At 43.4% G+C, this 57,671-nt stretch carries 52 protein-coding genes and 1 tRNA gene (2 of these 53 only partly in view); 28 read left to right on the top strand and 25 right to left on the bottom strand.

Annotated elements, in window-relative coordinates; all coding sequences use genetic code 11:
• The 7 genes from ACW689_RS09265 to ACW689_RS09235 form a co-directional block, all read right to left on the bottom strand.
• Positions 1–633, bottom strand: partial view of a M48 family metallopeptidase gene (locus ACW689_RS09265; protein ID WP_476290591.1) — the 5' portion only. Its footprint begins 99 nt before the window's first position; 633 of the gene's 732 nt are visible here — the first part of the coding sequence; the start codon lies at positions 631–633; its stop codon lies off the left edge, out of view.
• On the bottom strand, positions 633–3,782 hold the full coding sequence (locus ACW689_RS09260) for a type I restriction endonuclease subunit R (protein WP_476290589.1): 3,150 nt from the start codon (positions 3,780–3,782) through the stop codon (positions 633–635). Before ACW689_RS09260 ends, ACW689_RS09265 begins: the two co-directional genes overlap by 1 nt.
• Before the next feature lie 261 nt (positions 3,783–4,043).
• A complete protein-coding gene (locus ACW689_RS09255; RefSeq protein ID WP_476290587.1) occupies positions 4,044–4,190 on the bottom strand; it encodes a hypothetical protein in 147 nt (48 codons plus the stop codon).
• Between the two features lie 2 nt (positions 4,191–4,192).
• Complete coding sequence (locus ACW689_RS09250) at positions 4,193–5,542, bottom strand: restriction endonuclease subunit S (RefSeq protein ID WP_476290585.1); 1,350 nt, start codon at positions 5,540–5,542, stop codon at positions 4,193–4,195.
• Entirely contained in the window at positions 5,539–5,682 is a 144-nt protein-coding gene (locus tag ACW689_RS09245; protein ID WP_476290583.1) for a hypothetical protein, read from the bottom strand. Before ACW689_RS09245 ends, ACW689_RS09250 begins: the two co-directional genes overlap by 4 nt.
• Positions 5,675–6,718, bottom strand: a complete 1,044-nt coding sequence (locus tag ACW689_RS09240) for a PDDEXK nuclease domain-containing protein (protein WP_476290581.1) — start codon at positions 6,716–6,718, stop codon at positions 5,675–5,677. Before ACW689_RS09240 ends, ACW689_RS09245 begins: the two co-directional genes overlap by 8 nt.
• Positions 6,715–9,186, bottom strand: a complete 2,472-nt coding sequence (locus ACW689_RS09235) for a type I restriction-modification system subunit M (protein WP_476290579.1) — start codon at positions 9,184–9,186, stop codon at positions 6,715–6,717. The genes ACW689_RS09240 and ACW689_RS09235 overlap by 4 nt, the downstream gene beginning before the upstream one ends.
• Before the next feature lie 369 nt (positions 9,187–9,555).
• On the opposite strand from ACW689_RS09235, the gene ACW689_RS09230 reads away from it, so the two are divergent.
• The 3 genes from ACW689_RS09230 (at position 9,556) to ACW689_RS09220 (ending at position 13,483) form a co-directional block, all read left to right on the top strand.
• On the top strand, positions 9,556–10,626 hold the full coding sequence (locus ACW689_RS09230) for a helix-turn-helix domain-containing protein (protein ID WP_476290577.1): 1,071 nt from the start codon (positions 9,556–9,558) through the stop codon (positions 10,624–10,626).
• 78 nt (positions 10,627–10,704) lie between these two features.
• Positions 10,705–12,483 carry a TPR end-of-group domain-containing protein gene (locus ACW689_RS09225; RefSeq protein ID WP_476290575.1) on the top strand — a complete coding sequence of 593 codons (1,779 nt, stop codon included), beginning with the start codon at positions 10,705–10,707 and terminating at the stop codon, positions 12,481–12,483.
• Between the two features lie 262 nt (positions 12,484–12,745).
• The gene (locus ACW689_RS09220; protein ID WP_476290573.1) at positions 12,746–13,483 is read left to right on the top strand and encodes a substrate-binding periplasmic protein; all 738 of its coding nucleotides are present in this window, start codon (positions 12,746–12,748) and stop codon (positions 13,481–13,483) included.
• A gap of 17 nt (positions 13,484–13,500) precedes the next feature.
• Here ACW689_RS09220 and ACW689_RS09215 read toward each other — a convergent pair whose 3' ends face one another.
• On the bottom strand, positions 13,501–15,633 hold the full coding sequence (locus tag ACW689_RS09215; protein ID WP_476290571.1) for a winged helix-turn-helix domain-containing protein: 2,133 nt from the start codon (positions 15,631–15,633) through the stop codon (positions 13,501–13,503).
• 221 nt (positions 15,634–15,854) lie between these two features.
• Between ACW689_RS09215 and ACW689_RS09210 the strand changes: the two genes are divergently transcribed.
• Positions 15,855–17,390, top strand: coding sequence for an MBL fold metallo-hydrolase (locus ACW689_RS09210; RefSeq protein ID WP_476290569.1), 1,536 nt, complete (start codon positions 15,855–15,857; stop codon positions 17,388–17,390).
• Between the two features lie 34 nt (positions 17,391–17,424).
• Here the strand turns inward: ACW689_RS09210 and ACW689_RS09205 are convergent, their stop codons facing one another.
• Genes ACW689_RS09205 through ACW689_RS09195 form a run of 3 tightly spaced genes read right to left on the bottom strand, consistent with a single transcriptional unit; the run spans position 17,425 to position 18,265 of the window.
• Positions 17,425–17,802, bottom strand: a complete 378-nt coding sequence (locus ACW689_RS09205) for a hypothetical protein (RefSeq protein WP_476290567.1) — start codon at positions 17,800–17,802, stop codon at positions 17,425–17,427.
• 44 nt (positions 17,803–17,846) lie between these two features.
• Positions 17,847–18,065 (bottom strand): DUF6500 family protein, encoded by a 219-nt coding sequence (locus ACW689_RS09200; protein ID WP_476290565.1) that lies wholly within the window; start codon positions 18,063–18,065, stop codon positions 17,847–17,849.
• Between the two features lie 2 nt (positions 18,066–18,067).
• Positions 18,068–18,265 carry a 2Fe-2S iron-sulfur cluster-binding protein gene (locus ACW689_RS09195; RefSeq protein WP_476290695.1) on the bottom strand — a complete coding sequence of 66 codons (198 nt, stop codon included), beginning with the start codon at positions 18,263–18,265 and terminating at the stop codon, positions 18,068–18,070.
• Positions 18,266–18,393: 128 nt separating this feature from the next.
• Between ACW689_RS09195 and ACW689_RS09190 the strand changes: the two genes are divergently transcribed.
• Together ACW689_RS09190 and ACW689_RS09185 are read left to right on the top strand one after the other, a co-directional pair.
• The gene (locus tag ACW689_RS09190; protein ID WP_476290563.1) at positions 18,394–18,669 is read left to right on the top strand and encodes a hypothetical protein; all 276 of its coding nucleotides are present in this window, start codon (positions 18,394–18,396) and stop codon (positions 18,667–18,669) included.
• Positions 18,670–19,301: 632 nt separating this feature from the next.
• Positions 19,302–19,643, top strand: a complete 342-nt coding sequence (locus ACW689_RS09185; protein WP_476290561.1) for a hypothetical protein — start codon at positions 19,302–19,304, stop codon at positions 19,641–19,643.
• A gap of 44 nt (positions 19,644–19,687) precedes the next feature.
• Here the strand turns inward: ACW689_RS09185 and ACW689_RS09180 are convergent, their stop codons facing one another.
• The 6 genes from ACW689_RS09180 to ACW689_RS09155 all read right to left on the bottom strand — a co-directional run bounded on the left by ACW689_RS09180 (position 19,688) and on the right by ACW689_RS09155 (position 28,133).
• Positions 19,688–20,710 carry a 2Fe-2S iron-sulfur cluster-binding protein gene (locus tag ACW689_RS09180; protein ID WP_476290559.1) on the bottom strand — a complete coding sequence of 341 codons (1,023 nt, stop codon included), beginning with the start codon at positions 20,708–20,710 and terminating at the stop codon, positions 19,688–19,690.
• Positions 20,710–21,417 (bottom strand): PepSY domain-containing protein, encoded by a 708-nt coding sequence (locus ACW689_RS09175; RefSeq protein ID WP_476290557.1) that lies wholly within the window; start codon positions 21,415–21,417, stop codon positions 20,710–20,712. The genes ACW689_RS09180 and ACW689_RS09175 overlap by 1 nt, the downstream gene beginning before the upstream one ends.
• Positions 21,398–24,556, bottom strand: coding sequence for an efflux RND transporter permease subunit (locus tag ACW689_RS09170; protein WP_476290555.1), 3,159 nt, complete (start codon positions 24,554–24,556; stop codon positions 21,398–21,400). Before ACW689_RS09170 ends, ACW689_RS09175 begins: the two co-directional genes overlap by 20 nt.
• 11 nt (positions 24,557–24,567) lie before the next feature.
• On the bottom strand, positions 24,568–26,310 hold the full coding sequence (locus ACW689_RS09165; protein WP_476290553.1) for an efflux RND transporter periplasmic adaptor subunit: 1,743 nt from the start codon (positions 26,308–26,310) through the stop codon (positions 24,568–24,570).
• On the bottom strand, positions 26,307–27,656 hold the full coding sequence (locus tag ACW689_RS09160) for a TolC family protein (protein ID WP_476290693.1): 1,350 nt from the start codon (positions 27,654–27,656) through the stop codon (positions 26,307–26,309). The genes ACW689_RS09165 and ACW689_RS09160 overlap by 4 nt, the downstream gene beginning before the upstream one ends.
• A gap of 123 nt (positions 27,657–27,779) precedes the next feature.
• Positions 27,780–28,133 (bottom strand): hypothetical protein, encoded by a 354-nt coding sequence (locus ACW689_RS09155; RefSeq protein WP_476290551.1) that lies wholly within the window; start codon positions 28,131–28,133, stop codon positions 27,780–27,782.
• 444 nt (positions 28,134–28,577) lie between these two features.
• Between ACW689_RS09155 and ACW689_RS09150 the strand changes: the two genes are divergently transcribed.
• Complete coding sequence (locus ACW689_RS09150) at positions 28,578–30,350, top strand: EAL domain-containing protein (RefSeq protein WP_476290549.1); 1,773 nt, start codon at positions 28,578–28,580, stop codon at positions 30,348–30,350.
• Positions 30,351–30,434: 84 nt separating this feature from the next.
• Positions 30,435–31,298, top strand: coding sequence for a substrate-binding periplasmic protein (locus tag ACW689_RS09145; protein ID WP_476290547.1), 864 nt, complete (start codon positions 30,435–30,437; stop codon positions 31,296–31,298).
• A gap of 32 nt (positions 31,299–31,330) precedes the next feature.
• Here the strand turns inward: ACW689_RS09145 and suhB are convergent, their stop codons facing one another.
• Positions 31,331–32,134, bottom strand: coding sequence for an inositol-1-monophosphatase (gene suhB / locus ACW689_RS09140; protein WP_476290545.1), 804 nt, complete (start codon positions 32,132–32,134; stop codon positions 31,331–31,333).
• Positions 32,135–32,361: 227 nt separating this feature from the next.
• On the opposite strand from suhB, the gene trmJ reads away from it, so the two are divergent.
• From trmJ to ACW689_RS09095, 9 genes are all read left to right on the top strand, one after another.
• Entirely contained in the window at positions 32,362–33,087 is a 726-nt protein-coding gene (gene trmJ, locus ACW689_RS09135) for a tRNA (cytosine(32)/uridine(32)-2'-O)-methyltransferase TrmJ (protein ID WP_476290543.1), read from the top strand.
• 228 nt (positions 33,088–33,315) lie between these two features.
• Complete coding sequence (gene iscR / locus ACW689_RS09130; protein WP_476290541.1) at positions 33,316–33,807, top strand: Fe-S cluster assembly transcriptional regulator IscR; 492 nt, start codon at positions 33,316–33,318, stop codon at positions 33,805–33,807.
• A 24-nt stretch (positions 33,808–33,831) separates the two neighbouring features.
• The gene (locus ACW689_RS09125; protein WP_476290539.1) at positions 33,832–35,046 is read left to right on the top strand and encodes an IscS subfamily cysteine desulfurase; all 1,215 of its coding nucleotides are present in this window, start codon (positions 33,832–33,834) and stop codon (positions 35,044–35,046) included.
• 52 nt (positions 35,047–35,098) lie between these two features.
• A complete protein-coding gene (gene iscU / locus ACW689_RS09120) occupies positions 35,099–35,482 on the top strand; it encodes a Fe-S cluster assembly scaffold IscU (RefSeq protein ID WP_476290537.1) in 384 nt (127 codons plus the stop codon).
• 12 nt (positions 35,483–35,494) lie between these two features.
• Positions 35,495–35,818, top strand: coding sequence for an iron-sulfur cluster assembly protein IscA (iscA, locus tag ACW689_RS09115; RefSeq protein ID WP_476290535.1), 324 nt, complete (start codon positions 35,495–35,497; stop codon positions 35,816–35,818).
• 98 nt (positions 35,819–35,916) lie between these two features.
• A complete protein-coding gene (hscB, locus tag ACW689_RS09110; protein ID WP_476290533.1) occupies positions 35,917–36,441 on the top strand; it encodes a co-chaperone HscB in 525 nt (174 codons plus the stop codon).
• A 48-nt stretch (positions 36,442–36,489) separates the two neighbouring features.
• The gene (gene hscA, locus ACW689_RS09105; RefSeq protein WP_476290531.1) at positions 36,490–38,352 is read left to right on the top strand and encodes a Fe-S protein assembly chaperone HscA; all 1,863 of its coding nucleotides are present in this window, start codon (positions 36,490–36,492) and stop codon (positions 38,350–38,352) included.
• A 1-nt stretch (position 38,353) separates the two neighbouring features.
• Entirely contained in the window at positions 38,354–38,692 is a 339-nt protein-coding gene (fdx, locus tag ACW689_RS09100; RefSeq protein ID WP_171627038.1) for an ISC system 2Fe-2S type ferredoxin, read from the top strand.
• Between the two features lie 235 nt (positions 38,693–38,927).
• A complete protein-coding gene (locus ACW689_RS09095; RefSeq protein ID WP_476290529.1) occupies positions 38,928–40,649 on the top strand; it encodes an SUMF1/EgtB/PvdO family nonheme iron enzyme in 1,722 nt (573 codons plus the stop codon).
• A gap of 41 nt (positions 40,650–40,690) precedes the next feature.
• Here ACW689_RS09095 and ACW689_RS09090 read toward each other — a convergent pair whose 3' ends face one another.
• Positions 40,691–42,457 carry a winged helix-turn-helix domain-containing protein gene (locus ACW689_RS09090; protein WP_476290527.1) on the bottom strand — a complete coding sequence of 589 codons (1,767 nt, stop codon included), beginning with the start codon at positions 42,455–42,457 and terminating at the stop codon, positions 40,691–40,693.
• A gap of 203 nt (positions 42,458–42,660) precedes the next feature.
• Between ACW689_RS09090 and ACW689_RS09085 the strand changes: the two genes are divergently transcribed.
• From ACW689_RS09085 to ACW689_RS09055, 7 genes are all read left to right on the top strand, one after another.
• Positions 42,661–44,094, top strand: a complete 1,434-nt coding sequence (locus ACW689_RS09085) for an NAD-dependent succinate-semialdehyde dehydrogenase (protein ID WP_476290525.1) — start codon at positions 42,661–42,663, stop codon at positions 44,092–44,094.
• 95 nt (positions 44,095–44,189) lie between these two features.
• Positions 44,190–45,065 (top strand): NTP transferase domain-containing protein, encoded by an 876-nt coding sequence (locus tag ACW689_RS09080; protein WP_476290691.1) that lies wholly within the window; start codon positions 44,190–44,192, stop codon positions 45,063–45,065.
• A gap of 37 nt (positions 45,066–45,102) precedes the next feature.
• A complete protein-coding gene (locus ACW689_RS09075) occupies positions 45,103–46,176 on the top strand; it encodes a phosphotransferase enzyme family protein (protein WP_476290523.1) in 1,074 nt (357 codons plus the stop codon).
• 124 nt (positions 46,177–46,300) lie between these two features.
• Positions 46,301–47,668, top strand: coding sequence for a Gfo/Idh/MocA family oxidoreductase (locus ACW689_RS09070; RefSeq protein WP_476290521.1), 1,368 nt, complete (start codon positions 46,301–46,303; stop codon positions 47,666–47,668).
• Between the two features lie 53 nt (positions 47,669–47,721).
• Positions 47,722–47,976, top strand: coding sequence for a YkoF family thiamine/hydroxymethylpyrimidine-binding protein (locus tag ACW689_RS09065; RefSeq protein WP_476290519.1), 255 nt, complete (start codon positions 47,722–47,724; stop codon positions 47,974–47,976).
• Complete coding sequence (gene pnuC / locus ACW689_RS09060; protein ID WP_476290517.1) at positions 47,970–48,593, top strand: nicotinamide riboside transporter PnuC; 624 nt, start codon at positions 47,970–47,972, stop codon at positions 48,591–48,593. Before ACW689_RS09065 ends, pnuC begins: the two co-directional genes overlap by 7 nt.
• A 1-nt stretch (position 48,594) precedes the next feature.
• On the top strand, positions 48,595–49,407 hold the full coding sequence (locus ACW689_RS09055; protein WP_476290515.1) for a phosphotransferase: 813 nt from the start codon (positions 48,595–48,597) through the stop codon (positions 49,405–49,407).
• Here the strand turns inward: ACW689_RS09055 and ACW689_RS09050 are convergent.
• On the bottom strand, positions 49,386–49,568 hold the full coding sequence (locus tag ACW689_RS09050; protein ID WP_476290513.1) for a helix-turn-helix domain-containing protein: 183 nt from the start codon (positions 49,566–49,568) through the stop codon (positions 49,386–49,388). The two genes, ACW689_RS09055 and ACW689_RS09050, sit on opposite strands and share 22 nt — an antisense overlap.
• Positions 49,569–49,824: 256 nt before the next feature.
• Between ACW689_RS09050 and ACW689_RS09045 the strand changes: the two genes are divergently transcribed.
• Positions 49,825–49,899, top strand: a tRNA-Arg gene (locus ACW689_RS09045).
• A 24-nt stretch (positions 49,900–49,923) separates the two neighbouring features.
• Here ACW689_RS09045 and ACW689_RS09040 read toward each other — a convergent pair.
• Entirely contained in the window at positions 49,924–50,895 is a 972-nt protein-coding gene (locus ACW689_RS09040) for a zinc transporter ZntB (protein WP_476290511.1), read from the bottom strand.
• Between the two features lie 143 nt (positions 50,896–51,038).
• On the opposite strand from ACW689_RS09040, the gene ACW689_RS09035 reads away from it, so the two are divergent.
• The 3 genes from ACW689_RS09035 to ACW689_RS09025 are packed head-to-tail and all read left to right on the top strand — an operon-like array spanning position 51,039 to position 53,426.
• A complete protein-coding gene (locus ACW689_RS09035) occupies positions 51,039–51,473 on the top strand; it encodes an ATP-dependent zinc protease family protein (protein WP_476290509.1) in 435 nt (144 codons plus the stop codon).
• Between the two features lie 2 nt (positions 51,474–51,475).
• Positions 51,476–52,381: a 30S ribosomal protein S6--L-glutamate ligase gene (rimK, locus tag ACW689_RS09030; protein ID WP_476290507.1), complete on the top strand. Its 906-nt coding sequence runs from the start codon at positions 51,476–51,478 to the stop codon at positions 52,379–52,381.
• Positions 52,368–53,426 carry a succinylglutamate desuccinylase/aspartoacylase family protein gene (locus tag ACW689_RS09025; RefSeq protein ID WP_476290505.1) on the top strand — a complete coding sequence of 353 codons (1,059 nt, stop codon included), beginning with the start codon at positions 52,368–52,370 and terminating at the stop codon, positions 53,424–53,426. The genes rimK and ACW689_RS09025 overlap by 14 nt, the downstream gene beginning before the upstream one ends.
• Before the next feature lie 15 nt (positions 53,427–53,441).
• Here the strand turns inward: ACW689_RS09025 and ACW689_RS09020 are convergent, their stop codons facing one another.
• The 4 genes from ACW689_RS09020 to recQ form a co-directional block, all read right to left on the bottom strand.
• On the bottom strand, positions 53,442–54,008 hold the full coding sequence (locus ACW689_RS09020; protein WP_476290503.1) for a mechanosensitive ion channel domain-containing protein: 567 nt from the start codon (positions 54,006–54,008) through the stop codon (positions 53,442–53,444).
• A 52-nt stretch (positions 54,009–54,060) separates the two neighbouring features.
• On the bottom strand, positions 54,061–55,758 hold the full coding sequence (locus ACW689_RS09015) for a BamA/TamA family outer membrane protein (protein ID WP_476290501.1): 1,698 nt from the start codon (positions 55,756–55,758) through the stop codon (positions 54,061–54,063).
• Positions 55,759–55,839: 81 nt separating this feature from the next.
• Positions 55,840–56,133, bottom strand: a complete 294-nt coding sequence (locus ACW689_RS09010; protein WP_476290499.1) for a DUF3630 family protein — start codon at positions 56,131–56,133, stop codon at positions 55,840–55,842.
• A gap of 18 nt (positions 56,134–56,151) precedes the next feature.
• Positions 56,152–57,671 carry the 3' portion of a DNA helicase RecQ gene (recQ, locus tag ACW689_RS09005; protein ID WP_476290497.1) on the bottom strand. Its footprint extends 298 nt past the window's final position, so only the last 1,520 of its 1,818 coding nucleotides appear in the window; its start codon lies beyond the right edge, outside the window — the gene reads right to left on this strand; the stop codon is at positions 56,152–56,154.

Genomic DNA, 57,671 nt, shown 5'->3' with positions numbered 1-57,671 from the left:
TTCGTTGTGGTGACGTTCATGCAGGTGAACTAGTTCATGCACTAAAATGTATTCCAAACATTCAGGAGGCTTTTTGGCTAGCTCAAGGTTTAGCCAAAGTCGTTTAGCTTGAATATTGCAGCTTCCCCATTTGGTTTTCATTTTTTTTATATGTACAGAATCAGCCACCACGCCAAGTTTCTTTTGCCATAAAGGTAACAGTCTATCTAAGGTGCTTTTTATTTCATCTCGATAAAACCGCTCCAGTAATTTGAGCTTATTTTCGCTGCTGGTTGAGTCACTTACTGATAGAGCTAGTCGACCATTTGCTTTTATCATAACTGCATACTTAGCTTTGGCTTTTTCAATTGAAAGTCGATACTTTTTGCCCCATAAGTAGTGACATTCACCGCTCATCATTTCGCGCTCAGATTGTCTAGGCTGCCGGGCAAAGTTATGCTGTTGTTCTTTTATCCAACCTAGTTTGTTAATAATGGCAAGGCGAATCGTCAGTTCGCTGGTTTTTAGTGGCACAGACAAGCGTACTTTACCGTTTGGCGGTAACACATTTAGGTGAATATTTTTTATGTCTTTGCGGTTTACTTCCACATCAAGTTCACCAACTCGTTTTATTTCAACAGTGCTGTCTTCCACTAATGGTATTCCGCTTGTTTTTTTATTAGGCTCATGACTTCTTCCATATCCAAGTTGTATTCTTGGGTTTTTTGAAAAATGGCATTTTTAATTTCACGCTCTTTAAAAAAGTCACCGTTCCAATCAGCTTTTTTGGTTTCGTGGATGACTTTATCAATTTTTTCGACCAGCTCTTCATCATTGCCAAAGTTATCAAACAGTGAACGTTTTGCTGGCGTATTTATGTTATCAGGGTAATTACAGCTTGCACTTGTACCTTGTTTTACTTTTCTCGCCAGCGCTTTCATCTCTTCAAGGTATTGTTGATAACTGATTGCACCCGCTTTACGTAGTTTGATCAGCTCTCCAAGCAGCACGCTCATTTTGCCAAAATATTTAGGGTTTACAGGGTTTTCATCAACAATGATTTTACTCACGTTATTTTCAATGGCTTCGGCCATAGCATCTTGGTTCTCGCGCAAGCTTTTTGGTAATTCACTAAAGTCGTCGCCATTGATCACCAAATCAATCAGGCTTAAATCTTCAAAGTCCATCAACAACTCAGTTTCATCAGCGCGAATGTACATGTCTAATAAATGGCGCATGGCGGGCTCTAAACTTTTCATATCTAAGTTGTCTGCGCTACCCACTTTGACCACTTGTTTGATTTTTTCGTAGTAGGCGACTGATTGCTTGATATTTTCGGCCTGTTGCCAATTGTAACCTGCTTGTTCCATTTCATTGGCAATATCGGCGTAGGCGCGATTTAGCTTTGCTACCAATTTATAAAGCGTTAATCTCAGCGCTTCTTTTTCACTGCGCATTTCTTCATTAACTGGCTCTATGCCAGACTCACCTTTAAAATAATGTAGGTAGTCTTGCTCGCCTTTGGGGGCTTTAACAGGCTCGCAAAGCAGCTTCACGGCTTCTAGAGTGTTATCGAGGTTGTCTTTGGCTTCTTTTAATCGGTCTTTTAACAGTCCTTCTACATCGCTTTTATCGTAGCCATCGAGTGCCTCTGCGGTGTAGTCTTTAATGGCTTTATTTAGTGATTTGAATAAATCTTTATAATCAACAATGTAGCCATACTCTTTTTCCTCACCATCTAAGCGGTTTACGCGGCAAATAGCTTGAAACAGCGTATGATCCGTCATTTTTTTATCAATATATAAGTAAGTGGCAGAAGGCGCATCAAACCCAGTCAGTAACTTGTCGACAACAATTAGCAAACGCATTCGCCCAGGTTCCTCTACAAAGCGCTCTTTGACGTCTTGCTCAAACTTGGCGACTTTTTTACACGCTTCTTCTTCACTTAGTTCAAAGTGTTCGGCAAGCATTTTTCGGTAAACCTCGTATTTAAAGAGCTTTTCAGTTTCGCCTTCACCCGAATCTTCGCCTTTTATCGAACTTATAGAAGGTTTATAACTGGTGACAATTGCGCATTTCCCCTTAAGTTCCGTCTTATTAAATAGGTCGAATACAACGCACGCCTGATGCACGCTGGCGCACACCAACATGGCATTGCCTCGACCACTAGAAAGCGCGTGCTTGGTTTCCATATCCATTAAAATATCGTCAACAATTTGCTCTAGGCGCGATTTGCTTGAGAGCACTTTTTGCATGGTGCCCCACTTTTGCTTTAGCTGCACTTTGGCTAAGTTTGAAAGCCCTCTGGTTTTAGCTTCAAACCACTGATCTACGCGTTTTTCAGAAGTTAAATATTGATCTATATCGCGAGCTTCATAACGTAGGTCGAGCACCACGCCATCACGTACTGCTTCGTCAAATTTATAGGTGTGAATGTAGGGGCCAAACACTTCCAGTGACTTTTTCTTGTCCTCGCTCATTAACGGCGTACCTGTAAAACCAATAAACATGGCATCATGGCCTTTGCCGTTATTCAAAATGGTTTTCATGGCTTTATGTAGCTTGCCCGACTGGGTTCTATGACACTCATCAACAAAGACAAATAAATTACCTTTGATGGCAAAGTCGGTGGGTAACTCTTTTTTTAGTTGTGCAATAAATTCATCGGTGGCTTGATCTTGATCTTGCTCGCTCGGGGCTTCGCCATTTTTGCCAAACTTATGTACTAAAGAGCACATGAGCCATGTATCATTTTCGTTTAAGGTGCCTATTAAGTCTTCGCCACTTTTTGTGCGGTAAATGGTTTCATCTACACCGGTGAATACTTTTTCTATTTGCTCGTCTAACTCTGTGCGGTCGGTCACCACCAACACGCGGGCATCATTAACATTCTCACGTATCCACTTTGCTAGCCACACCATGGTTAGGCTTTTACCCGAGCCTTGGGTGTGCCAAATAATTCCCCCTTGACGGGTTTGTACATTTTTTTGTGCCTCTACCACACCATAAAACTGGTTGTGGCGGCAGGTTTTTTTTATGCCTGAATCAAACACAATAAAGTCATGAATAAGCTGTAAAAAACGTTTCTTGTCGCACAGTTGCGCAATATGGGTATCAAGTGGGGTCGTGGGAGTAACGCCTTTAGCGGGTAGGCTATTTGTATCGACTTTTTCTTTCCACTCTAGGTAGTACTTCTCAGTGGTTTCGGTGGTGCCGTAGCGAATGCCTTGGCTGTCGTTACCTGCCATCACCAGTTGTATGGTGGTAAAAAAATCACGAATAAAGGTTTTTTTCTGGTTATCAATATTTTGCCTAATACCTTCACTCACCGACACGGTAGAGCGCTTAAGCTCGATCACGGCCAGTGCAATACCATTCACATAAATAACTAGGTCGGGGCGCTTATCAAATTCGCCTTTTACCGTCACCTCTTGTGCAATGGCAAAGTCGTTTTTTTCAGGGTGTTGCCAGTCAATTAGCCAAATTGTTTGGTCGTGCTCGCCCGGGGCTTCTTTTTCTTTTACCCCGTAGCGCAGCAGGTCGTATACCTTTTTGTTGGCGTCAAATAACTTTTTGCCTTCGCCAAGGGCGGTTGCCTCTTTTAAGCTGCGTAACGCGCGTTTAATTAACGGTGTTGACACATTACGGCTTTTTAACCAAGCGGTTAATAAGCCCGTTTCAATATTGCTGTTGTCTTTGCGGGTTTGCCAGTTGCCGAGGTAGTTATAGCCTAATTGCTTATCAAAAAACTGTACCAGACGCTCTTGGGTTGTTCTTTCTAATTGGCCAATGTTATTCATCATGTATCCTTGATTTGTTCAGCCAACATCTACCGCATAACCTTGTTAAAAGCTGTGGCTGTTTATTTGTTATTCTTGTTTGTTTTGTCACGTATGAGGTAACATAGTTTGTTCAAAGCGCGCTTTAAACATTAATGCAATGCCTTTACCCATGACTCCAACTGTGTTGACGATATTGACGAAGACGTCAACTTTGGCTTCAAACAAGTTACCTTGTGTAAGTTATCATTAAAAGTACCCCCTTAGACATACAGCCACGGCCAGCTACATACGAGGTTGTGTTAAGTGCTGCTGTAATTGCTGTTCAATCGCTTGATTGTAACAAACCAAACCTAATAATGTTGACGTTGAGCTGCACTCTTTCATCTGCATAGTTTGTGGGGATAAGGTGGCACTGTCGTTAAAGCTCATGATTACGCCTTGTTGGTTTTATCAAAAGGCAAGCGTGTGCGCCCTGTGAGTAGCGCTTGCATCATGCCTTGTTTGATTTGACGGGTTTTCGCCAAGCGCTGTTCAAGGGTTTGAATCTCGTTATCCATATCCGAGAGGATAGTGGCGATAGCGGTTTGTTCTTCTTTTGAGTCTGGGCATGGAATCTTATAGTTTTGAAGCGCTGAAAATGGAACTCTTCGGTGACCTGCGCTTCCTACCATTTCACTTTCTAATTCTTGTCTAAATATCTCTCTAGTTGTCCAAAAGTATATAAAGTCTGAATCAGCATTTAACTTTGCTCTTAACACATGAAATTCAGTACTACCGAAGCCATGTTCCGTATCTAATTGTTTGGTATGGCAACCTTTTCCATTCTCAAAACAAGGAGTAATTTTGGCAACTAAAACATCATCACGTTCAAAATATGTAAAGCCAGACTTAACTTTATTAATATTGACGGGCGTCTGCTTGACCAACCGAGCATTTTCACTAACGTCTTGCATACCAACAAAGGTAGTCGTCATATTAGCTTTTATTGATTTTCGTGATATAGATTGCTCAAAAAGTTCACCAAAATTAACAACATCCCAATCCTCAGGAATTTCGCCTAGTTCGCTGGGTTTTGTTCCTTTTTGCTGGCCCTGCTTTTCGCCTTCGGTGTAAGTGGCGAATTGTGGTAAACGGGTTTTGCCTGTTAGCAGTTGCTGCATGGTGGCGGTTTTAATCGCTTGTTTTTTCGCGATCAGCTTTTCCAATTCCTTTAATAGAGCATCAACATCGGATAAAGCATTGGCAATGGCGGTTTGTTCTTCTTTTGGAGGTAAAGGAAGTTTTATCAACCTCATTTTATTCATTCCAAAAGCTGCCTGAGATGTAGAATGTAGCTCCGCTTTAAGTGTTTGTTGAAAAAGTTCTGAATAGAAAAACTCCATCAGATAGACTGGTTCAACTTTCTTAGGTTGCAATAAAATAACATTAGCACTGAGCGCAAATCTGAAAGGAACTTGAGGTACAAACTTTGGCACACCAATAGTTCCAATTTTCCCGAAGACAATATCACCTTTCTTTACTTGGAAGCTTCTTTCTTGTTTGTCCACTGCCTTAGATATAATTTTTCTACTACTGGCCCAATCAACTTCTTTACTGTTAACGAAGTCACTAATGCCAATGTATGGCTCCCCATTTGATGATTCAGCTGGAGTTCTATGATCCGGTTGTGGGTCAATAATAGCGGCTAGCTCTTCAATAGTGGAAACGTCCCAATCTTCAGGAATAATTCCCACTTCAGTCTGTTTGAAACCGTCAGGAACTACTTGCTCAATTATGCTCATAGCGACCACTCCAAGCCCATTGCTTTTAAGTGACCTGCGACTTTATCGCTTAGGCTATCAACCGATTTAGAAAGAGTTGACAGTGGCGTGCTGCCAAATTCTTCCAGCGGTTTAATTCGATTTTTTATTAGTTTACTCATCCCCTGACTCCTTATGTTGCAGTTGTGCTTGTACTTGTGCGCGTTCACGCTCTAATTCGCGTTTTAGCTCTTCCTCGGTAGGGAGATAGGGGAGGTATTTAGCGGCAAAGAGTTGTTTTTGGTCGGCCAGCACGGAGTATTTCACCACGGCTTCGCTTTTTTCACTGCACAGTACCAGGCCAATGGTGGGGTTGTCATCGCTGCCTTTACGCTGCTCATCGTACAGGCGCACATAGGTGTCCATTTGGCCTATATCTTGATGCTTCAGTTTGCCTAGTTTTAAATCAACCAGCAAAAAGCACTTTAACTTAAAGTTGTAAAACACCAGATCAATATAAAAGTCTTCATCATCAAAACGAATGCGTTGTTGGCGCTCTACAAAGGCAAACCCTTTGCCCAGCTCAAGTAAAAATTGTTGCAAGTTGCTGATTATGGCTTGCTCTAACTCGCTTTCTAGATAGTTGTGATTTTGCAGGTTTAAAAAATCAAGAATGTAGGGGTCGCGTAGATAATCTTTGGCGTTTTGTGCCAAAGGTTGCGTGTTAAGCTCGGCCTCTTGTTGGAGCGGTTGTTTGTCTTTACTAGCCAGTAAACGTTCATAATATAAAGTACTAATTTGTCTGTCTAAGGCGCGTACACTCCAGTTTTGACTGATTGCTTCTTGCATATACCAGCTACGCGCGGCAGGGTTATCTAACTTACTGAGGCGATTATAGTGTGACCAACTTAATTCGAGAGACAGCGTCTCTCGATTTTGAAAGGCTTGATAAAAACTGCGCATATTACGTAGGTTAGTGACATCAAACCCTTTACCCAAGCGCTGGGTAAGTAGCAAGGAGAGTTGTTGCAATTGCTGTTTACCGTAGGCGGCTCGACTTTCACCCAATTGTTCTTGCTCCACAATTAAGCGACCGATATGCCAATAGCTTAATACCATGGCACTGTTGACCGCTTGGCGCACTTGCGAGCGTGCATTTTCTATTTGTGTGGCAATGTCATCGGCAAGGCGAACTAGGTGTGTAGGGGCTTTGTTCATAACGGCCACTCCAAGCCCATCGCTTTTAAATGTTCTGCTACTTTATCACCCAGTGCGTCAACCGATTTTGCGAGTGCTGGCAGTGAGGTGCTGTAGCGCTCTTCCAATTGTTTCACTCGATTTGCCATTTTCTGAGTAACGCGCTCAATTTCAGCCACGATATAGACTTGTAAGGTGGCGAGCCATTTGTCATCCACAATTAGAGTTTTGACTTCGTCAATACTGAGTTTTGGATATTGATTAAATACTGCTAAATCGAGTGCTTCTTGCGCTTCTTTAAGCGCTTTTTTGGCCGTTGCTTCGCTATTAAACAGTTTGGTGGCTTGCTTTAGGGCTTCAACCTCGTTCGGATCAGTTGCTAACTTCGTTCTTGCGGCAATACTGGCTTTGGTTATTTTGTCTTTATCGTTTAGCGCTTCGACTAATAAGCCATCCTCACCACCATGTTCCTCAAGGTAGCTTTCAAGCGCTTGGGTGGCTTCATCTTGCTTGGCTTGTAAGGCATCTATCTGAGCTTGTTTGTCAGCAAAATAACGAGTAACGATTAAGCTTGGTGGAATAAGCTCGGCTTGGTACTTTTTTTTGTTGATGATTAAGTCGGGTGTTTCTTTAAGTTTTTCACCTTTTTTAGCCACTAACTCACGCAAAGTATTTCCGGCTTGCCAATTGTCCTGCACTAATACATACACGTCGTCTTGCATTGTATCGGCCCAGTAATCCATGAGGATCTGGTAAATATCATATTTACTTAATAGGTCGCTATTGGCATAAGCGTTCAATAAGTTCTCTGAAATGTTAAAGATAAAGTTTTTTGGGTTATCGCCTACTTTTATCTCTTGGAGCTGGGCCTGTGAGATCCAGTTTTTAAATGGTAAAAGGCTACGTGCGGCAAAGCTTTTAAATTCTTGATGGGCAAGTATGGTGCTTTTAACTTGGTTGGCTTCAACCAGCGCGAGGCTGTACCCCGCTCTTGCAGGTTTAAACAAAGTAGCGCGAATGCTGGGTAATACCTGCCAGTAGTTATCTAGCGCGTCAATATCGCTATCTGGAATTCCCCCTTGCAAATGAGCACTTAAATCGTGCAAATCTTCAGGTTCAGATGAATCGATGTATCTTGGAATATTGAGGTTGTATTCGTTGCGGGCAATTTCGTCAAAGGGCACTAGACGGCTGTAGTGCTCAAGCTGTAACTCTTTGTTAAATACATCGACAATTTTATGAATATCTTGGCTGCGTAGGCGGTTTTTATTGCCATCTTTAATAAAGCCTTTACTGGCATCAATCATAAAAATAGGGCGGCCAGTCATAGAGGGGAGAGCATCATCTTTTTCATTAAAATGTGCAATGGCTTTATGTGCATGCTTTTTGTCGAGCACGATAATACAAGCGGGAATACCTGTGCCGTAAAACAAGTTAGCAGGCAAGCCGATAATCCCTTTGATATAACCTTGTTTTATGAGGTTTTGGCGAATGGTTGCCTCGGCATTACCTCTAAATAAAACGCCATGGGGTAAGATCACCGCCCCAGTACCAGTACTTTTTAAACTTTTGATAATGTGTAATAAAAAGGTGTAGTCGCCGTTTTTATCAGGTGGTGTGCCCCATTCAAAGCGTTTAAAGCGGTCAGCTTTAGCATTTAAACCACTGGTCCAGTTTTTATTCGAAAACGGTGGGTTTGCTACCGCATAATCAAAGGTTTTTAGGTTGTTGCCATCGGTAAAGGCAGGACTGGATAAGGTATTGCCTTGTGCTATGGAGCCTACAGCCGATACTTGGCCGTGCAAAATCATGTTCATTTTCGCCAATGCCGATGTAGTCACATCCATTTCTTGACCATAAATAGACAAGCCACGCGGGGCTTCGTCGCTGGCTTTTAAAAGTAATGAACCTGAGCCGCACGTTGGGTCGTACACAGTGTGATTTTGTGGGGTTTGCTCATTAATGCCCACTACTTTAGCTAAGATTCTAGATACCTCAGAAGGGGTATAAAATTGACCCTTTGATTTGCCCGACTCAGTGGCAAAGTGGCGCATTAAATACTCGTAGGCATCGCCCAATAAATCATCGCCGCTCGCTTGGTTGGCTGATAAGTCCAAGCCTTGAAATATCCCCACTAACTTGGTTAAGCGGTCAACCATTTCTTTACCAGTACCCAGCTTGTCTTCGTCGTTAAAAAAGGCCACGTCAATAACGCCTCTTAGGGCATTTTCTTCGGCGAGCTTGGCAATAATTTTATCTATTTGCTCGCCAATATCTTTTTGACCTTTTAGGGCAACCATATCATCAAAACTCGCCCCTTGTGGGATCACAATCATGCCGTTAGGGTCGCCTTGATATTTGTCGCTTACATATTTAATAAAGAGCATGGTCAATACGTAGTCTTTGTACTGACTGGCATCCATACCGCCACGTAATTCGTCACAGCTTGCCCAAAGCGATGAATACAGTTCTGTTTTTTTAATTGCCATTTGTGTTCCTAGCCGTTTAGTCTGAGCAAAGCGACATATAAGTTATTGATATTAAAATCTTTAAATGGTGCGGCTGCACTCATTAAACATAGCTGCTTTTTAAGCATGTTTTGCTCGTATTTTTGGCGTTTTGTTTTTTAAAAACTTAACCTGCTAATTTAACTAAATTGTCTGATTTAGCAAGGAATAGCGTAGTAAGTTGTGGTGGTTGCTTAGAATTAGTACAGGACCAAGTAGCTTATAGTTGTATTAAAGTAATAGCGTTTACTGCTTATTCTATAAATCAACTTATGACGTGAGCATTGCTGCTGTGTTACGCTTTGTTTTTAAAGTTAATAAATTTTCCACCCCTAAGGTTTTGACCAGTTAATGAATGTGTTTTCTACCCCCATCACGCTGGAAGCGGTGAGTGTGCTGCAAGTGGTGTTTGCGTTTATGGCCGCGTTTGGTGCTGCGTTGGTGTTTCAAGTGGTTAAGTTTCGGCTGTTGGCGTTGTTTTTGGCGTTTCAAAGCGTGTTGTGCGTGCTGAATATTGGTGAGAATAATGGTTTGTTGGGAGAGGTGTTGATCACCCCCGCGTTTACCTTGCTGTTTGGGCCTTTGTTGTATTTGTTGGTGAGTGCGCTGACGGGGGAGGAGGCAAAGGTAACGGTGAAAACGGCCGCGCATTTTTTACCGGCGTTATTGGCGTTACCGTTTACCTCACAGGTGCAAACCGTGGTGGTGTTGGGGTCACTCAGTCAGCTGGTTTATATTTCGTTGTGTTTTCTCAAATTGAGTCAATACCATGCCTTGCTTAAAGCGGTCAGTTCGCAGGTTGATAGCTATTCGCTAAAGTGGCTTACATCGGCGCTTGGGGTGTTTTGTACGGCGTTGGTGCTGGATTTAGTGCGTATGAACACGCAGACCATCACGCCACTTTTGCTCAAAAAGGGGCTGTATTTTGCCAGTGAACTGGTGTTTTTTAGCCTGTCTTGTTATTTGATTTTTAAAGTGGTGCGCAGCCCCGAGGTGTTTGGTGATATTAAGCGTTACCAAGGTTTGCTGAGTGAGCCGCAAAATGAGAAGCAAGATGATGCTTTGGTACAGCGTATTTTTGATGAAATCGAACAGGTTGTTTGCCATGAAAAGCTTTATCAACAGCCCAAATTGACCATTGCCGAATTGGCCGAGCATACTGGGTTTAAGGTGCGAGATATCTCTTGGGCGGTGAATACCATCGCGCAACGTAACTTTAGTGATTACATTAATAGCCTGCGCGCAAGGGCGGTGAAAGAAGTAATAGAAACAACGCCGCACTCTACCAAACCTCTAATAAATATCGCTTTAGATCATGGGTTTAATTCAAAATCGACGTTTTTTAATAGTTTTAAAAAGGAGTTTGAAGTCACGCCAATGCAGTTTAAAAAGCAGTTAATTAGTCGCGGATCAGGATCTTAAACCGCATTTTGGGCTGGCTTTGTTATGCTGGCGGCAAGTAAATCGCGATGGCGGTATTAATCGCAAAGGAGACGTTGAATGTTGTATTTGAGTGGGCGCATGTTGTTAAGCGCGTTGTTGTTAGTGGGTGTGAGTTTCAATGCTGTGGCGCAAAATAAAGCCACCGAGATGGTAAACCAAGCCGACAATGTATACCTTGCCAGCCAAGTTAAAAAACCAACGGACTATCTGAGTAATAAACAACAAGCAATACAGTTTGCTAAGCAAGCTCAGTGGCAACAAGCCAAGCCTTTATTAGAAAAATTAACCAAGCAATATCAAAACGATGGTGCTACTTGGTATTTATTGGGGTTGGCGTATTTTAATCACAAGCAATGGTTTGATGCGGTGAGTGCGTTTGAGCAAGCGCTTTCGCTGGGCTACCGCTTAACAGGCATCCCTGACGGTGCCAGTACTCCAAACGATTTGATGGTTAAAATAGCCGAGGCATATGGCTTTGCAGGTGAACAAAGCAAAGCCATTGAATGGCTTAACAAAGCCCTTGCCGCGCGTTGGGATGATAAACCTAAACTGGCTGGGCGTGGTTTATTTAGTCGTGACACCATGGCCGCGTTTAAGAGCATGGAAAATAATGAGGCGTTTAAGCACGCTGCAGGTGTGATTGATACACAAAACATGAGCCGAGATGCAGGTTGGCGCGGCGATTTAGCCTATCTGTATGCTGAAATTCAGCGTCTGCATGTCAATCCGTTTCATTCTATCAGTCACGCTGAGTTTAAAGCGCAAGTGGATGCGTTAGATAAACGTATTCCACAACTGAGCGACCAGCAAATTGTGTTTGGCTTTATGCAGCTTATTGGCCTGCTTAATAACGGTCACAATATTTTAATTCCGGCTTGGGGCGCGCATGGCAACTTCGTCCAGTTACCTGTGCAGTTTTACTTATTTAACGACGGCTTGTACATCGTTGCAGCAAGTGATGAATATCAACACTTGATTGGCAGTAAAGTTGAGCGTTTTGGTGATGTGAGCGTGGCTAAAGCCATTGAGTTGGTAGGCACTATTAATGCGCGAGACAATCAAATGCAGCAAAGTTGGTTAGCGCCGTATTACTTGAGCTTAGTTCCTGTGTTGCAAGGTTTAGAGATTGTGTCGGCTGAGCAAGCGGTGACGCTGACTTTACGCAAACAGGGCGAGTTGTTTACGGTCGCACCAAAGGCACGTGCTATGCATTTTGGTGGATTCCCTAAGTTACCTAAGTTGCGCGCAAGCGAGTTACCGACTTATTTAAAACATAACGACAGACCTTATTGGCATGAGCATTTCGCTGAGCAAAGTCTTTTATATGTGCAAGTGAACGATGTGAGAAATCGCAAGGATGTGTCGCTAGCTGAATTTAGCACTCAGCTCAGAGATATAATTATAAGTAAAGATATCAACAGTCTAGTTTTAGATTTACGTCATAACAGTGGCGGCAATGGCTCCATTACACCGCCTTTGATTGCCTTAACTGCATTTTTTGAACTGTATAAACCTCAAGGTAAATTGTTTGTGATGGTGGGCCGTAATACCTTCTCGGCAGGTCATGATATTTTGGTTAAAGTGCAGGCCATTACCAACCCAATTATTGTGGGTGAGCCGTCGGGTACGCGTCCCAATACCATTGGTGAGTCGGGCTGGTTTAACTTACCGTACAGCAGGCAGCATGGCTTATTGTCGTCGCAATTTCATCAAACTAGCGCGCCAGAAGATCACCGAATTTGGGTAGCGCCCGACTTACCCATTGAGCTCAGTGCGGGTGATTATTTTGCTGGTAAAGATCCAGCGCTAGAGGCGATATTCTCGTTAAGCCATTAAGTTTTTGTCTTGCATCGGTACTTGCGCTAGCACTTGTATAGGTATTTGGGCGTAAAGTACCGGTGAATTAGCGGCTTTTTTATACTCTCCTATTTAACGTAATTAGACAGATCTGCGAGTGATCAACAATACTAACAGTTGCATGATGAGCAATTGTTGGTTTACTGATATGAAGTGGTGTTTATTGGTTCTAATATTCTGTAGCTGTGGTCATCAACTTAAGGCACAAGCGGCGCAGAGTAACAATAATTTAAAGGTGTCAATGCATCCTTTATCCCCTTTTGTGATAGTTGAACATGGGGAGGTAAAAGGAGGTTTTATTGTCGACATTTATAAACAGATGGAGCAGTTAACTGGGCAGTATAGTGACATTCAATTAAGTTCGTTTATGCGCGGTCTAAACACCCTGCGCCGCGCCGCAAAACGCGTCAATTTGGCAAACTCGCAATACGTACCTCATGCACATTTGATTGTAGTCAGAACGCCTCAACGAGAATCACAATTTAAGTGGGTAGGGCCATTGTTATATGATGGACCTGTGGTTTATAAACGCGCGAGTGATCAGCGCATTTATCGCAGTCTAGAAGACATAAAACAGCACGATGCTACTTGTGTAGCGCAACAAAAAGTAGCGGATACCGAAATATTTACCAGTGTCGGTGTTATGTATCATGAGACTGCAAGCCAAGAGCAAGCGATTAAGTTGCTCTTACAGCCAAAAAGTCGATTTGATTGTACTATGATCGCGATGATGAACACTCAACAAGCCTTGCAAGAGGCGGGTTATCCGCTGAACGCGCTCGAAATGATGTCGTTTCAATTGCCAGCACATGCCGTGTATATGGCTTTTTCAAAAGATACGCCCGACAGTGTGGTTGCGAAGTGGCAAAAAGCGCTGGATACACTGGATAGTTCAGGGCAAAGATTGGCTATCATTCAACAGTATGTGCCTGCTTATACGGCTGTATTAGAAAAGCGGCTAAAGGCGTCAGTTAAATAACCTCAGCTGCATGATTTTTAGCCTTCTTTTATTTCTACTAGTTTTTGGTCAATACCAATAAACTGTTCTAGAAGTAGTTGTTCATTATGTAAGCCGGTCACTTTCCAAGCCGTGGGTTTAAGGGTTTTTAAGGTGCGAATAAATTGCCCGTCTAGGTTGTATTGGTTTAGGTCAAAGGTTTGCTTATCAACGCTATAAATAAAACCGTTTTTAACCAATAGAGCTTTACCATTTAGCTGCGGGAGCGCCCTAGTAGGCACTAAACTGGGCTCTAGCGCACGGCTAAACACCTCGCCTTGTGCAGTACTATAAATGAGTTGCTTGTGACTAACCCAGGCATGTTCAATATTATCGATGTTGTATGGTGTGAGTGTATTTGTGTTGATATTCAACTGGTGAAGCTGTGTTGTGAGCTTGTGTTTAATGAGCACTAATAGTGTGTTGTCATCAAACCAGCTCAAAACAGAGAGCAGCGGTTTGTCGGTACTTAAAAATTTGCTCTGTGTTTTTAAATCAAAGCCTTTTAAATCATGACTTTTTATATTTGTGAGCGCTAGCTTACCATTTTCCACCCATGCAATAGTTTGACTATCCGCCGACCAAGCATAACCGTGAATTTTGCTGTTATTTTCGCGACGCGTTAATTGCACCGCATTACCTGAATCTTGCCATAACCATAATTCATCTCGTCCTGTTTGGTTGCTTATAAAGGCGATGCTTTGTCCGTTAGGCGCAAAGCGTGCGATGCGCTCTTGGGCTTGAGTGCGAGCCAAGCTTGGATAAGGAGTGGCAACGGTGTTTAGATCAAGCTCGGTTTGCTGGGCTGTATCAGCATGTAAATGGATGCGTGCAATGTCGATGTCCTTTCTACCCTGAACTGCGAGTAACGTGCGGTTAGTTGGGTGCTGACTGGCGGAAATTAAACTTGAGCTGGGTGTGTTGACTTCGCTCACTTGGCCATCAAGTTCAATTTTATAAAGGCGATAATTGTGCACAGCAAGTAAGTACTCACCTTTTGCAGAGAAATTAGCAAAAAAAAGCGGGTTAGTATCAAACTCGAACTCAGTTGTTAGCTGTGCTTGTTGCAGCAACAGGCCTTTTTTATTGAGCAAAATAAGCTGATGATGGTTGTTTTCATCGTACGCAAGCAGCGCAAATTGTTGGCGGGTAGGGTGATAGTCAAAATGATAAACCGACAAGCTTTCATCACTAAAAAAAGGTGTAATTTGCTTAGTTAAATCGTTGTATTGCATAAAGGTATAGTCAGTACCCTCAGATTGTAAAAAGGCGTATTGATGATTAGCCAGTGCTTTGGGGGTTTTTATCTGCGTTGCTTGGCATTGATAGCGAATACTTGGCGCTTGTGGCTGAGTGAGTGCTTGTGCAAAATCTAACGTTGCTAAGGTCCAACAAGAGTTCATTTGTGAGGGGCTAGAGGTTGTTTTGTCACACGTATCGTTTGCAGTAAATACCAGCTCTCTGCCATCTGCTGTAAAGCTTGGCGCACTAAATTGCCCCGCTTTAGCTGTCAGTTGTACTTCTTTGCCGGTGCTGAGTTCTTTGGACCAAATATGGCTTTTACAACTACCGGCATAACGGTTGAACACTATATACTGCGCATTTGGACTGTAAATGGCGTGAAACTCGTGGGTATCGGTATGTGTCAGCTCTGTGATTTGTGTGTAATGTGAATTCGGCGCTTTTGTCCAAAGTAGCGTAATAAGTAACAGTAGGATAGCGATCAAAGCCATCACAAACGCTGCGGGTGTTAGGCCAAGTAGGCGTTGACGTTTTACGCTATGTGTGGTGCTTTGCTCACTCGGTGGATCTTGCCAAGTGACCTCGCACAGCAACCGATAGCCAATTTTGGGATGTGTGGCTATCACCGCAGGAGATTTAGCATCATCTCCAAGCTCTTTGCGCAAAATGGCAATACAGCGCTGTAACGCATTGGGTACCACTTCCGCGCCTTGCCAAATGTGTGCCATTAACGTTTGGTGCGTGACTACTTCATTGGGGTGCTGCGCCAATACATACAATACCTTGAGTACCTTAGGCTCCACTTTTGTTTGCTGCGCTTCGTGTTCAATGACTGAACGTGACAAGTCAATTTTATAATTGCGAATATAAAAAGTGGGTGGTTGTGTCATGGTGGTTACTCATTATTCTCTGGCCACAGTGTATGGGCTATTGGTTTAGCTGTCTAGGCGAGAGTAAACGCATTTTACAGTCCGTGAAATTTAAATAAGCTTATAAAACAAAGTACTAAGTTGCATCAGTTATTAATCAGCTTTTTATCAGCCCGCCTTTGTGGCATATGCCTTGTCCCTTTTGTTCACTGGCCATAAGTTAGATAAATAAAGGCAAACGTATGAAGAACAAAAATAAGGTTACAGTTTGGTGTTGGGGGCTGGTGATATTGCTTGCTTCAATGAGTGCCACGCTTTGGGCTGGTGACAGAGCAAATGAAGTGATTGAACATGCACTCAGCGCGTACGGTGGTGAGCAGCTCAAACAGCTTAAAAGCATCTCAATACAGGACAAACAACGGCATTTTTCACAGTGGCAAAGTGGTCATGCATTACAGGGCGAGATGGTGAGCTATTTAAACGAGCAGCAGCTTGAGTTGGCGATTGATTTTGTCGTGCAGCGTAAAATGTTTAAACGCGCCACGATGCGATTAGTGGGTGGGCACGGCTCGGATAGCCCCACAGTATTGCACCGATTGTATACAAATAATAAAGGCTATGTGATTGATCATGCCTTGGAACAATATCGCTCTACTGATCGGGTACGTTTTGATAATGCAGACATTGGGCAAAGCCAGTTGATTGATACGCTAATTGTTAAAGGGTTAATTGACGATAAAGCTGCCAGTATTTGGACGGATCTGGCCTACATTCAAGGGCAAGCTCATGATGTACTGACGATACATAAAGGCACAAAGCAAGAGTACAGCGTTTATATCAACCAAACTTCTGGCTATTTAACACGGCTGCTTAAAAAGTTGCGCGGTCAGATTGTGAGTGTCGACTTTTTAAATCACAAAAAAAGTAATGGACTGATATGGGCACAGCAGGTGTTCGCAGGCACAGCGAAAGGGCCACTTTTTTATAGCAACGCAAGGCGAGTGATGTTTAATTCACTGCCTAATGGCCTATTTGATTTACCAACAAATTATCAAGTCTCGCCAAGTGATATGCCAGTGGATGTATCAAAGCACACCATTAGAGAGCTAGCACACGGCGTTTATTATGTGGGTAAAGAGTGGTCATACAGTTTGTTTATTGATGTCGGTGATTATTATATTTCGGCAGGTGCTTGGCAGATGGATGAACACAGCCAAGATTGGTTGAACAATGTGGCTTTGCTCAGAGCGACCACCCACAGCGATAAGCCTATCAAGCAGCATGTCGTCACTCATCACCATGGCGATCATTTAATGGGCATAAACGATGTGCTTGCACAAGGTGCCGCTTTGATTGTGCATGCCAATCATATTGATGCTGTGCAAAAACACCTCAATAAGCAATTAGCGTCAAGTCAGCTGATCAGCATAACTCAGCAAACACAATTAGCTGGCGGCCAAGTGCAGCTATTTGATGTGCCAACGAGCCATGCCAGCCACAATTTAATGATCTATTTGCCAAAGCATAAGCTCCTGTTTAGCGAAGATATATTTGGTAGCAGCAGGCAAACGGGTTTTGATTCGCCCAGTAACTGGCCTGATCTAGATGCTTATCACCGCCTTGATGTATTGATGAGCACACTGGATGAGCTTGGCATTGAAGTTGAGCAGTTTGTCTCATCACATCATGCAAGGGTGCTGACTAAAAAAGACATTCAGCGTGCAAGAGCAATACCTCTAGCGGATAAAGCAACGTTGCTAAAACGTGTATTTGATTGAGTTTACGTGTGTAAAGTCTGCGAATAAATAAGGACTAAGGCTCGTTGGGACCATCACCATCGGCCTCTTTCTTTTTCGGTTGCTCTTGTTTGGCTTTTTCCACATTTTTAAACACAGTGGGTGGAATAGGAAACAGCGAAATAAGCGGAAAAAAAGCCAAAAATATAAATGCCCCTTTGGGCATTTTTTTACCCCATCTAACCATGGCAAATAGTGCTTTTATCACCACGAAGAGTGCGGCTATGAGCAGCGCATATTGCGCTAGCGTGCCCCAAATTGTTGAAGAAGAAAATTGCTCCATAAGCCCTGTCGTGATTGATTCTAAAACAGTTATTTGAGGATAGGTTGGTGAAATTACAAGTTTTTCGTCAGTTACAGCAAGCGAAGCGCGGTCTAACGTAGCCGCAATCATTAATCACGGTATGGTGGCTTCGCTCTTTATTCACGCTATGCGTTTTACAGCCCTTGGCTTACCATATCTTTAATCTTATGGGCCTTTTCAAAGTGGTCGAGCTGGTGGGTTTGGATCCACCAAGTGGCGGCTTCCATGAGTAATTCTGGGTCGTCGTTCTTATTGGCAAAAAAGGCGTAAAACGACAGTCCGACATTATCACCCTTGGCAGCTATTTTTTTGTCGCAGACTTCAATGATTTTGGTGCGCAGGTTTGCTCGCATTGTTATTTTTCCTTTGTAGTTAGAGTACGCACTGTGATGTTGTGTATGTCACAGGCGTTATGTTGACAAGCAAGGCGAAATCCTTGTTCGAGTTTACTTTTTGACAACCTTATTTGGTCGGCTTGCGTAGCTTTAACTATTTGTTTTGTTTTTATTCTACATAAACCACAGGTGCCGCCGCCACCGCAATTTGAGGGCAGTTGTATGCTGTGTCGAAGCCAAGTTACGTGGCAATGCTCATACTATTGATACTTAAATTTTATTTCATGCTTTTTTTCATGTTGTTGCGTGTGAATATGTAGGTTCTTTAACCAACATGGAGAGTTTTATGTTTTCTAAAATCAATTTACTTATTATTCTTTTCAATGTCTTTGTAAGCTATGCAGTAAAAGCTTATGACTTTGATGATTTTAATGAATTAGGGTACCACTTAGAATTGTGTAATGCGTGTGACAGCTTAGGGCAATATAAGCAAACGGCATTGAATGCAAGCCCTGGTGACGCTGATGTTGTTGTTGTAAATTTGAAATCTCAAAAAGTAAAAGCATTTAAAGTGTTTAAAGAATATGATCCAGAAAGAGGCTGGCTGTCAGATGTTTCATAGATTAACGTCCCAACATCAGCCCTAGAGTCAGCAAATAAGGTATTTCAATTGTTATCCAGGTTGGATACTGTCAACAATCAATTATCAGCTTTACAAGAGAGTAATCTCTCTGGACAAGTTTCCAGAGATAATCCATTACTTGTTGTGCCGATTCCTCCTACTTTGAATACTATTAGTACTCATAGCGCGAGAGTCGTTATTACTAGTGAAAGTTCAGCCGATGCGGTGTCGAATTATTTGCGAGCGAAAACACTGATTGGCTTTACAGACTATGTATCGAAGTCTTTTAAGATACTTGTATTGAAAATGAACATTTCTGTTACTACAGTTTTTTCAGATGGCACATCAGTAGATTGATTATTGGGTAATCCTTTTGAAAGCAAAAGACCTTACAGAATTAAACGTGGGTCGGCAAAAGAAAGAGACGGTAGTACTATCTATGATCCATTAGATCCAAATGGCGGATCTGGCTCATATTATGAAAGTAAGCTTGTTGAGACATATCACAGATATGACGATACAATTAACCAAAGTTGTGTTCGGTACGTTGTGAGTTATTCAGACGGTGGCAACTCCTCTTTTGGTGTTGTTTGTTTCGTCACTTACTGATAGACAGATCAAATGGAGGTATTATGAAAGCTTTATTTATAGCACTATCATCATTTTTAATCGGTGCTTTGATTACGGGCTATATCGGCTTTAATATCGCTGTAATGCCAAGCTATGCTGGTCAATATAGTATGGCATTGGACTATTACTCGGATTTAGAGCAGGGTAAACAGGAAGATGCGCTAATTAGCCTTAAAAAGGTCTACGTCCCTAATCAAAGTTGTTTTATACATCAACTTGTTGCATCTCCTTGGGTGATCAACAAAGAGAATTATCAAGCGTCTTTGCAGTCGGGGTTTACGCATATTGGGATTGAAAAGAACCAAATAGAGTCTTTTTGTGATGATTTAAATGAGCTGAATTAACCTCTACTTTACTGAGAGCAACAAAAAGCTTGTTGCTCTTGCATTTAATTTTCCTTTGTCGTTAGAGTACGTACGGTGATGTCGTTTATGTCACAGGCGTTATGCTGGCATGCAAGGCGAAACCCTTGTTCTATTTTACTTTGTGATAACCGTGCTTGGTCGGCTTGTGTTACTTTAACTGTTTGTTTTGTTTGTATTCTACATAAACCACACGTGCCGCCGCCACCGCAATTTGAGGGGAGTTGTAACCCTTGTTTCTGTAAGCTCTCAAACAGTGTGCTGTTTTTATCAAGCGCTAGTATATGGGTTTGTTGAGGGTGACTCACATTTACGGTCACGCGTTGGGTTTTATGTTGGGTCGTAAACCTGAGCTGTCCGGTTCGATAGCGCTCAATAAGCCAAGTACTTCCTGTGATGCTCAACGCCAAGCTCATCAGTGCAAAGGTGATGATCAACCAATGATTAAAGCCACCCGTACCAAGGTAATCCATAAAATGTAGCTTAAACATGAAATCGCGCAGTCGGCGGCCATCATTAATATGAGCAATCACAGCGCCTGACGTGGGAACTATGTATACATGGGTGTGTTGCGCATCTTGCAGTTTTACCTGCCACACTGGGTTTTCTTGCCGTGGCAACTCATCAATGGGGGGCAATAGCATCTTGGCGCTTTGAATGTTCACCGCGCCTTTGTATGACTTAAGGGCGATAGTACGCGCCAATGTTTCGTTAAAAGTAAAAGGTTCACCTGTGTAGGCATCAAACAAGGTGATTTGATGTGCTTGGTAACTATGTGCGCCTTGCTCAATAACCACTTGATAATAAGGCTTAGCAAAGAGCCAAAGTAAACGAACTTGCGTTGCCTCTTGTACAGCAAGTTGTGTGAGAGGGAACAGACGTTCAGAGGCGATGTTACCTTGATGGTTAATTCTCTGGAAGTGCCTATTACCCGACGCCTTTGTATGATCCATCAAGTTAAAGTACAAGCCAGTGGCCAGCCAAATAACTAATTGCATGCCGACTAACAGTGATAGCCACTTGTGAAATGATTGCGTCCATTGTGGCATCAGCTGACTCCTTGATTTGAATTGAAGACGCGCTGATAGGTTAAAAATAAACCTATGCTTGCTGCGATCGAACCGAGTAGCGCAATCAAAAGCAGTAGCCAGTTTGCGACGTTTTCACCATCGTCATAATCCATGATGTGTAAGCGCCACATCCAATCAAACAATCGCCAAAAGTCATGGCGCTTAGTGACGATTTCGCCACCGTGTTGGCTAATATAAAACGTATCGGAAAATGCCCCTGCAAAGGTCACCTGCCAAACTGGCAAGTGACGAGGAGAAAGTTCGCTGGGCGTTGCTTTGGGGTTATCCAACAGTTGAATCGATTGAATAGCAGGTGTGCTTGTGTAGTGATGCTCAGCAATATGTAACGCCATATTTTTATCAATGGGTACTAAACGTTGCCCTGTGGCTGCATCCAGCATGATTTTGCCAAGCTGTTTATCATCTAAACGATAGACTTGCTTATCTAACAATCTGCCCAGTCGCACATTTTGAGCTTGTGGATACTCACTGAGCAAAGTGCTCAGTGAGTATCTGACTTTATCTAGCTCAAGGTGATGAGATGGCTTTTTTTGTAATGACTCACCATGGATAAAGTGTATATCCATGGTGACCATATACAGTCCACTTAAGGACCAAATCAGAAACTGTATGCCGATAAAAGCCATCAGCCATTTATGTGCTTTTCTAAACTTGGTTATTGTCATGGTCTATGCCTTTGTTAAATTGGCTTATGGTTGAGGCTTTAACCAGACTATAGATAGCGGGAAGCACAATCAAGGTGAGTAACACGGCGCTGCTCATACCGCCCACCATTGGTGCGGCAATACGACTCATGACTTCAGAGCCTGTGCCTGTACCGTATAAAATCGGCATTAAACCAATAATAATGGTAGCAACTGTCATCATCACGGGACGGACTCGTAACCCCGCGCCTTGCAATAGCGCATTACGATACGCATCAGTGCTAATTGCTTGGCCATCTCGCAGGGCTTGTGCTTTAAGCTCATTCAGCGCTTGGTTCAAATACACTAGCATGATCACGCCAATTTCTACGGCGACACCTGCTAAGGCAATAAAACCCACCCCCACGGCAACGGAGAAGTTAAACCCTTCTAAATACATCAGCCATAAGCCTCCGATCATGGCCATCGGCAAGGTGACAATAATAATGGCCACTTCGCGAAATGCTCTAAAGTTGAGGTAGAGCAAAATCACAATAATGGCTAAGGTCAATGGCAATACATAGCTGAGCTTTTCTTTGGCCCGTTCCATGTATTCATATTGGCCTGCCCAAGTGATGGAATAGCCCGTAGGCAGGTCTAAGTGTTCGGCTAAATGTGCTTTGGCATTCTGCACATAACTGCCTATATCCACACCATCAATGTCGATAAAGGTCCAACCATTGATACGGGCATTTTCACTTTTAATTCCAGGCGGGCCATTTTCAATGTAAACATGGGCCACATCACCAAGGGCGATACGTTCCCCCGATGGCGTGACCACGGGTAATCGGGCAAGCTGTTCAGGCGAGTCGCGGTAGTCTTGCGGATAGCGCAGGTTTACTGGGTAGCGCTCTTGCCCTTCAACGGTTTGTGTGACATTCATACCACCAATGGCGGTAGCCACCACTTGTTGAACATCGGCGATATTGAGCCCGAAGCGGCTGGCTTTTTCACGGGAAATATCCACTTTGATGTAACGCCCACCCGCAACGCGTTCGGAGTAAACTGACGCTGTACCTGCAACATCAGGGAGCAGTTGTTCAATTTGCTGGCCAATTTGTTGGATCACATCTAAATCAGCACCCGCCACTTTGATACCTACAGGGGTTTTAATCCCTGTGGCAAGCATGTCGATTCGGGTTTTAATGGGCATCACCCACGCGTTGGTTAAGCCAGGAAACTTCACCAAGTTATCAAATTCTGCTTTGAGGCTTTGCGTGGTCACACCTTCGCGCCATTGTGATTGTGGCTTAAGCTGAATAAAGGTTTCTATCATGGTCAATGGTGCCGGATCGGTGGCGGTCTCAGCGCGACCCACTTTACCAAATACGTTTTCCACTTCGGGCACTGTGCGGATCAGCTTATCGGTTTGCTGCAACAACTCACGCGCTTTACCAATCGAAATGCCAGGGTACGTGGTAGGCATGTACATTAAATCGCCCTCATCCAGTGGTGGAATAAATTCACTGCCAATTTTATCTACTGGATAGAAACCAATGGCCGTGACTGCAATCGCTAGGGCGATGGTTAGTTTTGGAAACTTCAGTGCTTGCTTGAGTACGGGCATGTACAAAGCGATTAACAACCGGTTTAGTGGGTTTCTCTTTTCAGAGGTGACTTTACCACGGATAAAGTAACCCATCAGTACAGGTACAAGCGTAATGGCTAATCCGGCTGAGGCGGCCATGGCATAGGTTTTTGTGTACGCCAGTGGGGCAAACATGCGTCCTTCTTGTGCTTCTAAAATAAATACAGGCAAGAATGACACGGTAATGATCAGCAAGCTGAAAAATAACGCAGGGCCCACTTCAGAGGCTGATTTGGCGACAATTTGCCAACGGTTGTCATCAGTCAGCGGGTTTTTTTCCATATGTTTATGCATGTTTTCTATCATCACAATTGCGCCATCGGTCATCGCACCAATGGCAATGGCGATGCCGCCAAGTGACATGATATTGGCGTTAATGCCCTGCACGTACATGATGATAAACGACACCAAAATGCCCAGAGGTAAAGTCACAACTGCGACGATGGAAGAGCGCAGGTGGAATAAAAATACCACGCAAACGAGTGCGACAACGGCCAGCTCTTCAAGTAGTTTGCTCCAAAGGTTATCTACTGCATTTTCAATTAGGCGAGAACGATCATACACGGTGACGACCTCCACCCCCTCAGGAAGTGATTTTTCAAGGGATGCGAGCTTTTCTTTTACGCCGTTTATGGTGGTTTGCGCGTTTTCGCCAAAGCGCATAACGACCACACCGCCAACCACTTCGCCTTCACCATTGAGCTCGGCAATACCGCGACGCATTTGTGGGCCTAGGTTAACGTTTGCCACATCACCAATTCTAAGCGGCGTGCCTTGGGCATTGGTGCCTAACGGAATTTTTTCAATATCAGTGACTGATTGGATATAACCCGTTGCGGTGACCATGTATTCGGCTTCAGCCATTTCCACCACCGAGGCACCGGTTTCTTGGTTGCCACGTTTCAGTGCGGTTTGAATGTGTGCCAGCGGTATGTTGTAGGCGCGCAGTTTGTCTGGGTCTACTTGTACTTGGTATTGCTTCACCATACCGCCCACGGCGGCCACTTCAGATACGCCGGGCACAGTTTGCAGCTCGTATTTTAAAAACCAATCTTGAATGGAGCGCAATTGGCTCAAATCATGGTTACCGGTTTTATCGGCAAGCGCATAAATATACACCCAGCCCACACCAGTGGCGTCAGGGCCAAGTTGTGGTTTAGCCGTGTCTGGAAGGCTGGCTGCAACTTGGCTTAAATACTCCAAAACTCGGCTTCGTGCCCAATACAAGTCAGTGTCATCATCAAAAATAATGTACACGTAGGAGTCGCCAAAAAACGAGTAGCCGCGCACGGTCTGTGCACCGGGTACTGAAAGCATGGCAGTGGTCAGTGGGAAAGTGACTTGATCTTGTACCACCTGAGGGGCTTGGCCGGGGTAACTGGTTTTGATGATCACCTGTACATCGGATAAATCTGGAATGGCATCTACTGGCGTATTTTTCAAAGAAAATGCTCCAGCAAAGGCAATGATCAAAGTGGTTAGCAGCACAAAAAAGCGGTTGCCGATGGACCAACGAATAATAGCTTCAATCATCAGTATGCTCCTTACTCGTGGCCCATATGTTGGCTATGGTCGGTTTGAACCATGGTCATTTTTTTGTTTAATGACACCACCACAAAGTCATCCCCTACCTCAAAGGTAAAGGTAATTTCATCGCCAACTTTAAACGATTCAAGGGCAATATCTTGGGCTACAACAAAGTCCATAGTGGCCGCTGGACGGTTCCATTTCTCAATTGGGCCTCGGCTGATGTTTATAACCCGTGTCGCGGTATCAATCGCGTTAATGGTGCCATCCACGGTAGCGCTGGAAACATCAGGCGTATCTGATGGTTCTGACATAATGTGAATGCCAGTCAATTGGTAGCCTCCGTCATCGGCTTTCGTCACTTCAAAATGCAGTGTTTGTCCAGTCTTTAAGGCGTGAATATCAACCTGCTCAGCAACATCAAAATCCATCGTCATGGTCGGCCAGTCCCAAGCTTCAACTGGGTCATGGGTTATATTTACCATGCGGTGGTCAGCCATGACGTTGTTGATTTCACCTTGCATCCACACTGAGCTGGGGGCTTGATCTTGCGTCATACGTTTAAAATCAGAACTCTTACTTGATTCCGAGTCAATTAAAAACTGCGCGGATGTGACTACGGTATCTTGCTCGGTTAACCCTTCCAATATTTCAATTTTATGTTCACCGACGCGACCTATGCTGACGGCAATTGACTTAAATTGACCATCGCCGAGTGCGAGCACCACTCTGTCTTGTTTGCCGGTGCGAATAACGGCTTCTTTTGGCACCAGAATAACCGACTCATCTTGGTTAGCGTTGATGGTTACTTGTGCAAACATATTGGGTTTAAGCTCGAAGTCAGGGTTGTCAAACTTTAGCCTGACTCGCAAAGTTCGAGTTTTGCTATTGAGGGCCGGATACACGTAATCAACCGTGCCTTGCCACTGTTTACCCGGCAAATAGTCTAGCGTCATCGACACAGGTAAACCTTGCGTTATTAAAGCTGAATCGCGCTCAAACACTTCTGCTTCTACCCAAACTTGACTTAGTTTGGCAATACTCATCAAAGTCGTGCCGGGCTTAACATAAAATCCTTCGCGAATTTTTAAGCCATCGATGACTCCTGACTGTGGAGAGTAAAAAGTAATGGTTTGCTGCACTTTGCGTGTTTTTTCCAGCTGGCGAATAAAAGGGCGAGAAAGTTGCAGTGCTGCCAATCGGTTCTTGGCAGCTGCAATCAGTTCTTGGTTGTTGCGCTTGAGTGCCAGTAGTAGCTCTTCCTGTGCGTTCACCAGTTGTGGGGAATAAAGCGTGTAAAGTGGTTGGTCTTTTTCAACGGGGTTGCCCGCTGCTTTGACGTACAATTTTTCTATCCAGCCATCGACTCTTGGGTGAATATGAATAAGATTATCTTCGTCGTATTGGACGTAACCCACAGTCGAGATTTGCGTATGCATGGGCGCTAATTCAATGGCAGCGGTGCGCACCCCGAGATTGTTAATCACATGAGGCGCAATCGTCACCGCACCCGGGCCTATATCATCAGCATTGTTACTTTCTTCATAAACGGGAATCAGATCCATGCCCATGGGCGATTTACCCGGCTTGTCACGTCGATAGTTAGAGTCCATTGGCGCAACCCAATAAAGCGGCTGTTTTTCTTTAGACGCATTTTGTTGAGCGACATCATTTTGCTCACAGGATGTTAAGTTCATCACTAGCGCGCCTAACACGGTACCCACTAATAAAGCGATAATGGTTTTTTGGTTCGCGTTCATTTGTTGTGCTCCAAGTTAGTGTGTGTTGCAACGTGATTTGATTGTGTGAGCCAGTAATTAAGACGGGCCACGACTTTTAAAGCATCGACATCTATTTTTAGTGCCGCAATACGGGCATTTAACTCAGCGATGCGTGCACGTACTACTTCGGCAAAGTCGCCGTCATCGTTGGTGTAAGCAGTTAGAGCAACTTCCGCTTGGTAATGGGTTTGTTGTAATAACTGCTTTTTGTAAAGTGCTTGCCTATCCGATAGGCGATTTAGCTGCTTAAGCTCTTTCTCTACCGCGCTTATCATCTTTTTGACCATTAAAAGTTTATCGGTTTGCACTGCTTGCGACTGGACAATGGCTGCCGCAACTTGCTGATCTTGCTTATTCTCTGTAAACAATGGCAGATCAAAACTCACCCCAACTGAAAACAGGTCAGCACGACTCATGCCCGAAGGCATATCATCGCGATAACCGTAACTGGCATTGACGCCCCATTGCGGTTGATACTGCTCTTTGCTCAAAGCGATGTCTTGCTCAGCAACTTGTTGCTTTACGTCAATAACGCGATTGGCTGGATGATTGAGTAGCAGTTTGGCAAGCTCATGGCGCTCATAATGTTCAGGTTTGAACAGTTCAGCAAAAGCCAGTTCGATACTGGGCAATGTTTGCGCGACTGAAGTGACAGATTTTTGGCCGTCAAAGTGCATTGCTTGTGTTAGCTGTTGTGCGTCAAACTGATATAGCCATTCATTTAGCTGTGCCAATGCAGTTTCGAGCATCTGTTGTTGAACGGTAAGTCTATCTTCTAGTTGCACTATTTCTAGTTGAGCGCGAACAACATCTTGTTGCCGAGTTTTACCTACCACACTCGAGTAACTGGCTTTGGCAACCTCTGCCATCTGATCAAATAGCACGCGGTCTTGTTTGATCAACGCAATGGTTTTTTGTGCCAAGTAGGCATCTAACCATAGTTGCGTGACGGTGCTTATAAGTTGAGCTTTTCTATCTTCCCTTTGCAGTGGGAACTGCGACGCGGCAAGAGAAAGTTGCTTGCTTTTGACCGCTAAACTGTTGCCTCGCGGGAACATTTGCGATATTCCCACTTTAAACTGAGTCATACCTTCTTGAGCGAAATCCCAGCCATCAGTGGGTAAGTTCATCATGCCAACCGACACCTTGGGGTCGGGTAAAGTATTGGCTGCGATGCTTTTGCGCTCGACTGCTTGTTGTTGCAATTGATTGCCGTGTAGCCATGGATCGTTTTTTTGCGCTGTATATAGCGCCTCTTTAAGTGTGAGCGGCGATTGCGTGCTGGCATAAGTACGCAATGGTGCAATGAGCACAATAAGTACCATGGATGTAAATAAATACTGTTTCATATATATCCCCAGATTTAACTGGATTGAATTAATACGCGTTAAACGTGAAAACGATGAGAAGCTTATGGGCGCACAAATTTTAGGCGCACCTATCCTAGGTTAGGCGAAAATCGGTGGACGATAGAGCGAAGTGATAGACGCTACAGGGTGTTTTGGTCGAGGCTCAACAATGCTGCCATGTGACATAGAGATCACTTGGGTTGCGGCATAAGAGCTTAAAAATGCGAAAGAAGTACAGGCGTTAGGTGGGCAAGTACAGTCAGTGTCACAGCAATCCATGGTGTTCGAAGTGCCCATCTTATCGTGTGACATAGTGTCAGGTGTCATGTTCATCATGGCATGATGATCAGCCAAGGTCATTTCACAAGGCATAACGGTTGCACTTAATGCTTGACCCATAAAGGCGAGCAAAATAGCAAACACGAGAAATACTTTGGATAACGACTTAAGCATAACTGACCTGAAAAATGAACTGCGCATATGCTAAGTCAATTATTGTCGCAAGTAAATAACCTCAGTTGCACATAAGCGAATTTGCCCAATAAAGCTATTTCGCTCACTCTCTGCGTTATTTCCACTTGTAATAGCCTGCTATTACTTCGCGAAAATGCCTTGATATTAAGCGAAATATCATCATTGGATGTCGAAATAGTTGCAATGTTTCTATTGCTAGCTGTCAAAACTCTTATCCGCAGCTGAGGTTAAATAATTAAGTGATGTTGAGTTGGGGCTGGGAAGGTTTGCAGTCGAATTTTAGCGCGTTGTTTATGCTTTAGAGAAGCTAAATAAGACTAGATATACATAAGTTAATATCGGTACAGAGTGCGTGCATGACACAAAAATGTCACAAAACCTTGCTAGTTTGTTGGGTTATTATTTGGCCAGTTGGTTATGAGCGTGAGTAAAGCAGTAGAGCTAGAAAAACAAGTATTACAACAAATATTAGAACACGGTAGTGTGAATACTTTATTTCAGCCCATCTATGACATCAGTCAACAAGCTGTACTTGGATTTGAGGCGTTGAGTAGAGGAGTTGACTGTCTTGAAATGCCTGCGCAATTGTTTGCTGCTGCGGCAAAATATAACAAACTGTCTGAATTGGAGTTACTTTGTAGAGAGCGCGCGGTCGAGCGCTTTGTTTCCTTGGATTTGCCGGGTAAATTGTTTTTAAACGTGAGTCCAAGCACTTTATTGGACCCGAGTCACCCTCGCGGCGAGACCCTTCATATCACCGAAAAATATGGCTTGACCACGAATCGTGTTGTGATAGAAGTGACTGAGCAGGACAAAGTTGACGATGGTTTTTTATTGCTTAGAACCATAGAGCATTATCGCAAGTTAGGCTTCAACATCGCCATTGATGATTTAGGCGCGGGCTATTCTGGACTTAAGCAGTGGTCTGAATTGTGCCCAGAGTATGTCAAAGTTGACCGTTATTTTATCGACTATTGTGACCAAAGCATTGTAAAAAAAGAATTTCTTAAATCCATTATAGATCTTGCAAAGGCAACGGGCACGTCGGTAATAGCGGAGGGTATTGAGCGTGTGGAAGAGCTGAGCCTGCTTGAGAAGTTGGGCATAGTGAATGCGCAAGGATATTTATTCGCATACCCTGAATCACAGCCCGTTATTGATTTGGAAGCAAGTCAGTGGTCCGCTTTTAATTTAACATCAAGGCCGAACGTTGTTGATAATTCCGTTGCCATTGGTTGGCTTGCGCAGTCACAGTCAGCGATACATCAGTGCACTCAATGTAAAGATGCACACAAGACCTTTGAAGCAGATAGAGATTTGACGAGCTTACCTGTCGTTAATGATGACCGAGACCCTATAGGGCTGCTGCACCGAGATCAACTCACTGAGGTATTTGCCGGACCTTATGGGCATGCGTTGTATGCTAAAAAATCGGTGGTTGAGTTTATGGATAAACTGCCATTGATTGTGGATGAAAATGCGTCACTGGATGAAGTGAGCCAACAGATCACAGAGCAAGAGTTTGATATTCGACGTCACATTATTATTACCCGAGAGGGCCGGTATTTAGGCCTTGCGCCACTTCGCGATATTCTTAAGCACATCACGGAAGAAAAAATTCGCAATGCCCAACATGCCAATCCATTAACTATGTTACCCGGTAACGTCGCCATTAATGAAGCAATTGAAACCCGATTAAGGAAGCAAGTTGGCTTTTCTTTGGCATACATCGATTTGAATCATTTTAAACAATTTAATGATTTGTATGGCTATGCCAGTGGTGACAGTGTGATCAAATTGCTTGCAGATGTTACGGTTAAAGCGTGTGAGCACAGCCTGTGCTTTGTTGGCCATATTGGCGGAGATGATTTTATGGTGGTGTTTGACAGCGATGATGCTGAGCAACTTTGCCATATAATCATCAATGAATTTGAACAACAATCTCGCGCTTTTTTCACCCCTGAGCATGTAAAAGCGGGTGGCTATTGGGCGACCAACCGTGAAGGACAAAAACAGTTTGTGCCCTTGCTGACGCTGTCAATTGGTTTAGTACGTCCAGATCTAGAAAGTTGTAAAAATAGCCACCAAGTGGCCGCATTAGCGACTGATGCAAAAAAAGAAGCGAAACGTTATCGCAATAGCTATTTATTCGTGTGCAATCGCCGTAAACCGAGTGTGTCAGTGGTGGGGTTGTAGGAAGAAGCAGAGTGTTCAGCGTAAAAGCTTGAGTAAATGCTCGGCTCGGTGTAGCGTAAACAAAAACAGATTTGGAACAGGGCTATGCGACATCTCGTATTTCTGTGCCTATTGTGTAGTTGGGCTAAACCAGTAGTAGCGACAGACACTGTTTATGTCGCAAAAGAACAACGGGCACTGTACGACCGTGACCTGTATCTGTATGAATTGCTTGATATGGCGCTAAAAGCTGCCGACTACAAAGTGAATATTGAGCATGTCAAAGTCCATCCTCACCAACAAAGAACCTTGCTTGCCCTCAGTCATGGTGAAGTTGACTTACACTGGAGCATGACCAGTCCTGAACGAGAAAGTATCGCCACGGCAATTCCTGTGCCCTTATTTAAAGGGTTTATTGGTAAGCGAGCATTATTGGTCAACCAGCGTCAAATTGCGCAATTTTCTGATATTGACTCTCTTGAAAAGCTTAGTAAATTAACAGCCGTTCAAGGACATGATTGGCCTGATACCAAAATTCTTGGTCATAATGGCTTAACTGTTCGACCAATGGCCAATTATCAGGCCATGTTTGTAATGGTTTCAAGAGGGCGACTTGATTATTTCCCGCGCTCATTTATTGAAGTTGGTGCTGAAATTGACGCACAAAGTAGCGGCAACTTGGTTATTTTACCTAGCATGTATTTGCATTATCCCAGCGCATTCTATTTCTTTGTGAATAAGAAAAAGCCAAAGCTTGCTCATGCCCTCAATGTCGGCCTAAAAAAATTACAAGCCAGTGGCCAGTTTGACGCATTATTTGAACGCTACTTTGCAGCCATTTTGTCGCAGCTTCCGTTTGACGAAAACACTCAGGTGCTTGAACTACAGAACCCGTATTTCCGGCCGATTGTTGCGCAAGTTAAAAATAAAGAGCTTGAGGAATTACAAATACAAAAAAAGGAGCCGTAGCTCCTTTTTACACCATTTTTACTATGACGTGATTAGCGTAATAGTGATTCAGTTAATACTGGGCGAATTTCTTTAACTATCAGCTGACACAGCTTAGGTGAACCACAAATGATGTTACCGCTTTGGTTGTAACCCGTACCACCTGCGAAGTCCATGATCATACCGCCTGCTTCTTTTACAAGTAACTCACCTGCGGCTGTATCCCAAGGCTTAAGGCCGATTTCGAAGAAACCATCCATACGACCCGCAGCAACGTACGCCATATCGAGTGCCGCAGAGCCTGCACGACGGATATCAGCAGTGTGAACAAATAGTGCTTTAAACGCTTCAGTGTAGGCATCTAAGTGATGCTTTTGCTTGAATGGGAAACCAGTCGCAAGAACTGAGCCCGCAATTTCAGTGCTTTTAGTCACGCGGATACGCTTTGAGTTTAATTGCGCGCCCTGACCACGAGAGGCAGTGAATAGCTCGCTGCGAATTGGATCGTAAATAACAGCCTGTTCAACACGGCCCTTTACTTTTAAAGCAATTGAAACGGCAAAATGAGGAATGCCCTTGATGAAGTTAGTTGTACCATCTAGAGGATCGATAACCCATTGGTAGTCTGCATCTTTACCTTCTGTAACACCTAATTCCTCACCCACGATTGAGTGTTCTGGGTAGGCTTTAAGAATGGTGTCGCGGATGACGGCTTCAGCGTCTTTATCAACATTAGTTACGAAGTCATTGCTGCCTTTTTGTTGAGCTTCGACTTTAGAAAAATCTTCACATGCACGTAAGATCACTTTACCTGCATTACGCGCAGCGCGTACCGCAATGTTTAACATTGGATGCATAGCATTACCTTTGGGTTGTAAAAGAACATATTCGTTTTGAGCCGGCGTATTCTAGCGATTTTTATCATAAAGTAAATAACCTCTTGTAAATAAAGCTGTGTATTTTTTGTACGACACTGTTCTAGAAAGGGAATTAGTTTATGAATTAATTTACTATGGTGACCTACCTAGGCTGTGATAAACTGCGCCATTATTTTTCTGGTCAGTTTTTCAAGGCAAGTTTTTCAATGGCATTAGAAGACATTCGTATTGTATTAGTAAACACGTCTCACTCAGGCAATATTGGCTCAGTTGCGCGGGCAATGAAAACCATGGGGTTATCTAAATTGTTCTTGGTAGATCCTGCATGTGAAGTTGACAGTCATGCTAGTGCATTGGCGGCTGGTGCAACAGATGTGTTAGGTAATGCAACAATTGTGAGCGAATTATCAGAAGCCATTGAAGACTGTGCGTTGACTATCGGTACTAGCGCGCGTTCACGTACACTATCTTGGCCGATGGTGGACCCAAGAGAATGTGCGCAAAAGCTGGTAAACGAATCAACCAACGGACCTGTTGCTTTGGTCTTTGGTCGTGAAAATAGTGGCTTGACGAATGAAGAGCTACAGCTTTGCAATTATCATGTATGTATTCCGGCTAACCCTGAATACAGTTCATTAAACCTTGCAATGGCAGTGCAAACGCTGACTTACGAAACGCGTATGGCTTTTTTAGATAGCCAAGAAGCGCAGCCTGAAGTAGACGACGCGGTTTATCCAAGTGCCAAGCAAATGGCATTATTCTATGAGCATTTAGAAAGCACCTTGAATGAAACTGGCTTTATCATCAAGCAACATCCCGGCATGGTGATGACCAAGCTGAAGCGTTTATTCAACAGAGCGCGTCCAGAGGATCAGGAACTGAATATCCTACGTGGTATTTTGACCTCAATTAACAAATCAACCAACAAGTAAAATGACTTTTTAGCCCTGCTTCTGTGCGGGGCTGGACCGTTTTTTTTCAGCACTGTAAAACTCAGAATAATACTTGACTAAATTACTCAGGTAATTACAATGAGCTCATTACTTGAGTATTTTACTCAGGTATTATCAGACTTTAGTAACACAATAAGTCAGTAATACTTGACTATCTTAGTCAGGTAATTAAAATTTGCGGCTTGGTAGGCAAGCTAGGGGGCATCAATGAAACTGACATCTAAGGGTAGATATGCGGTAACGGCAATGTTAGACGTTGCTTTGCATGCTGAAATTGGCCCTGTCCCATTGGCTGATATTTCAGAGCGTCAGGAAATATCTTTATCTTACCTTGAACAATTATTTGCGCGACTACGTAAACATGGGTTAGTGAAATCTGTACGTGGTCCAGGCGGCGGCTATTTATTAGGTCGTGACGTCAAAACAATCTCTGTGGGTGATGTTATCAACGCCGTCGATGAATCCGTTGATGCAACTCGCTGTCATGGCGAAGGGGGCGGCTGTCAAAGTGGCATGCGCTGCTTAACCCACACGCTTTGGTCGGACTTAAGTGTTCGTATTGAAGAATTTTTAAATAATATTTCCCTTGCTGAGTTAGTCGCTAATTCTGAGGTGCAATCTGTTGCCTCTCGTCAAGATAGCGGCGTCAACAGTGCGATGAAGCAATTAGACAATATTCAAGTGAGCTGTCAGCTGTAAGGTTGACGTTAAGCGGAGAAACAAATGAAATTACCGATTTATCTAGATTATGCAGCAACCACTCCGGTTGATCAGCGCGTTGCAGATGAAATGATGCAATGTCTGACAATGGATGGCAACTTTGGTAACCCAGCTTCACGTTCACACCGTTTCGGTTGGCAGGCTGAAGAGTTGGTTGACCAAGCGCGTAATGATATCGCTGATTTGATCAACGCGGATCCACGTGAAATTGTTTTTACTTCAGGTGCAACAGAGTCAAACAACTTAGCAATCAAAGGTGCGGCACATTTCTACAAGAAAAAGGGCCAGCATATCATCACAGTCAAAACTGAACACAAAGCGGTACTTGATACGTGTCGTGAGCTTGAACGCCAAGGTTTTGAAGTGACTTATATGGACGTTGAAGACAACGGCCTACTTGATTTGAAAAAGCTTGAAGCCGCGATGCGCGAAGATACGGTTTTAGTGAGCGTAATGCACGTAAACAACGAGCTAGGTGTGATTCAAGATATCGCAACAATTGGTGAAATGTGTCGTGAACGTAAAATCATGTTCCATGTTGATGCTGCGCAAAGCGCGGGTAAAGTACACATTGACCTACAAGCGTTGAAAGTCGACTTTATGTCTTTCTCTGGCCACAAAGTTTACGGCCCTAAAGGCGTTGGTGCTTTGTACGTACGTCGTAAGCCTCGTGCTCGTTTAGAAGCACAAATGCACGGTGGTGGTCATGAGCGTGGTATGCGCTCGGGCACACTTGCTACGCACCAGTTGGTCGGTATGGGCACAGCATTTCGTATCGCCAAAGAAGATTTTGAAAAAGATCACGCGCACATCAGTGCACTACGTCAACGTCTTGTCGACGGTGTTATGTCAATGGACGAAGTGTACTTCAATGGTGCGATTGAGCAGTCTGTACCTGGTATTGTAAATATCAGCTTCAACTTTGTTGAAGGTGAGTCGCTGTTAATGGCTGTGAAAGACATTGCAGTATCATCTGGTTCTGCTTGTACGTCAGCAAGCTTAGAGCCGTCGTATGTACTACGTGCCCTTGGTCGCAACGATGAGCTAGCACACAGCTCAATTCGTTTCAGCATTGGTCGTTTTACAACGGAAGAAGAAATCGATTACACCGTCAAGCTAATCAAAGAGTCTATCGGTCGTTTACGTGAAATGTCTCCGCTTTGGGAAATGCACCAAGATGGCATTGACTTAGATAGCGTTGAGTGGGCACATCATTAAGCAAGTTTTTGTTTGTAGCCCCGAGCTATAAACATAGAGTGAGGAAAGAGTTATGGCGTACAGTGAGAAAGTAATAGACCACGTGGAAAACCCACGTAACGTTGGATCACTTGATAAAAATGATCCAAGTGTCGCGACTGGCATGGTGGGTGCACCAGCATGTGGTGACGTAATGAAGCTACAAATTAAGGTTTCTGATCAAGGTATTATTGAAGACGCTAAGTTTAAAACTTACGGCTGTGGTAGTGCAATTGCCTCGTCGTCACTGGTGACTGAATGGGTTAAAGGTAAATCTTTAGATGAAGCCGCAACTATCAAGAACACTGATATTAGTGCTGAGCTTGAACTACCTCCAGTAAAAATTCACTGCTCAATTTTGGCAGAAGACGCGATTCAAGCAGCAATTGCTGATTATAAAAGTAAACAAGCAAAGTAAGAGTAAAGAACTATGGCAGTGACATTGACAGACGCAGCGGCAAACCGAGTTAAAGCCTTTTTGAGTAATCGTGGCAAAGGCATAGGTTTACGTGTGGGCATCAAAACCACGGGCTGTTCAGGTCTTGCATATGTACTTGAGTTTGTTGATGAGCTAGACGAAGGCGATGAAGTTTTTGAATACAAAGACGTCAAAGTGATTGTAGATGCAAAAAGTCTAGTTTACATCGACGGCACTGAGCTTGATTACACTAAAGAAGGTCTTAATGAAGGGTTTAAATTTAACAACCCAAATCAAAAAGACGAATGTGGCTGTGGCGAGAGCTTTACGGTTTAACAGCCGCATAGGTTGATTTTCAAAGCCCTGCCTTGGTAGGGCTTTGTCGTATTTTTTGCAGTGCGCTTTTGCACGCACAAAGAGTGAAGTGAACGAACATGCGTTATTTTGAGTTGTTTGATATTCCAGTACAGTATGATGTTGATCTTGCAAAAATAAACCAGCATTACCTAGAATTACAGCGCGTTGTTCATCCCGATCGTTTTGCTGGGAAAAGCGAGCGAGAGAAACTAATTGCGGTGCAAAAAACGGCTGAAATCAATGATGCTTTAGCGGTGCTCAAACACCCTGTAAAGCGCGCTGAGTATATGTTGAGCGAGCGCGGTGTGGACATTCGCGCTGAGCAACAAACGCTGCAAGACCCGATGTTTTTAATGCAGCAAATGGAGCTACGTGAAGCGCTTGAAGAGTTGCCAGATAGCAATGATGTTGATGCGGCAATCGAAGATTTTGAACAGCAGATAAAAGCACTAGATAAGCAATTTAGTCATCAGTTAGCCGCACAGCTGAGTAGCGACAATCAAGAAGATTTGCATTTAGCGGCCGACAACATCCGCAAGCTCAAGTTTGTTTATAAGTTGCGCGATGAACTGGCGCGCATTGAAGACAGTTTATTTGATTAATTTTTAGTGGCTTACATTATAGTGTGAGCCTCAACAGTGAAGAGCATTATGGCATTATTGCAAATTGCTGAGCCGGGGCAGAGCGCGGCACCACATGAACATAAATTAGCAATTGGTATCGACTTAGGTACTACTAATTCGTTGGTCGCGACGGTACAAAGTGGCGAAGCCAAAACACTGGCTGATTTTGACGGCTCAGTGATGCTACCCTCCGTTGTTCGCTATCAAGCGGATGAGGTTGTGGTGGGCAGTGCTGCACAGCAAGCCTCTGGGGAAGATCCAACAAACACTTTAATTTCGGTAAAACGCTTTTTAGGTAAAACTGCGTCAGAAATTGAGCAAAGCTATGGTCAATTACCCTATGAGTTTGTACAAGCGGATGGCGGTCTTGCAATTAGCACTGTGGCAGGCCCAATTAGTCCAGTGCAAGCTTCTGCGGAAATTTTAAAAAGTTTACGCAACCGAGCTGAGCTGAGTTTTGCGGGTGAAGAATTGCAAGGTGCCGTGATCACGGTACCTGCTTATTTTGATGATGCGCAGCGTCAAAGCACCAAAGATGCAGCGGAACTGGCAGGGTTAAAAGTACTTCGTTTATTAAATGAACCGACTGCGGCAGCGGTTGCCTATGGACTCGACTCAGGCCAAGAGGGCGTGATTGCAGTGTATGACTTGGGTGGTGGTACATTCGATATTTCCATCTTACGCTTGAATCAAGGTGTATTTGAAGTACTGGCTACGGGTGGTGATTCAAGCCTTGGCGGTGATGACTTTGATTCTATGCTGGTAACCTTTTTCAAGTCGCAAACCGGTATTACCGATTTAAACGCCAAAGAACTGCGCTTGTTCATCAATAAAGCCAAAGCTTGTAAAGAAGCGCTCAGTAGCTACGAAACAGTGAATGTAAAACTCGAGTTGCGTGAGCAAAGCCACACTGTGACTATCACACGCGCTGAGTTTGCTGAGTTAGTGAGTCCACTGGTTAAGAAAACCCTCAGAGCATGTCGTCGCGCAGCGAAAGATGCCGGTGTGAGCAATGAAGAAATTTTGCAAGTGGTGATGGTCGGCGGTTCAACCCGTATGCCCGTTATTCGTGAACAAGTGGAAGCTTTCTTCGCGAAAAAGCCATTGACCTCAATTGACCCTGACAGAGTTGTTGCTATCGGTGCGGCTATTCAAGCGGATATTTTAGTGGGCAATAAGCCTGATTCAGATATGCTGCTACTAGATGTCTTGCCGCTGTCTCTTGGTTTAGAAACCATGGGTGGATTGGTTGAAAAAATCATCCCGCGTAACACCACTATTCCAGTGGCGCGTGCGCAAGAATTTACCACGTTCAAAGATGGTCAAACGGCCATGTCATTACACGTATTGCAAGGCGAACGTGAGTTAGTGGATGATTGCCGCTCTTTGGCTAAATTTAGCCTAAAAGGCATTCCACCAATGGCTGCCGGTGCTGCGCATATTCGTGTGACTTTTAAAGTCGATGCGGATGGTTTGTTGAGTGTATCTGCGATGGAAAAATCGACGGGTGTGCAGGCTGAAATTCAAGTAAAACCATCATTTGGCTTATCGGACGACCAAGTGGCGCAAATGCTAAAAGACTCAATGAGCAACGCCAAAGAAGATATGCAAGCGCGTATGCTTAAAGAGCAACAGGTTGAAGCATTACGTGTTTTAGAGGCGCTAGAAGCGTCACTAGCAACAGACAGTGCATTACTCAATGAGCAAGAGTTGGCGCAGTTAAGAGCGCAAATGACTCTACTTGCTAATGTGCGTGAGCAAGCAAAGTCGCCAGATGAAATCAAAGATGCAATAGAAAAAGTAGATGCGGCGAGCAGTGAATTTGCTTCGCGCCGTATGGATGTATCAATCAAACAAGCACTGCAAGGGCAGTCGGTAGACGAGGTTTAATATGCCACAGATCATCTTTTTACCCCATGAAGAGCTGTGTCCGGAAGGTGCCGCAATTGAAGCGCCGAAAGGGCAAACAGTATTAGACGCAGCGCTTAAAAACGGCATTAGTATTCCACATGCGTGTGAGAAGTCGTGTGCGTGTACAACGTGCCATGTGATCGTTCGTGAAGGTTTTGACTCATTAGAAGAAAGTGATGAGCTTGAAGACGATATGCTAGATAAAGCATGGGGCTTAGAAGCTGAGTCTCGCCTAGGTTGCCAAGCGGTTATCGCTGATGAAGACCTTGTGGTTGAAATTCCAAAGTACAACTTAAACATCGTCAACGAAGAACATTAATTAGCTTCGTGTTTTAAAAAACCACAGCTTAGCCTGTGGTTTTTTTGTTTTTGTTCCACTACAAACTATATTAACTCCCATTCACACTCCTCTTTCTAGTACAGCACCAAGCTTAATTTATTGAAAGTAATGGTTATATTTCCAATAGAAAAATTTAAGTTATTTTATTGAATAATCTGAGGCTTTGTACTTTTGCTCTAAGTACCTTGAAAGCGATTTTAAAAACGAGGTACATATGAAAAATAAAAAACTGAGTACACAATTGTCTTTATCTGTGGCGTTTTGTTGCGCGGCTTTAAGCATTCCTAGCTTTGCCAGTGATTTCATAGCGCCTGCTATGGTCAACATTCCCACAGGGGAATTTATGATGGGCAGTAATATTGGCGATAAGTCAGCAAGCCCAATGCATTCGGTCTCCGTGGAGGCATTCCAAATGGCCAAGTATCCTGTCACGGTGGCTGAGTTTAGAAAGTTTATTGAAGATACAAGTTTTCCTATTGAGGCGAACTGTAAGGATAAATTGGACAAAAACTGGCTATCTAGCCCCAATGATGTGGGCACCGCTCGTTGGGATAAAAACCGCTATTTAAAAAGTGAATATCAACCCGTCACATGTATGAATATGCGTGAAGCACAGGCTTATATAGACTGGCTCAATGAAAAAACAAATGGTGGTTACCGACTGCCAACAGAGGAAGAGTTTGAGTATGCATTAAAAGCGAATACCACCAGTCGCTACTTTTGGGGCGATGATTTTGATATGAGCCAAGCGTGCTTGTATGGCAATTTTGCAGATCGCTCCGGTGAATATCACCCAAATCAAACTTACGGCGCGAGCTATGTTGGCTTTATTGGTCATGCTAATTGTGACGATGGCGAGCCTTATATTTCTATAACGGGATTATATCGTCCAAACCCATTTGGGCTGTATGACATGGATGGCAATGTTTCGCAATTACTGGGCAGCTGTTATTACGAAGGGTATCGGGCTAGAACAGAGCAAGAGTTAGATATTGAGCAATGTGAATTTATCGGCCATCGAGGAAGTACTTGGCATTTTCCACCTCAACCGTCACAAGAAAGAGGGCGCTACAAGCGCGTAGGTTGGTCACCTGGGGCTATGATGGGTTTTCGATTGGCAAGAAACGGTCAGAGTGCGAAAGTCCACAGTTCTACAGCGCAATTTGAACAAGACTTACTGCACGCACAAAAAACGCGATTGGCAACGCGACCAACTCTCCCAGCAGCCCCACAAAGCGTGCAATTATTGCCACTAGAGAAAAATAAATACACATTAAGCTGGCAGCCAAGTCGCGATCAACGAGTCATTGGTTACGATATATATCGCTCCATAACACCTTATGGGCACTTACTAGGAGGTTTTTTTGAAAACCACTACGAACAAATCAGCAGTGTATCAGCTGTACAAACCTCCATACCGGTTTCAGTGACTGAGGTGGGGAATAGTTTTCGCATCGTATCAAAAACACGAGATTGGGGTAGTTTACCGACACCTGCTGTGGTGATAGAGCAAGAGAAAATCGTTCAGATCCCTGGTCGCTTCGATATGCGTGACGCCACTGAGTTAAATAATGTTTGGGCAAGACATCGTAAAGCCAAAGAATCCGAACCTGAGTTTTACTTTTTATCTAAAGTGAATCATTTACATGAGCAACTTGTCTCAACAATCCATTTCGATATCGATGTTAAACAGGCGGGGTGGTATAAGCTCAATTACCGTGGAAATAGCCGGCAAGATGGTGAGTTTTTTAAACTATGGATTGACAATAAACTCATAAAGCGCGTGGCCTATGAAAGCGACATTGACGATAAACAAGGCCAAAGGCACACGCTTTATTTGGAAAAGGGTCGACATCAGTTAGCGCTTACCGTGCAGCGTGTTGGTTTTGATTATTGGGCATTGGGCTGGTTAGAGCTACAGCCTATCGAGTCTTAAGTGGGCATTGCCGTTAAGCAATTGTTGAGTGAGCAGCCTCATTAAGTGCTGCTCTTTTCAATTTGTGTCAGTTGTAGTTGATTTTGGCTGCGCCACCTTCGAGTGGCATTGGTTTTGATGTACTGAATAAATTTATTGGCCTCGGTTTGATTATTCACACTGATATTGAGTTTTGCTAATAGTAATGCCGCGTCAAGTGCATCCACTTTATGATGAGCAAGTAGTGCCTGATTATATGCATTAAGTGCATATTCAATCGCGCTATTGGTTTGGCCTCGGGCCATGGCGACATGTGTCTTGGTTAGAAAGGCAAATGAGGGACGTTGCCACGATTTAATTGTGCCTAGAACCTTTTGCCATTGCTGTTGAGTTATATAGATGTCTCTGACGTGAGAGGCTGCATTATGAAAGTCATAATCGTATTTTGCAGAATACGCATAATCTAATAACTTCACATAGTGGGGAAGCGCCTCTTTCTCTGTGGCTGCTATCCAAGCTAAGTGACTAAGTACGGGGACGTGATGGACTTCGGCCAGCTGATGTAGCTTGATGAGCTCTTTGGCAAGACTTAACTGGGCGTACATTAATTCAGTTTGCCCAGATTTGGAGGCCATAAATGACTGCGTGAGATGGGCCGTTACTTCTAATAACGGCTCGTTACTTTCTCTGGCCTTACTGACAGCTTGATTCAGTACCGCTATGGCTTCTCTAAATTGCTGATTTACCAAGTAAAGCCAAGAAGACTCAATTAAAGCTTGCGATTCTAAATGTGCTAGCTGAAGCTGACGGAATAACGCAATTGCCGCATCTACATCATGGCGGGCTGTTGACCACTGCTGATCCCATTGACTTATTTTAGCCTTCAGTAAATAAGCTAACCCTTGTTGCAGTTCAGAGGAGGCTGCGGTGATCTGCACAGACGCGGCCACTTCCGCTGTATCCAGCTCATTGAGTTTAAAATATAGCTGTGCAAGTTGCTGTGCAAGTAACGTGTTGTTGTCTTTTTTATCTCTGAGTACTTGAAGCAGTGCTAGCGCTTGCATGTCATTGTTTAGAGTAAAATATTGTGTCGTGGAGAGCATGTTGAGCAGTTGCTGTAACTGTTGAGTCGCCTGTGTTTTATTTGATGCGTAAATGTGGTCTTGCCATCGCCTTTTTTCCCCTTGAATATGAAAACGTAGCGCGCCACCCGACTGCATCGGATACCAACGGCTAGCGACAAGCCACTGTTGCTTATTTGGTGCATACTTTTGCCATGTAACGTAAGGGGAATCAAACAAAGTTTGTGCTTTGAGAGGAACTAATATACTGGTATCAGGGCTCTGAGTATCTATTAGTATTACTCGTTCTTGTTTTAAGGTACTTTTCCCTTCGTTATTCAGCATCACAGTTAGCAAGCTAAGTGTACTAATGATAAATAGCGCAATGATAAGTAGGTGTTTGCTTCGAGGCCGGTACTTTTTCGGCGCTATATCGATTTGGGCTGTTGGTTTGACCAATGGAGCTTCAGGTTGGAAAGGTGCGACATCAAGCTGCCATTGGTAGCCTTTTTTACTGAACGTTTTGATTGAGTCAGGGCCGAATAATGTTCTTAATTGACTGATATTTTGAAAAATAACTTGATCGGATACCACTCGACCTGGCCATACTGTATCGAGTATATGTGCTTTGCTTAGTAGCTCGTTTGGATGTTTTAAAAACAGCATCAGCAATTGAGTAGCTTTATCATTTAACGGTACTATTTTACCTTGCTGCGAGAGCAGTTGTTGTTCTAGGTCGAACTGAAACTGTGCGAAACTTAATTTCATTTTTAAAGGCTATAGGTTAAATGATAATTGTCAGTAATGCGCAGAGTATCACTTTGTGATAATTCAAAAAAGCACATGACTTATTACCACCTCAAAAGCCCCTGACATTTGTTGTTAAAGAGTTTTAGGATTAGTATTACTCTATGAGTTAAATAAAATCATAAACCGCGCTAAGTGCTGCGGTTTTTTGTTTTGAGGGCAAGATGAGTTTACTAGCACAATTGGAACATTCATTGATCGCGGGAGAAGCATATCAGGGACAAACGTATTTTGCGGTGTTGAATCCTGCGACACAAGCCCAAGTATCATATGTATCTGAGGTGGATGAAACGGGTGTTCAGCGAGCACTCAGAGCTGCATTGAAGACGTTTGAAGGTTTAAAAGCGACGAGTGCAGCCCAGCGCAGTGATGTTTTAATCAGGTGGTATGAACTCATCATTGAACACAAGCCAGTTCTTGCGCGTTTGCTTACCGAAGAGCAGGGCAAACCGCTCAAAGAGGCGTTGGGGGAGGTCGATTACGCAGCAGGCTTCATTCAATGGTATGCAGAGCAGGCGAAACGAAACTATGGTGAAATTATTCCCGCTCATGATAGCCTGCATGAGTTACGTGTTGTGAAACAAGGCGTCGGTGTCGTACTTGGGATCACACCTTGGAACTTTCCACTGGCCATGATCACCCGTAAAGTTGCTCCAGCTTATGCCGCGGGGTGTAGTTTTATTTTAAAGCCTTCAGAATTAACGCCTTTGTCAGCGCTCGCATTGGCACAGCTTGCATTACGAGCTGGTATGGAAAAAGGCGCGTTTCAAGTACTACTCACCACTGATTCTGCGCAGTTGATTAAGCCTTTGTGTGAAAATTCGAATATTCGAAAAATAACGTTTACAGGTTCTACGCAAGTGGGTCGGATCTTGTTGGCGCAATGTGCTGACACGATAAAAAGAACGTCAATGGAGCTTGGTGGAAATGCGCCATTCATTGTTTTTGAATCAGCAAATATCAAGCACGCTGTAGAAGGATTAATGGCTGCCAAATTTAGAAACGCTGGACAAACTTGTGTCGCGGCAAACCGCATATTGGTTCAGCAAAGCTGTGAGCAGGCTGTTATAGCACAGCTAATCAAAGCCGTCGAGCAGTTAGTTGTGGGTAATGGTTTAGATGAAGGTGTCGACATTGGCCCCCTGATCACATTACAAGCCAAACAAAAAACGCAAGCTTTGGTTGATGATGCGATTGCCAAAGGCGCGACCGTAGCTTACCAAGGGCAGCAGCAATCAGGTTCCTTTATGGCGCCGATCATATTAACTGAGGTAACTCAGGATATGGATATCGCTAATCAAGAAGTATTTGCGCCAGTGGTAAGTGTGATGTCATTTGCAGATGAAGTACAAGCATTGACCATTGCAAATACTGTTGAAGACGGGTTAGCTGCGTATTTTTACTCGCAAGATGTTTCTCAAATCCACAGAGTCTCGATGGCATTAAACTACGGCATGGTGGGGATAAACGAGGGGATGCTCTCAAATCCTGTTGCGCCTTTTGGTGGCGTAAAACAATCAGGTCTTGGTCGAGAAGGTGCGCATCAGGGTTTAGACGAGTATTTGGACATAAAATATCTATGTCAAAAGTTTGATTAACGCAATTTTTGCAATGACTTTTCATTAGTCACAAAGCAAGTTACACTTTCGCGCCTGTTTATTGTTATTGCCGTTAAAGGAGCTAACTGTTGCAAATCAAAAAGAATGAGCCTGTGTTGGTGGTACTTGCAGCAGGTTTAGGCAGCCGTTTTGGCGGTGGAAAACAAATTGCCGAGCTACCATTGCTTGATTGTACCATCATGGAGCTAAGCATTTATGATGCATATTTGGCGGGCATAAAAGCCGTGATTCTAGTGATCAATGACGAAGTACAAGATACAATTGAGCACTCAATATTGCCTCGCTTACCTTCAGATTTAGAAGTGAAATTAGTTCGCCAGTCTATTTACGATGTGCCAGATAGGTTCGCTCAGTGCATTGAAATGCGTAACAAGCCATGGGGAACAGGGCATGCTCTGTTGAGTGCAAAAAGTTATATTCAGGGACCTGCAATAGTGATTACCGCGGATGACTACTATGGCCCCCGAGCCTATACGCAGTTAATGGCTCATTTTCAGCAAAATCAGGATGAAATGGCAATGGTAGCCTATCCTTTAAAAAATACCCTGTCAGATCAAGGTGGTGTTAATCGCGGTATTTGCCAACTCAATAAGAATAAACTGGAACGAGTGGCGGAATATACCAATGTTTACCAAAGTGAAGCAGGGATAGTGGGCACCTACAATGGTAAAACATGCGCATTGTCGGATTTGGCCCTAGCATCTATGACATTTTGGGGGGTCACCCCTGACTTTCTAACTGACTTAGAAAAAGGGTTTGACGAGTTTCTAGAAGGTTATGACAACGATGTCAAGGCGGAGTATTATTTGCCGAATTGTGTTGAGCAAAGTATCGAGTCAAGGGACTTAAAGGTTGCGGTGTATTCAGCGCAGGATCATTGGTTCGGTGTAACTTATAAAGAAGAATTATTAGCGGTAGCGAGAAAAATACATGAACAACGCAAGCAATGAATGCTTAACGAGTATGCCGCTAAGCAACGAGGTTAGTATGAAAAATAGTGCGGTAGCTGCACATTTATCACAGCAATTTGGACTTGATGGCGAGCAGCCTGTGATGAACCCAATAGGAAATGGTCATATCAATACCACTATGTTACTCAAAGATGGTAAACAAGCGGTGGTGGTGCAAAAACTCAATACCGATGTATTTCCGAACCCAGAACAACTAGTTGAAAACGCCAGAGCGATAGAACAGCATCTATCTAACAAAGCAGAAAGTGGTGAGTACAGCTTAAACATCATTAAACACCTGCCAACAGTTGAAAATAATTATCTAGTCAAGCATGCTGGTGGCGTATGGCGCGCGCTAGAGTTTATTGGTGGTAGTTACAGCGAGGACGTTGTTGACTCAAGCAAGAAAGCACAAACAGCAGCAAATGCATTTGGTCAATTTGCCCGCGCACTAGAAGATTTTGAAGCGCAGCAGTTACATCATGTTATTCCTGATTTTCATAACTTAGCAAAGCGTATTACCACTTTTGAGCAAACTTTACAGCAAGATGCCTATGATCGCGCCAAACTGTGTGAAGCGGAAATTTCTTTTTGTCAGTCGCAATTTGGTTTGGCTGATGACTTACAGTCTGTACTTGGCGTTATTCCTCTTCGGCCATGCCATAATGATACTAAAATTAATAACATGCTGTTTTGTAACAAAACAAACCGAGGCAAGGCAGTGATTGACATGGATACCTGCATGCCGGGTTACTGGTTATTTGATTTTGGCGACATGGTGCGTACCTTTTGTTCACCTGAGGCTGAAGATTCTCTAGCACTTGATAAAGTAGTTGTGCGAGAAGAAATTTTCAAAGCCATCGTGAAAGGATATGTTGAACCGCTATCGGATACACTGACAGAGCAGGAAAAACAAAGCTTCTTATTGGGTGCAAAGGTGATGCCATTTATGATTGGGTTGCGTTTTTTAACTGACTTTTTGGATGGTGATAATTATTTTGCAGTTCATCGTGAACAACACAACCTCCAACGCGCACGTAATCAATTTAAACTTTATCAAGATGTCGTGGCTAAAGAGCAGGTGCTTAAAGGTGTTCTAAGCCAGTTCTAAATGGGCGTAGCAGCGCCCCCCTATTTATATCTCCCCTTAATCCTCTTTGGTCGCAATCAAGTTGCAATGAAATATGCTTCACGTAGCGTACCTATATAAAGTATCGATTAAGGAAAAAATAATAATGAAAAAAATGAATCGTCGTGACTTTATCAAAGTGGCAAGCGCTACCGCGGCAGGTGTCGCGCTAGCTGGTTGTGCGAATAGCACAAGTGATTGGCCACCCAATCGCCAAGGTAAATCGGTAATGGGGTTGGTCACAGACAAGCTCGATATTGTCAGAGTTGGTTTTATTGGTGTGGGGCAACGTGGTTATGGTCACGTTAAGCGCATGAGCAATATAGCTGGCACTCAAATAGTCGCGATTTGTGACACTCACGATGAAGTGCTTAGTCGTGCAGCCGATTTTTTGGTAAATAAAGGCCTTGATAAACCTGTTTTATATTCTGGTTCTGAGTTGGCGTACCAAGACATGTTAGCAAGAGATGACATTGATATTGTGATCATCTCAACGCCATGGCGCTGGCATGCGCCGATGGCTATCGATACTATGAACAGCAATAAGCATGCATTTGTTGAGGTACCGCTGGCGTTAACTGTTGATGAAATGTGGCAAATTGTTGATACCGCGGAACGAACGCAACGTCATTGTATGATGATGGAAAACGTCAATTATGGCCGCGATGAATTGATGGTTCTGAACATGGTACGCCAAGGCGTGTTTGGTGAACTCTTACATGGCGAAGCCGCTTATATTCACGAACTGCGTTGGCAGATGAAAGAAGTTGAACATAAAACCGGATCGTGGCGAACTGATTGGCACACCAAACGTAATGGTAATTTGTATCCAACCCATGGTCTTGGGCCTGTTTCTCAATATATGAATATAAACCGAGGTGATCGCTTCGATTATCTTACTTCAATGAGTTCTCCTGCACTTGGGCGTGCCGCGTATGCGCAACGTGAATTTGCAGTAGAGCATCAGCGTAACCAAGCCAACTATATTAGTGGTGATATGAATACCACGATGATTAAGACAGTAAAAGGTCGAAGTATCCTAGTTCAACATGATACGACCACGCCTCGACCGTACTCGAGGCACAATTTGATCCAAGGTACAAATGGGGTCTTTGCTGGATTTCCTAATCGTATTGCGCTGGAGTCAGGCAGCGATAAGAGCTTTCACGAATGGGACTACGATATGGCACACTGGTACAAGCAATATGATCATCCATTGTGGTTAAGTATGGGCCAAGAGGCGCAGAGAAATGGCGGCCATGGCGGCATGGACTTTTTAATGTTTTGGCGAATGATCTATTGCTTGCGAAATGGTGAGCCGCTCGATCAAGATGTGTATGACGGCGCAGCTTGGTCTGTTATTTCACCTCTATCGGCGCAGTCAGTGGCTAATCGTAGTGAGTCGGTGACCATACCCGATTTTACTCGGGGTGATTGGCAAAGTGCAAAGCCATTAAAAATAGTTAATATTTAAAGTTAAATCCTAGCTACTTGAAATAATACATGTAGGAAGAGGTTGGAGTCAGAATGCAAATTTCAGTTGAGATCAGTAAATATCCTTTACATGATGATTATGTGCCTTTTATAAAAGATTTTATTGCGCGTTTACAGCAGCAATCTGAATTGAATGTGGTGTGTAATACCATGTCAACGCAGGTATTTGGTGACTATGATGTGGTGATGGAGCAATTACAAATCAACATCAAGCGCTCTTTCGAACAATACGGTAAAGTGGTATTTGTATGTAAATTTATTCATGGCGATTTATCACCTAAATGCTAGAAACACTGGACTTTTCTCTTGTTAGCTTTACGGCTATGTCTCCATGGGAGTATTTGGCCGCGTTGCTCGCGTGTATATACTTGCTCCTTGTGGTGAAAGAAAATGTATTGTGCTGGCCGATAGGCTTTGTCAGTACCCTAATATACACTCTACTCTATTGGAATGGGGCGCTGCATATTGAGTCGAGCTTAAACTTATATTACATGTTGATGGCTATTGTTGGTTGGTACATGTGGCGACCCAATTCACATCGAAGTGCAGTATCAATCTGTTCATGGTCTTTGAGCATGCATCTTACTGTTATTTCAGGAACATCCTTGGTTGCCGTGTTAACTGGATGGTTTATTGATTCTTTTATCAATGCTGAACTTGCCTACCTTGGTAGCTTTACGACATGTTTTGCGGTTGTCGCCACTTATCTTGTTACCCAAAAAGTTTTAGAAAACTGGCTTTACTGGATAGTAGTTGATACGGCTTCAATGTATTTATACTTCCTTAAGGGCTATTACCCGACTTTGGTGCTGTATGTGTTTTATATTCTAATGGTCTGCTGGGGTTACAAGTGTTGGTACGAGAAGTATGAACTGGCGAACGGCAAAAAACTGGGGGCATTGTAAAATGAATAATGTAGAACCCACTTTTGCATTGCAGATGTTAATGCCTCAGTTGTCTATTTTTAAGATGGAAAAATTAACTAAAGGAACCAGCAACGATAACTATTGGTTAGATACCAGCAAAGGCGCGTTATTACTCAAGTGCTATAGAGGTGACTTTCCAAAACTAGCCATTGATGCTCAACATCAATTTGCGCGGCAAACTCAATTCACTCATGAGGTAATTGCTTGGAATGAACAAATAAAAGCAGCATTATTTAGTTATATTCCACAGCTTGGTGAAAGTACTAGGTTTTCTCATGACTTACCGAATGTGTTACATGCGCTGCATTTGCTTCAACCTACAGGTGAAGTTGCGAGCATAGATATTTTACCAATCGTGGCAAAGCTAAAGGTGACAAGTGAGCTTTATGCTAAGCCAGCTTGGCAATGGAGCCATAAAACAATATCTCAGCGCCCTCCATCGATTGGGTTTTGCCACAATGATTTGGTTGTGGACAATATCTTAAATACTCAGCAAGGCACTAAATTAATTGATTTTGAATATGCAGCTTACAACGATGTGTTTTTTGACTTAGCGGCTTTATGCTGTAGTTTTGATTTGTCTAACAAGGCTTCGTTGAACCTTTTAGAGCAATATTTGGCGTTAAACTCGTCAAAAGCACTTCGTGTAGACGAAGAAAAGCTAATGGCGTATCAAATTCAATATTTGTTGCTGAGTATTGATTGGTATGAACAAAGAGGGTATTTCAAGCAGGCAACTCCCTTGCGCGCTCGTTTCAATAAGCTTGTGGTTCAGATCCCGCCTAGGCGTTGAGCTAACTCTTTATATTTCTCTACATCCGTTTTATCGAAAATAGGCTGGCCCTGAGCATCTTGATCTTTTGCTACTAACAAATTTTCTCTCGCCAGTCTCTTTACACGCTCCACTTTCACACCTAAAAATTCAGCAACTTGCTCAGTGGTCATCGGGGTCATAAATAAAATCCTCTTGATGTTTAAAATGCAATGCCGTGTTGTTGTTAAAATAATGCGACGGGCAATTGCTTTGTTTTTCGATTGTTACAGCGCTTAATGAAACAACCGTAACTATAAGCATAGTTAAATATCGTGTTTTTTGTGACTTGTATAGCTTTTTTTTAAAATTTAGTTTGTTTATTAACCATCTAGCATACAAATGCTAGTAATTATTTAGCGATGCCATTATCATTAGCGCATTGACACATCGCGTTAGGCTCTCGTGGTGAAATGGATATCACGTAGCTCTCCGGAAGCTAAGTTGCAGGTTCGATCCCTGCCGAGAGCGCCATCTCCTCAGCAGCTAATTGCTAATTTACAGCCACCTTTTTACTCTGAAATAATAACCAATACTGCCAGTTAATAAGCATAGTGATATAACGAAAAGTGCGAACGCATACGGAGATTCAGTACCGGGTATACCGCCGATATTGACCCCCAGTAAACCGGTTAAAAACCCCAAAGGTAAAAATAAGGCTGCGACGACAGACATCACGTACATGCGTTGATTGAGTTGCTCACTGAGTTGATTCGACAAGCTGTGTTGAATCACCTGTGCACGTTCAATGGCCGATTCAAGTTCTTCGATATAGCGGCTTAGCGCATTGTTTGCTTCGCCCAGTTTATGAACCGCATCTTCATTAAACCATTCAAGTTCGCATTCGACAAGTTCTGAGATTGCAACGCGTTGTGGCTTTAAATATCGTTTAAGAGCGATGGTTTGACGCCGTGTGCTCGATAGTAAGGGGGCGTCTATCAGTGAATTTTGGTTATCTAAAGCGTCTTCAAATGCATCTAACTGCTCGTCTATTTGATAGATCACATCTTGCATGCGACCAGTTAAACGCTGTACTAAGCAGCTAAGTAGGTCAGCAATGTTTTTTGGCCCTTTGTTATTCTTCAATGAGTTGAGTATGTCTTGTGCCGACATGAGTTGACGTTTTCGAAATGTGATTAAGATATGTTTATTTACAAAACAGCGAATTGACACCATATCTTCTGGGCTTTGTTGTGGATTAAGATTTACACCGCGTAAAAAGAGAAGTAATCCATGTTCTGCTTGGGTAACACGAGGACGAGTTTCATCGGTGGTCAATGCTTGTCGTTCCCATTCTTCAATAAAAGGCTGCGCTTTTAACCACGAAATCGTTTGTTCTTCACTATAATCAAAGTGCAACCATAATGGTTTATTTTGCGCTTGCAACGGCAAGATGTTGTCCAGAACGTCTAGCGCTTTACCACCGCCTAAACCATCCAGTTGCACCGCATGTACTAAGCCTTGATTCATTGTTTTACTCCTGCGCGTTAGTACTAACATGGTTGTACAAAACAATTGATAATTCAATGTACTTTTCTAATTGTTAGGATAAATATTACTTGCTGTTATGTGCTGAAAATTAACTGTATAAGACAGTTTTTTAAGGAGCGATTATGTCGAATATGATCAGTGTTGGCTGGCGCGAATGGTTGGCTTTACCTGACCTCGGTATTACTCGTATCAAGGCTAAAGTTGATACCGGTGCAAGAACTTCGTGTTTACATGCATTTAAGGTTGAGCAATATGAAAAGCAAGGCCTACCTTGGGTTAGGTTTTGGTTGCATCCAGAGCAAGAGAACACCGATATCGAAATCTGTTGCGAAGCACCGATAAAAGACGAACGGCAGGTAACAGATTCTGGCGGTCACAAAGAAATGCGCTACGTGATAGAGAGTAATGTAGTCATAGCGGAGCAGACTTGGCCAATAGAGTTAACCTTGACGAACCGCGACAATATGAAATTTAGAATGTTACTTGGGCGCACGGCTATGGCAGGAAAAATCATCGTTGACCCAAACGCTTCATACCTAACTAAAAAAACGGATTAAAAATGAAAATAGCGATTTTATCCCGCAACAAAAGCTTATATTCAACACGCCGTTTAATTGAAGCCGCCCAACAACGTGGTCATGAAATTCTCGTGCTGGATGCGTTGCGTTGTTATATGAACATAAACTCTCAAGAGCCGGAAATTCATTTTAAAGGCGAAAAAATCACTGATGTTGGTGCTATTATTCCTAGGATTGGAGCGTCCGTCACATTTTACGGTTGTTCTGTATTACGCCAATTTGAGATGATGGGCGTATATCCATTGAATGAGTCTGTGGCAATTACCCGCTCGCGAGATAAACTGAGATCACTGCAACTGCTATCTCGTAAAGGGGTTGGCATGCCAATCACAGGTTTTGCGAGCAAGCCAGATGATGTGAAAGATTTACTTGAAATGGTTGGTGGTGCGCCTGTTGTTATTAAATTACTTGAGGGTACACAAGGTATTGGTGTAGTGCTTGCTGAAACCCGTAAAGCGGCAGAAAGCGTGATTGAAGCCTTTATGGGGCTCAGAGCGAACATCATGGTACAAGAATATATCAAAGAAGCGGGTGGTGCCGATATTCGCTGCTTTGTAATTGGTGACAAAGTGATTGCAGCAATGAAGCGTCAAGCACAAGAAGGCGAATTCCGATCCAATTTACATCGTGGTGGTAGCGCAAGTTTAGTGCGTATCTCACCAGAAGAGCGCAAAACGGCCGTCGCAGCAGCAAAAGCAATGGGCTTGAATGTAGCGGGTGTGGACTTACTTCGCTCAAGCAGAGGACCATTAGTCATGGAAGTGAATTCATCGCCGGGCCTTGAAGGCATTGAAAAAGCAACTGGTAAAGATATTGCGGGCATGATCATCGAGTTCATTGAAAAGAACGCAGCGTCTAAGAGGACAGCAACACGTGGCAAAGGCTAAAATAAACAAGCCATTCACGTTTTTAGAGACGTGTATTGGCGTCGGAGAACGAAAAACCTTATCGTTGGAAGTTGCCAAGTTGTACACGCACACACCATTGACCATCCCTATTGAGGTAGTTAATGGCATAGAAAAAGGCCCTGTGGTGCTTGTCTGTGCGGCGATTCATGGTGATGAGCTCAATGGTGTAGAAGTCGTACGTCAATTACTTGCAAGAATTGATGTGCGCGAGCTTAAGGGCACGATAATCGCTGTGCCTGTGGTGAATGTATTTGGTTTTGTGCATAAGTCTCGTTATTTGCCTGATAGGCGTGATCTTAATCGTTGCTTTCCTGGTTCGGATCGAGGTTCTTTAGGTGCACGTATGGCTCATATGTTCTTCAGCCAAGTCGCAAGTTTATGCACGCATATCATTGATTTACATACAGGTGCGATACATCGTTCAAACCTACCGCAGGTGCGTGCAGATTTATCTTGCCCAGCAACTGCTGAAATGGCGCACGCATTTGGCACACCTGTGGTAATTAATGCCACTTTGCGCAATGGTTCATTGCGTAGTGAAGCCAGTAGTCGTGATATTCCCGTGATCACCTACGAAGCAGGTGAGGCCTTGAGATTTGAACCGCTTGCGATTGCTGCGGGACTCCAGGGTGTTGAAAATGTATTGAAGAAACTTCGTATGCTCAAAGGACGTCGTCGTAAAAAAGGGTCTGAGCCTGTTATCGCGGCCTCAACCAGCTGGATCCGTGCTGATGTCGATGGCATTGTTCGAGCGCAAGTGAACCTAGGTGAGCGAGTTACTAAAGGACAGATACTAGCCTATATTGATAATCCACTCGGCAATAACGAGCTTGCGGTGCTTGCACCTCGCAGTGGTATTGTAATTGGACAACAAACATTACCGTTAGTAAATGAAGGTGATGCTGTATTCCACCTCGCTTATTTTGCCCATGCGAATACGATGGTGGAGCAGCAACTAGGTACGTTTATTGACGAGTTGAGTGAAAATGTGGATTTAAACGGCACAACAGAACTAAATAATTAACCTGCTTCGAGCCGGTTATTTTTTGGGTCCTAAAACGCGCTTTGGGGTACTTGCTGTTTTTGGTTTTTTGGGCTCCTCACACAGCACCAGTACTGGGCGCGTTACAAACAAGTTGTTTGGATAAATAACTCTGTGTCCATCAATGTTGATAAGCACCACATTCATTAAACCCATTTCAACGATGCGCCCTTCAACATAGTTTGCGCCTTCTACAATACGCACCCAATTACCCACGCGACAGTAGTTTTGGATAAACATTAACAAAAATGAAGTTAAGTTACTTAACAGTGACCAACCAGCAAATAGCGCCACGCCTAGCATTGCAAAGAGAGAGGAACCCAGTACTAAAAGGCCTCTAAGTTCTATGCCCCAAAACACCAGTAATAGGCATACTAGCACCATGGCGGTGATCATTTTGAGTAGTAACTCAGCCCTTTGCTTGCGGTGAGTATCGATTTTTCCGCGCGTTACTTTAGCCAATAAGTGCTGGCTAGATTTAAAAATAATAGGGAAGAGCAATAACACAGCCAAGGTTATAACCAAGCGATACTGCTCGGCTAGTATACTAGTTAAAAACGACAAGGATAAAATCTCAATAGAAAATTTTCACGTTTATAACATAGGCAATTGCTGCTTAAAAGCGATTCTTAACAGTGAATAGCCACTGCACATCATCAATGTCTTCAGGTCCATTAATTGGAGCGGCAACATCTAAGTGAAGCATTAAACCTGCGTTCGCTCGACTGGGCGCTAGGCGTAATCCCATGCCTATATTTTTTAAATAATTTGGGTCAGTTTTAACGAGTGAATTGCCTCTCACTCGTCCAATATCGAAAAACACTGCACCACCGACTTTAAATAGTTGAAGTAGATCGTACTCCCAGTAGTAACGCCTTTCTAGGTTTACTAATACACTTTTACTGCCGTGTTGATACTTGATGGGGTAGCCTCTTAGGCCTGTTTCACCTCCTAAAGTCAGTTGCAAGTCTTCAGTGAGGTTTTTGGCGAACCGAAGCTCAACATGAGCAAACCACGAATTTTGCACAGATGAGTTTAAATAATATTGCAAGTTGGCCGTTGAAATTAAATTTCTTGCTCTATTTTGCTCGCTGTTCCATTGTCCATCTAGGCTAAGAGCTGCTCGCAGCAGACTTTTTTCTGAAGTAAAGTGGGCTGTTTGTAAACGAAACTGGTAAATCAAATGACTATCGTCGTCGCTTAGTTGCTTATCGGAATAGCCAATGAGTGCATTAATATTCCATCCTAAATTTAAATCTTCGGTACGATAAATTGAGTCAAAATTTCTGACTTTTATAAAGTCATCTTCAAACCATTGCGCCTTGAGGTAGGGGTAGCTTAATGTTCTATCATCAGCGACTGGCAAATACGATTTTGATAATGGTTGAAAAGTCTCTTCGTGGTGACGTACACCAAAACTTAATCGTTGAGTCCAATTATTTGCAAATTGTTTGGCAATACCAAAATAGGTATCGATCATATCGGTATTTTGAATAAACTCAGAGACTTCATCCCCTGCTTGATAAAGGCTTTCGACTCGGCGGTTATGAAGATATGATGCGCCGTAGCTGTATGGCGTATCTGTAGAGTAAAAAGGCATTTGTATACCGAGGAAATGCCGCTTCCCATCGTCATTATCAGCATACTCCAATCTGCCTTCATGGCGGGTTGATAAAATATTCGGGTCGTCATAAACGAACAGGTACCCTGAGCGGTCCTTATCATTTGTATGAGACAGCGACAGGCGTTTCCCCCAACCAAATAGGTTCGACTCTCTAAAGCCAATACGTGAAGTGTTTTCTCCGCCGCTACGGCTAAAGCTCAAGTCAGGTAGTAAGGTCCAGAGATCTCGAGTTACAACGCTCACTTCAATATTGCCATCGCAGTCTTCGTGGGCAAAAATACGCGCATCGTATAGGTAGCTTTGTTTACGCAGCAAACGCTCAGATTCGACGAGCTTTTTTTGCGAATATAGATCTCCTTGTTTGAACAGCAAGATACTTAAAATAACCTCGGGTTTAGTCGTGATATGCGCTCTATTTGCAAATCGGAAAATTGCATTATCTTCTTCCGGTAAAGTGGTATCGAAGACATTAAGTTGGTGAAGACTAATGTTGGTTATTCGTTTTTTGTCACCTTCTTCTGGGAAATTTTGGCTCTTATCAAGCTGTCTTTGTAGGTTGGTATTGAATGGGGTTTGGGGTCTTTGATTTGAGCAACTTTCAATCATTCTTGGCAGTTCAGCGGCCGCTCCCCCGAAAGGCGTAAGCAGGCTGAGCAGCAGAAAAAATCGATTGCAAAATATTGCTTTCATTCACAACTCCTCACCAATTATTCAATTATAAGAATAGCTTACTATAGACAATACCTCATAAATAAGTCTATTTCATAATCACTAATTTGGCAGAAATAAATGGGATAATTGACAAAGTTCCGCAACGGCTTCTTGTCCTTCTGGGCTTATCCAAATGCTGTCACTGTAATGTTCAAAATTGAGGCTAAAGCACTGCTCATGGTACTTAAAGCGCATCTGATGCCGGTCCGCACCTTGAGCAAAGTCGAGAATTTGAATGTCTTTAGGATGATGAAGGAAAATGCTCGCCCAAAGTTCAAATTCATCGGCGTCCGGGAGTATTTTTGGCCTTATAACGATCACTTCATGTTCGCTATCAAACTCTATTTGGCTCATAGTGCTCTCATCTATTGATTAATTTGCTGCAAGATAATTGCGGATGAGCTGCATAAACGGTGCTCCGTATTTACTGAGCTTGGTAAATCCAACTCCCGACACTTTTAAAAACTCGCTATCGTTGGTAGGCATTAACTGCGCCATTTCCGCTAATGTTTTGTCGTTAAACACCACATAAGGTGGTACATCGTCAGCGTCTGCGAGCTCTTTACGTAAACTTCGCAGCTTGGCAAATAACTTTTTATCGTAGTTAAATTGCGCTAATTTATCCTGATAAATGTGTTGTGCTTGTAAGCGCGGCTCAGCGAGTTGCAAAGCATACTCGCCTTTTAAGACGGCTCTGGCAGCTTCTGTTAAGCGTAAACTTGCACCCTGTGTGATGTCTTGAGTTAATAAGCCATGATGAATAAGCTGGCGCAGAACACTGAGCCAAAACTCATTGCTATGTTGCTTGCCAAGACCATAGGTACTTAAATTGTGATGTTGGTTATCTCTAATTCGACTCGTGTTTGCGCCTCTGAGTACATCAACAATGTAACCAATACCAAATCTTTGCTCTGCACGATACACACACGATAAGGCTTGTTGCGCAACGAGCGTGCCATCAAAGCGCTTTGGTGGGTTCAAACAGATGTCACAGTTGCCGCAAGGCTCACGCTGGTATTCACTGAAGTAGTTGAGCAATATTTGTCGGCGACAGGTTTGCGCTTCCGCAAAGCTGGCCATGGCATTAAAACGTTGCTCTTCTACGCGCCGTCTGTGCTCATCCTCAATGTCTTCGAAAAATCGTTTTACACGGCCAATATCAGCGGGATCAAAATACATTATGGCCTCTGCGGCAAGTCCGTCTCGTCCTGCTCGGCCTGTTTCTTGGTAATATGCTTCGATGCTTTTAGGTATGTCGTAATGTAGTACGAAACGTACGTTAGGCTTATTAATTCCCATGCCAAAAGCAACGGTTGCAACAACAATATGAATGTCGTCTCTGGCAAATGCTGTTTGCACAAATTGACGTTGCTCGTTACTCATACCTGCGTGATATGCTGCGGCGTTAAAGCCCGCATCCGCCAACTTTTCAGCTATTTCATCAACCCGCTTACGACTGGTGCAATAAATTATGCCACTTTGTCCTTTCTGCGCTTTTAGATAACGCATTAATTGCGACAAAGGCTTAAATTTTTCTTCAATGGTGTAGCGAATATTGGGTCTATCAAAACTGCCTGTATGGATATAGGGCTGAATTAATCCAAGCTGTTCGACAATGTCTTTACGTGTGGCAGTGTCTGCAGTGGCAGTTAAAGCCATCATAGGTATTGCGGGAAAGTACTGTTTTAATTCACTAAGGCGGCAATAATGTGGGCGAAAATCATGGCCCCAATGAGACACACAATGGGCTTCATCAATCGCAAACAGGCTAATTGGTAAGTGTCTTAAGCGTTCTATGAATTCATATTGCAACACCTTTTCGGGGGCAACATAAAGTAGTTTAATTTCATTGTGGTGAAGCTGCTGATAAATGGCTTGTTGTTGCTCAAAGC

The organism is Pseudoalteromonas sp. ABE4_541 (assembly GCF_056312285.1).
This window is presented reverse-complemented; position numbering and strand designations above follow the sequence as displayed.

Bases quoted from the DNA above. Each gene is read 5' to 3' on its own strand.
- ACW689_RS09260 (WP_476290589.1), bottom strand. From the start codon at position 3,782: ATGATGAATAACATTGGCCAATTAGAAAGAACAACCCAAGAGCGTCTG.
- ACW689_RS09255 (WP_476290587.1), bottom strand. From the start codon at position 4,190: ATGAGCTTTAACGACAGTGCCACCTTATCCCCACAAACTATGCAGATG.
- ACW689_RS09250 (WP_476290585.1), bottom strand. From the start codon at position 5,542: ATGAGCATAATTGAGCAAGTAGTTCCTGACGGTTTCAAACAGACTGAA.
- ACW689_RS09245 (WP_476290583.1), bottom strand. From the start codon at position 5,682: ATGAGTAAACTAATAAAAAATCGAATTAAACCGCTGGAAGAATTTGGC.
- ACW689_RS09240 (WP_476290581.1), bottom strand. From the start codon at position 6,718: ATGAACAAAGCCCCTACACACCTAGTTCGCCTTGCCGATGACATTGCC.
- ACW689_RS09235 (WP_476290579.1), bottom strand. From the start codon at position 9,186: ATGGCAATTAAAAAAACAGAACTGTATTCATCGCTTTGGGCAAGCTGT.
- ACW689_RS09230 (WP_476290577.1), top strand. From the start codon at position 9,556: ATGAATGTGTTTTCTACCCCCATCACGCTGGAAGCGGTGAGTGTGCTG.
- ACW689_RS09225 (WP_476290575.1), top strand. From the start codon at position 10,705: ATGTTGTATTTGAGTGGGCGCATGTTGTTAAGCGCGTTGTTGTTAGTG.
- ACW689_RS09220 (WP_476290573.1), top strand. From the start codon at position 12,746: ATGCATCCTTTATCCCCTTTTGTGATAGTTGAACATGGGGAGGTAAAA.
- ACW689_RS09215 (WP_476290571.1), bottom strand. From the start codon at position 15,633: ATGACACAACCACCCACTTTTTATATTCGCAATTATAAAATTGACTTG.
- ACW689_RS09210 (WP_476290569.1), top strand. From the start codon at position 15,855: ATGAAGAACAAAAATAAGGTTACAGTTTGGTGTTGGGGGCTGGTGATA.
- ACW689_RS09205 (WP_476290567.1), bottom strand. From the start codon at position 17,802: ATGATTGCGGCTACGTTAGACCGCGCTTCGCTTGCTGTAACTGACGAA.
- ACW689_RS09200 (WP_476290565.1), bottom strand. From the start codon at position 18,065: ATGCGAGCAAACCTGCGCACCAAAATCATTGAAGTCTGCGACAAAAAA.
- ACW689_RS09190 (WP_476290563.1), top strand. From the start codon at position 18,394: ATGTTTTCTAAAATCAATTTACTTATTATTCTTTTCAATGTCTTTGTA.
- ACW689_RS09185 (WP_476290561.1), top strand. From the start codon at position 19,302: ATGAAAGCTTTATTTATAGCACTATCATCATTTTTAATCGGTGCTTTG.
- ACW689_RS09180 (WP_476290559.1), bottom strand. From the start codon at position 20,710: ATGCCACAATGGACGCAATCATTTCACAAGTGGCTATCACTGTTAGTC.
- ACW689_RS09175 (WP_476290557.1), bottom strand. From the start codon at position 21,417: ATGACAATAACCAAGTTTAGAAAAGCACATAAATGGCTGATGGCTTTT.
- ACW689_RS09170 (WP_476290555.1), bottom strand. From the start codon at position 24,556: ATGATTGAAGCTATTATTCGTTGGTCCATCGGCAACCGCTTTTTTGTG.
- ACW689_RS09165 (WP_476290553.1), bottom strand. From the start codon at position 26,310: ATGAACGCGAACCAAAAAACCATTATCGCTTTATTAGTGGGTACCGTG.
- ACW689_RS09160 (WP_476290693.1), bottom strand. From the start codon at position 27,656: ATGGTACTTATTGTGCTCATTGCACCATTGCGTACTTATGCCAGCACG.
- ACW689_RS09155 (WP_476290551.1), bottom strand. From the start codon at position 28,133: ATGCTTAAGTCGTTATCCAAAGTATTTCTCGTGTTTGCTATTTTGCTC.
- ACW689_RS09145 (WP_476290547.1), top strand. From the start codon at position 30,435: ATGCGACATCTCGTATTTCTGTGCCTATTGTGTAGTTGGGCTAAACCA.
- suhB (WP_476290545.1), bottom strand. From the start codon at position 32,134: ATGCATCCAATGTTAAACATTGCGGTACGCGCTGCGCGTAATGCAGGT.
- trmJ (WP_476290543.1), top strand. From the start codon at position 32,362: ATGGCATTAGAAGACATTCGTATTGTATTAGTAAACACGTCTCACTCA.
- iscR (WP_476290541.1), top strand. From the start codon at position 33,316: ATGAAACTGACATCTAAGGGTAGATATGCGGTAACGGCAATGTTAGAC.
- ACW689_RS09125 (WP_476290539.1), top strand. From the start codon at position 33,832: ATGAAATTACCGATTTATCTAGATTATGCAGCAACCACTCCGGTTGAT.
- iscU (WP_476290537.1), top strand. From the start codon at position 35,099: ATGGCGTACAGTGAGAAAGTAATAGACCACGTGGAAAACCCACGTAAC.
- iscA (WP_476290535.1), top strand. From the start codon at position 35,495: ATGGCAGTGACATTGACAGACGCAGCGGCAAACCGAGTTAAAGCCTTT.
- hscB (WP_476290533.1), top strand. From the start codon at position 35,917: ATGCGTTATTTTGAGTTGTTTGATATTCCAGTACAGTATGATGTTGAT.
- hscA (WP_476290531.1), top strand. From the start codon at position 36,490: ATGGCATTATTGCAAATTGCTGAGCCGGGGCAGAGCGCGGCACCACAT.
- fdx (WP_171627038.1), top strand. From the start codon at position 38,354: ATGCCACAGATCATCTTTTTACCCCATGAAGAGCTGTGTCCGGAAGGT.
- ACW689_RS09095 (WP_476290529.1), top strand. From the start codon at position 38,928: ATGAAAAATAAAAAACTGAGTACACAATTGTCTTTATCTGTGGCGTTT.
- ACW689_RS09090 (WP_476290527.1), bottom strand. From the start codon at position 42,457: ATGAAATTAAGTTTCGCACAGTTTCAGTTCGACCTAGAACAACAACTG.
- ACW689_RS09085 (WP_476290525.1), top strand. From the start codon at position 42,661: ATGAGTTTACTAGCACAATTGGAACATTCATTGATCGCGGGAGAAGCA.
- ACW689_RS09075 (WP_476290523.1), top strand. From the start codon at position 45,103: ATGAAAAATAGTGCGGTAGCTGCACATTTATCACAGCAATTTGGACTT.
- ACW689_RS09070 (WP_476290521.1), top strand. From the start codon at position 46,301: ATGAAAAAAATGAATCGTCGTGACTTTATCAAAGTGGCAAGCGCTACC.
- ACW689_RS09065 (WP_476290519.1), top strand. From the start codon at position 47,722: ATGCAAATTTCAGTTGAGATCAGTAAATATCCTTTACATGATGATTAT.
- pnuC (WP_476290517.1), top strand. From the start codon at position 47,970: ATGCTAGAAACACTGGACTTTTCTCTTGTTAGCTTTACGGCTATGTCT.
- ACW689_RS09055 (WP_476290515.1), top strand. From the start codon at position 48,595: ATGAATAATGTAGAACCCACTTTTGCATTGCAGATGTTAATGCCTCAG.
- ACW689_RS09050 (WP_476290513.1), bottom strand. From the start codon at position 49,568: ATGACCCCGATGACCACTGAGCAAGTTGCTGAATTTTTAGGTGTGAAA.
- ACW689_RS09040 (WP_476290511.1), bottom strand. From the start codon at position 50,895: ATGAATCAAGGCTTAGTACATGCGGTGCAACTGGATGGTTTAGGCGGT.
- ACW689_RS09035 (WP_476290509.1), top strand. From the start codon at position 51,039: ATGTCGAATATGATCAGTGTTGGCTGGCGCGAATGGTTGGCTTTACCT.
- rimK (WP_476290507.1), top strand. From the start codon at position 51,476: ATGAAAATAGCGATTTTATCCCGCAACAAAAGCTTATATTCAACACGC.
- ACW689_RS09015 (WP_476290501.1), bottom strand. From the start codon at position 55,758: ATGAAAGCAATATTTTGCAATCGATTTTTTCTGCTGCTCAGCCTGCTT.
- ACW689_RS09010 (WP_476290499.1), bottom strand. From the start codon at position 56,133: ATGAGCCAAATAGAGTTTGATAGCGAACATGAAGTGATCGTTATAAGG.